Here is a 57671-nt window from a genome sequence, read left to right on the forward strand (position 1 = left end):
ACAAAAGATAAAACAATTTATCAGTTACTACAATGAACATTTGGCTAAACCATTCCGTTGGACGAAGGAAGCTAAAACCTTACAAATTTAATGTGGGGTATTTACTTCAGCCGCGTGGCACTAGTACGTCCTGTACGTCGGAAAGCAAAACGGTCCGCCGCAGCGGTAGCCTTACACCTTACCTGCTCACCTGTGCCAACATCTGTATGAAATGAAAGTTACTTTTTAAAGTGCAAAAGTTAAGATATTAATAAATAATAAAAAGAAGCCTGTGCTCTAGATTGGAGGTAACCTAGAGAAAGCTTCTTCTTGCTTTCTTATCCGTAAAACGCTGTTCTATTCCATTTGTTTTGCCAGGAAAACAGAGGCTGTTTCTGCTGCTTTCTGTTCTACTTTGTTCAACTTATCATCTTGAGAGAAAATCATCACGCAGCCAATTGGATCACCATTGGCAATGATAGGATGAATCGTATAAGAGTGCAGTTCCTGTTCCTTCCCATCTATAATTTCTACTTGCGTTTTATCTCCTTCATAAACCGGAGAACGTCCTTCAATAATATCTGTCATACGGCTGCTGAGCGGCTTATTTAAATATTCTTTCTTGGACTCTCCGGCGATAGCAATAATTTCATCTCTGTCTGTAATAACGATGGGCGCTTGTAAAGATTGAAATAATGCCTCCGCATATTCTTTCGCAAAATGACCCAGCTCGCTAATTGGCGAATACTTTTTTAAAATGACTTCCCCTTCTCGATCTACAAAAATTTCGAGAGGGTCGCCTTCACGAATCCGCAAAGTTCTTCTGATTTCTTTCGGCACCACTACTCTTCCTAAATCGTCAATACGACGTACTATTCCAGTTGCTTTCATCTAAGTATCCTCCCATTCTAAGTGACAATTCCGGTTTGCATTGAAACCTTTTCATCACTGATTGTTGTTATAGTATGAATCAACCAGAAATAACTATACATTCCAAATGAAATTTTTGTAATTTTATCGGGGGTTGAGTCTTAATTTGATTAAAAAAAGCCGCTCTCTTACATAAGAAAGCAGCTTTTCTGCTGATTCAATCCTATTTAACGATTGACATCATTTAATTTTTTAATAAATTCTATCACGAGGTCATGACGTTTATAAGCTTTGTCATTACGCCATTTAAAGCCTGCTTTTAAATTTTGGTTTTCTGTTCCCAGGCTGATTTGACGATCAAATTGATTAGCTACTTCAAATAATTTAGAACCATCAATTTCCTGGCTGCGTGCTTCATCAACCAGCAATGTTATTTTCTTCGGCGCTTCAGTAATGGATTGGACACGCTGTTTTTTAGCATGCATTCGCATAATACTTACCGTGAATAAATTCTCGACTTCAGCAGGATAATCTCCAAAGCGGTCGATCAATTCATCTCGCAAATCTTGGACTTCTTCTGGACTGTCCAGATTCTGGAATTGTTTATACATTTCAATTTTCTGTTTCTCATCATCCAAGTATTCATCCGGAATATACGCATCGATTTTTAATGAAATCTCCGGTTCAAATGGCTGGATGTCTTCGATTTCTTTTCCTTCTTTACGTGCATCGATGGCATCTTTCAGCATTTGTGAATACATGTCAAAACCGACAGAATCAATAAATCCATGCTGCTGTGCACCGAGCAGATTCCCGGTACCGCGAATAGATAAGTCACGCATCGCAATCTTAAATCCGGAACCAAGCTCCGTAAAGTCTTTAATTGCCTGCAGCCTTTTCTCAGCAACTTCTGTTAATACCTTATCACGCTGATAGGTGAAATAAGCATAAGCTACCCGGTTGGAACGTCCGACGCGCCCTCTTAACTGATAAAGCTGGCTGAGTCCCATACGGTCTGCATGATTGACAATGAGCGTATTTACATTCGGAATGTCCACGCCCGTCTCAATAATAGTCGTACTGACTAAAATGTCAAATTCTCCTTCAATAAAACCGAAGATAACATTCTCCAATTCGGACTCGTTCATCTGCCCATGGGCAATAGCCACTCTCGCATTTGGCACCAGCATCCCAATGTCACGGGCGGTCTTTTCAATATTTTCCACTCGGTTATGCAAGAAGAATACCTGCCCGCCTCTGGACATCTCCCGATCAATCGCTTCTCGGATAAAAGTTGGATTATATTCTATCACATACGTTTGAATAGGGAACCTGTTTTCCGGCGGTGTTTCAATAACAGATAAATCTCGAACACCAAGCATTGACATATGCAATGTTCTCGGAATCGGTGTTGCGGTCAATGTTAATACATCCACATTGGTTTTCAGCTGTTTAATTTTTTCTTTGTGCTTTACACCAAAACGCTGTTCCTCATCGACGACAAGCAAACCTAAATCCTTATACTTCACGTCTTTTGACAGCAGACGATGCGTTCCTACAACAATATCCATATTTCCATTTTCCAGACCTTTGGTTGTTTCAGTGGATTGTTTACGGGTGCGGAAACGACTTAATAGTCCAATGTTTATCGGGTAATCCTGAAATCTTTCACGAATGGTTTCGTAATGCTGCTGCGCCAGGATCGTTGTCGGCACAAGAATAGCCACCTGTTTATCATCAGCTACTGCTTTGAAAGCGGCACGGATAGCTACTTCTGTTTTTCCGTAACCTACGTCCCCGCAGAGCAGGCGGTCCATTGGTTTTACTTTTTCCATATCTTCTTTAATTTCTGCGATACAGCGTAACTGATCTTCTGTTTCCTGATACGCAAAAGAAGCTTCAAAATCACGCTGTAATTCTGAATCTGGGGAAAAAGCATATCCTTGACGGGATTCGCGTTCGGAATATAGTTTGATTAAATCATCCGCAATATCTTCAACTGAACGCTGGACTTTACGCTTTACCTTTGTCCATTCCGATCCGCCTAATTTATATAATTTAGGTTCTTTCCCTTCTGAACCGACAAATTTTTGAACCAAGTCAATTTGATCAATCGGCACAAACAGCTTATCGTCGCCGGAATATTGAATCAGCATGTAATCCTTATGCAGTTTATTTACTTCCAAGGTTTCAATCCCGATATACTTTCCGACACCATGATTTGCATGGACAACATAATCGCCGACTTTTAGTTCTTGGTAACTTTTTATCCGTTCGGCATTGGTAACTTTAGGCTGCTTTCTCGGGCGCTTTACTCGCTGTTTGAATAATTCATTTTCCGTAATGATCGCCAATTTATGCATCGGAAACTCAATGCCGGAATGCAAGTTGCCAACAATAATAGTCGGCTTTTGGACAGGCAGGGTTAATTGCTTCTCCACCTGTGTCTCGATATCATAATCTTCTAAAATAGAATGTACTTTCTCCGCCCGCTGTTCATTAGGCGTAAGAATAACAACAGAAAAATCGCCCTTTTCCCAGCGTTTTAACTCATTTTTAAATAAAGGCATCTGCCCATGGAATTCCTGCATAGACCTTGTCGATAGATTAATAACATTTTGCGGGTTGGTATTCGGAATATGCCGCATAAACACAGACATATAGACACGCGGATGTGTCATGTTATCTAGCAGTGTGTTCCAACCGAAAGAAAACTGGCTGTCACGGACCATTTTATTTCCTTCCAGTAGACCGGTATACCATTCCAATTCTTCGTGGTCCAAATTGGTTGCCGTTTCATGAATGCGGCTCATTTCATCAAAAAAGATAACCCCATTCCTTGGCAGATAATCTAATAAACTAGCTGGTTCATCATATAAATAGCCAATGTATTTATACATGCCCGGAAAACGGTTGAATTGTTTAAACTGTTCAATATCCTGTTCAACTACTTCGCTCAGCTCTTCCTTATCAGAAGATGTTTTAACTTTTTTCAGCGTATCAGAAAGTGCATCTTCCACCCGTTCTGCGACTTTTACCATCCCCTGTTTATCAATCAGCAATTCCGTTGCAGGGTTAATCGTTGCTTCTTCTAATTTATCCAGAGAACGCTGTGACGCTGCGTCAAAATAACGGATAGAATCTACCTCTTCATCAAATAATTCAATTCGAATCGGATTCTGCTCCGTAATTGGGTAGATATCAATAATGCCTCCACGCTGGCTAAATTCGCCGGGCGCTGAAACCATTGAGGCGCTTTCATACCCCATTTCTACCAGGGAACGCAAGTAAGCCTCCACTTCAATGTCTTTGCCAACTTGAAATAGAAGCTGATATTTATTCCAATATGCTTTTGGCGGCAGTATTCTTTTTAATGCCGCGACAGGCGCAATTAATATCCCTTTTTCTCTCTCTGTCCAGGCGGTTAATGCATCAATGCGCTGAGCGCGCAATTCCGGACTGGCCACAGCCATTTCCGAGGCTATTAACTCATTGACAGGATAAAGATACACACCTTCACCATCCGTCAGCTCTGCCAAATCATCATAGAGCTGCTGTGCCTGGGCTAATTGATGTGTCACAATTAATAAAGGACGATTCATGGATTGATGTACGGTGGAAAGAAGCAGGCTTCTGGCAGAACCGCTTAAACCGGCAACCATCTGCTCTTTCATTCCTGCAAGCAATCCATCCATGACCGACTGAATGTCTTCCTGTGTTTTTAAATAATTATGAATTGCTTTCATTCGTATTCCCCTCTAAATTAATAAAGTATTTTTCAAAATGCTATAAGTGCGTGTTCAAAAAGTCCGATAAATAGGACCAAGAAGTTCAAGGCGACTAGAAAATCCCGAACGGAGCGTATGCTTTATAATACGTGAGTAACGGTTTTGGTGGGGCGAGTAATCGCAGCCCCATTGGAATTTGCTAGTCAACTAGAGAATTCGCCGCGTCATTTTTATTGGACTTTTTGAACATCCTCTATAAAACATATTATATCTATCTGGATAATGATTGTCCGTTTAAAGCTCATTCACTTATTGTAAGAAATAATCGAGCTCATGATAATCCGGATGTGTGTCGAGAGCCTGCTGGCAATATTCGCAAATAACTTCCAGGCGAAAAGAGCCATCTTGTGCAGGTGTCAACATTTCTGCCATATCCTGTTCTTTCAAAAGGTCAAGAAAACGCAAGGACACATCCATTTCTGTATCATTCAACATGCCGATCTCTTTCCCGCAATGCCGACAACCATAATTGATAACCATCAGATTCACCCCGATTTAAATACAAAGATTCAAAGCACAGTCTCTTTCCTGCATAAAGAAAGATGCCTGTGCACCTTTTCTTAGTTTTAACCGGGCTGAATTAGAATATACCTTCCTTCTCATTCATGTTTAAGTAGAAAGATATGTTTTAGTGATTGAAATCATTCATCACTTCGATAAATGGTTTTCCCTCTGCCCATGTTTCTATAGCATCTGCTGCATCTTGAATACTTTGTTCGACAGCTTTTTGCTCCTCTTTTGGAAACTTTCCTAATACATAATCTATAACAGGGGTTGCGTTTGCCGGACGCCCTACACCTAAACGAACACGTTTAAATTCTTTCGTACCTAAATGATTGATCGTCGAACGAACACCATTATGGCCGCCATGTCCGCCTTTTTGCCGTAATCTGATTCTTCCGGCCGGCAGATCCAGGTCATCATAGATAACTACCACATCGTCTGTCTCTATTTGATAATAATCCATCAATGGGCGAATGGACTCCCCCGATAAATTCATATAGGTTTGCGGTTGTAATAACATAATCTTTTCTCCATTGAAATGCTCGATGGCATAGTCTCCATGAAATTTGGAGTTATTTAATTTCCATCCATGCCGTTCCAACAGTGCATCAATTGTTTGGAAGCCAATGTTATGCCGTGTTTTTTTATATTTTCTACCGGGGTTTCCCAATCCTACAATTAATTTCATTATCATACCCTCACTTTTTCAAACCACATTTTTCCCAAATACAATAACCCTTCTTTACGCACACCTATACAGTGCACGTAAAGAAGGGAGGTATTAGAGGGTGTTCAAAAAAGTCCAATCAAACAGACTTATCCTTAAAAACTGCTGTTTAGAATACCCAGACCTTCAGATTTTGCCGGGCCGGTGTTATCGTTATTTTGAACACACACTATTACTTCTTGTTGATTTATGAATCAGGATTCCTCTGATCCGGATTTTTCATTGATGACTTCTGGTTCTCCACTTTCGTCAGCTTCTGTATCTAGATCTTCTTCTGTAGTTGGAGGAACAACGGAAGCAATTGTCGTATCCGGTTCAACCATAAATTCAAAGTTCCCTGTAACTTTCAAATCAGAAATAGACAGGCTGTCGTTTACATCCAAATCAGATACATCTACTACGATTTCTTCAGGAATATCTCTTGGTTTTGCGCGAACCAGAATTTCATAAAATGGCTGCTGCAGAACGCCGCCTTCTTTTTCGCCTTTTGATTCACCTTCCAGGCGAACAGAAACGTCAACGTCCATTTCTTCTGCCATATTTACGATATAGAAATCGGCATGAAGCACATCATCTTTCAATGGGTCTATTTGATAGTCGTGAAGCATTACATCTACTGCGCTGCCATCTTCGACTTTCAGTGAAATAATAGCGTTTCTGCCTTCATCTCTTACGGTTTTTACTAAATCTACACTATCCACAGAAATGGTTCTGGATTCTTTATCTTTCCCATAAACAACTGCTGGGATTCTACCACTTTTTCTGATTTCTTGTGTTACTGATTTTGTAAGATCTTCTCTTTTTTGTGCGTTTAATTGTACTGCCATTCGTATCACCCTCCAAGTTGATTAATAATATGATAAAACCTCGTCATTTATTGTGAATGTATTACATGTCTCTCAATAAAATAAACGGTCAATATAATACTTACCCTAAAATGGAACAAGTTAAACCTAAAAATTTTAAAAAGCGGAAAGCACCCTAACAGGCTGCAAATTCTTTTTTATGCATTAATCAAAAAGAATACTTACGGACTGCATTTCGTGGACGCGGATTATAGCTTCTCCAATCAGGGAAGCAATAGATAATTCGGTCACTTTATCAATTCTTTTTTCATCCGGTAAAGGTATCGTATCTGCGACAACAAGCTCTTTAATTTTCGAATTATCAATACGTTCCATTGCGGGACCGGATAAAACCGGGTGCGTACAACAAGCATAAACTTCTTTCGCGCCACTTTCAATTAATGCGTTCGCTGCTAATGTAATGGTGCCTGCTGTATCGATTAAATCATCAATTAAAATCGCTGTCTTTCCTTCAATATTGCCAATAATATTCATAACCTCTGAAACATTTGGTTTCGGACGTCGTTTGTCAATAATACCAATCGGCGCTTTTAAACGGTCAGCCATTGCTCTGGCCCGTACTACACCGCCGTGGTCAGGGGAAACAACAATCACATCGTCTAAATTCTTTTCCTCAAAGTAATCTGCTAAAATAGGGACACCCTGCAAGTGATCAATTGGAATATCGAAGAAACCTTGAATTTGCGGAGCATGCAAATCAAGTGTAATCATCCGGTTTGCTCCTGCTTTTTCAAATAAATCTGCTACTAATTTTGCTGTAATTGGTTCACGCGCTCTTGCTTTACGATCCTGACGTGCATAGCCGTAATACGGCATCACAATGTTAATGGATTTAGCAGAAGCCCGCTTCAACGCATCCACCATAATAAGTAATTCCATAATATGCTGGTTAACCGGGGAAGATGTAGATTGAATAACATACACATCAGATCCACGTACGCTTTCCTCTATATTAATTTGAATTTCTCCGTCACTAAATTGTGTTACGGTACATTTCCCTAATTCTGTCCCGATTTGAGCTGCTATTTTTTCTGCCAATGCTGGATTTGAGTTTAATGAAAAAACTTTCAGCGACGCGTCCTTATAGTTGGATGACATTCCTCTAACCTCCATGAATTTGTAATCTATTTTTTAAACTTCTTCGCATATCCTTCTTTATTTGCCTGTTTAGACCTTGCAATGGACAATGCTTCATCGGGTACATCATTTGTAATCGTTGATCCGGCTGCCACATATGCTCCTTTGCCCACTGTAACCGGCGCAATTAAATTGGAGTTGCATCCAATAAATGAATCATCTTCAATGGTTGTCAGGAATTTATTTTTCCCATCATAATTTACTGTAATTGTACCACAACCAACATTTACACGCTCTCCTACACTGGCATCTCCAACATAGCTGAGATGTGAAACCTTGCTGTTATCGCCCAGTTCTGTCTTTTTCAATTCAACAAAATTACCGATTTTCGTATCGTTTCCGACATTGGAGGCAGGACGTATATGTGCATAAGGTCCAATATTCACACGGTTGCCAATGCGGCTGTCCAGAGCAACACTGAACCGAACCTTTGTATCTTCCCCAACTTCACAGTCTCTTATTTCTGTATGCGGACCAATTTCCGATCCGGAAGCGATGGACGTTTCCCCTTTTAAAATCGTTCCCGGATGAAGGTATACATCTGCTGCAATGTCCACGTCCGGTCCAATATACGTATGATCCGGGTCTTCAATCGTTACACCGTTACGCATATGTAGCTCATTAATACGTTTTTTCATAATTTTTTCTGCTTCACTTAAAGCCACACGGTCGTTAATTCCTATTGTTTCATTAAAATCAGCTGCCACGTAAGCACTGATACGCTCTCCTTGATCAGCTAATATTTTTACGACATCAGGTAAGTAATACTCTCCTTGCGCATTGTCATTGGAAACGGATTTTAAAGCTTCAAACAATGCTTTATTATCAAAGCAATAGGTTCCTGTATTTATTTCTTTGACATCCAATTCTGCTTCATTGGCGTCTTTATGTTCAACAATTTTCTCTACTTCTCCTGCATGATTTCGAATAACTCGTCCATATCCGGCCGGATTATCTGCAAGAGCCGTCAATATACTTGCTTTCGCACCTGTTTGTTCATGGTGTTCAAACAATTTCTGGAATGTTTCTGCCCGAATCAAGGGGGTGTCTCCACAAGCTACAATTGTTACACCTTCCTTATCCTGCAACAAATCCCCAGCCTGCATCACAGCATGTCCAGTCCCCAGCTGTTCTTCTTGTACGACAAAATCACTGGTTTCTCCAAGCTGTTCTCTTACTTGCTCTGCTCCAAACCCGACAATGGTAACTAATTTATCCAGTTGTGTCTCTTGTAATTGATCCGCAACGTGCTGTACCATCGGTTTGCCAACTACAGGATGAAGTACTTTGTATAACTTTGATTTCATCCTTGTTCCTTGTCCTGCTGCTAAAATAACAGCAAATCGATTCGCCATTAGGAAACCTCCATCATCTCTAAATATCCATTTAAAAATATATCGTAAAAAAACCTTTATTTCAATTAAATAAAAGGTTTAATTTCTATTTCTATGTTATCATATTTTCTTTTTTTTGTTGCATTGCTTTACGAAAATGCATGAAAAAACTTTGACAATAGCAACCCTCTCCTAAAAATAATATGTTAACAAACAAAAAAGAAGGCAAATCTGCATTCAGATTTTTGCCTTCCTATCCATTCGCTATTAAAATTATCTGTCAGGAAACACCAGCTTCTTCTTTGTAACTCAACCCTTCTTCATCGCTGCTGTCCCGATGATACTCTCCTAAAACAGCTTCTTGAATCTTTGAGCGTGTCCCGGAGTTAATAGGGTGGGCTATATCCCTGAACTCTCCGTCCGGCGTCCGCTTTGAAGGCATTGCAACGAATAACCCGCTATTTCCATCAATAACACGGATATCATGTACAACAAACTCATCATCCAATGTAATGGAAGCAATAGCCTGCATTCTTCCATCTGTTTTTACGCGGCGTAATCTAACGTCAGTCACTTCCATGATGCTTCACCACCTTTTTCCTAATTCAAAAATCATCCTTTATACTTATATTACTTCAACATAAATTACAAAAATCCTTCTTATAAATACCAATAAAATAAAATATTTTAAATTCATTATTCTCTATACCTAAAATTTCGATTGCTTTCGACATTTTTAGTTACCATTATCCACCTTTTTCTTCCAAACATATCTATCATTCCATTAAAAAAGATCTTAATCTGTATATAGACTAAGATCTGTATGATATACCTGTGCTATGTGATTTCCCATTTTGGTTTACAAACCCATTTGATAATTTCCCGGTTGTACGGAAACGTGATGATTTTGTATGTCGACTGGAGAAATTTTTAAAAGAGAAGTATAATCCGTAACCACTCTTTCGTCTTCTTCATCATCTGCTTCTGCAAGGACACCGACAGCTTGTACAGTTGCAGAGAATTCCTTTAACAGGCTCTTTATTCCTGTAATCGTTCCTCCAGCTTTCATGAAATCATCTATGATACACACATTGGAGCCATCTGGTAAACTGCGTTTTGGCAGCACCATTGTTTGAATTTTTCTGGATGACCCGGAAACATAATTAATGCTTACGGATGATCCTTCTGTTACTTTCGGATCTCTGCGTGCTATAATAACGGGAACATTTAAAAAGGAAGCTGTTGCATAAGCAAGAGGGATTCCTTTTGTAGCAACTGTTACAATAGCATCAATCTCTAAATGGGCAAAGCAGGAAGCAAAAACACGTCCAATTTCCCGGACCATGGAAGGATCGCCAAGGATATCGCTCATATATAAATATCCTCCCGGAAGAATCCGTACAGGGTCTTCTAATTTCTTTTGAAGCGTGGTTATAAAATTTTCACCAGCTTCTGCAGAGCTGGTAGCAATATACTTCACACCGCCGCCAGCGCCGGTTGTTCTTTCTAAGTAGCCTAATCCTTTATGTTGAAACACTTCATTTATAATATCTAAATCCTCACTTATCGATGATTTTGTAGTATTACAAAGCTCTACAAAGTAAGGCAATTGAATATGTTTCCTTGGGTTTTCCAGAAAGTATTCTGTTAACACAACCAATCGATTACTTCTTTTCAAAATCACACCTCAAATCCGAATGTTCTTTATATAATATAGCATTTTCATATGCATTTTAGCAATGCCTATCCTAACATCCGGATTAATTGTACATCCTTGCAAAAGCCCCGCATGCTGTTGTAGATTCGCAGTGCTTTTCGATGATGCTTCATTAAGCCAAACACTGTTGGCCCGCTTCCGCTCATCATCACACCTTCTGCTCCTGCCAGCTGCATAGCTTCTTTTAACTTCGCCACCTCTGGGTGCATGGAGAACGTGATAGCCTCCAGCGCATTTCCCAAATGATGACATAACTTTGAGAAGTTCCCTTCGTATAAAGCCTCTAATACTTTTTCTGTCTCCGGATGCTCTAATTCAGGAATTTTAATTTGATCAAACACCGTATAAGAAGATACACCAATATCCGGCCTGGCAATAACAACCCAGCAAGCAGGCGGTGCCGGCAAGAATTCAATAAACTCACCGTATCCTTTCGCAATCGCTGTTTTACTGTGAACACAAAAAGCAATATCCGCTCCCAATTGTGCGCCCAAGTCAGCTAATTCCGTTAATGGGATATCCATTTGCCATAATCGGTTAAGCCCCCGTAAAACAGCCGCAGCGTCAGCACTTCCCCCAGCCAATCCAGCTGAAACAGGAATAGATTTATCAATCCGGATGTGAACACCTTTGTTTATTTTATATGTTTCTTTAAATAAGACCGCTGCTTTATATGCCAAATTTCTTTCGTCACTGGGAACATAACGGCTTTCCAAAGATAATTGAATTTTATCTGCAGGTAATTCCCGTAATTCTAAACGATCTGCTAAGTCTATCGTTGTCATGACCATTTCCACATCATGATAGCCGTCATCCCGTTTATTTAATACATCTAATGACAAATTTATCTTAGCAGGTGCCTTTTCCATGACAAGCATCTTCAATCACATCCTCAAAGCGTTGGAAATTCGTTCACCTATTTGAAATCATAACCCACGTCCATAAAAATATGTTTTATTGTATCATAATCAAAACGCAGAGGCTAATTTTGTACAGATAAAGAGAATGTCTGTTCATACAGGCTGGCAATGAGAATGACCCTCGTCAGTTCTGATGTGTAAATGATGTTTGAACATGCTCTTGTAGTGAAAAAGAGCAAGCCCCTTTTTAGGACTCGCTCTTTTTCATGCTTTCTTCTGCCATTTCAATTGCCCGTTTCACCATATTACCGGCGTCACGGGATTTTATTCCTCCCCAGCCCTCCTGCTGTACCGTATCGTAAAAACCTAATTCTTTCGCTATTTCTTCTTTCATTTGCGTAGACATCATCCCGCGTCTGCTCATATAAAAGCTCCCCTTTACGAATGAATGTATTTCTCGACCGGCAATCATAGCTTATGTATTTTCCTTTTATTCACCCGAAGAACAATTAACCAGGGGAACCATTTCTTGCACACATACAGGACAATCCCAAGAGCCTGTTAAAATGACACAATCCTATACACCTTCTCTTTTCCATGTACATAGCCTTTATAAAGAAAACAGCAGACAAATGCTTGTCTACTGTTTTAAAATAAGCGCTGAACTTCCTTCTACAAAATTTAGCTCCACCGTTTCTGTCAATATGTCTGTATAGCTGTATGAAACACGTTCGAATGCATTTTCGTCCTGGTCAAGCTCAACAATGAAAACAGAGGGATATGTTTCCGCTAGAATACCACATCTCTCAATGGTTTTCCGTCTTCCGCCATTCGCTCTGAGCCTTAACCGTTTACCTACCTGACCGTCTAGACCTTGCTTAATTTCGATCAACGTTTTGCCCACTACACTCCACCTCACATATACTTATTCTAACATATATGCCGATGGTAGGTCAAATAAAATATACAATTATATCAGCATATGTTTTTGGTTGTCAACTATGAATTATGGTTGTTTCTGTTATTATTTGTCGTATTTCTATTTTTATTCATAAATTGGTACAAAAAATAAGTTAGCAGGCTGATTTTATAACAATGCTCTTCCACTGTTTGTGATGAAAAGAAGGGAAATAGGAGCATCTTTGCAATCTCCTTCATTCCCTTTTTCCGGCATGATACCTTCTTATATTTCCTCTTCTGCTTCACTTGCCAAATAAGGCATGCCGGTTCGCAACAACCCTCTTGTTTGAATACCCCCCAAACCTTTTTCTCCGGTTAATGTATTACGGAGTGCTTCCCATACAGATACGCTTTCCATAAATGAGGTATACGCTACTTTCGCGGCAATATAAACCGGATCCAATGCATGAATATTGACTCGGGATGGGGAACTGGCAAAATTTGCTCCCGCGCGGATTAATGACTCAAAGTGCGATTGGCAAGCACCTGCAAAAATAACGAGCTCATCCAGGTTGGGATAAATATTTCTTGCTTCCCGTACTGCTTCTACAAAGTATTTGGAATGACGATAAGCACTTAAATCATGCTTCGATCCTTTATATTGGGAATAAGCATCGTGACCAGTAATAACCATAATATCGGGCTGGATTTTCTGAAGTAAATCTTTTATTTGAAATGACATCTCTGTCTCTGCAAAATGAACCCCGTGTACCTGCAGTCCAATCCGTTGATATAATTGGATGCATTTTCTTAAATAAGACGGGTCGCCATCTATATGAAGCACTTTTGCCGGCAGTTGAAAATAACTCACCGAATCTGTATAACCTTCTGTTGCCTCATAGTTTCTTTTTTCTTTCATCATCTGATAGTCCTGACGAAATAAGCGGTAGGACGATTCCTGTTTTGCTCTGTCAGCCGCTTTTCTTTTTTTGTGTTCTCTTTGGTCCACCAGGCTTAAATCAGACAGAGATGCATCTGCTTTTAACCGGAGTTCTTCTCCATGAAGGATAGCCGCTCCTTTTTTGATTTCTGCCACACGAAACAATAAATCATGATGATATGATTTCCTTGTTACTAACGCACCTTTCTGTATATCCATCACTGCACCTCTCACCTTTTACTCCTTCTTATTGTATGAATCAAAGTACAGCTCTGTTCCATCTAAAAAAGCTAATCAGAAGACATATCTTCCGATTAGCTTTCTGCCAACTCCTTATAAACGACATTTGCTAAGGTCGCAAATTCCTCCATGGTTAACGTTTCTCCGCGCCTGCTTCCATCTATCGCTGCTTCTTCAAGGAATACTTCTACCTGCTGTTTTTCAAACTTGTCCTGCAAGAACCTATTTAGATTATTCCGGAGCGTTTTTCTTCTTTGAGCAAAGCTTGCCTGGATTAGTTCAAAGAAGAAATCTTCATTATCTACCTGAACAGGCGGTTCTTTTCGCATCACAAGTTTTAAAACACTGGAATCTACATTAGGCTGCGGCATGAACACCTTTTTAGGTACATTTAATACCACGCTGGCTTCCGTATAATATTGTACAGCAATACTAAGCGATCCATAACTTTTCGTATTGGGCACAGCAGCCATTCGGTCTGCTACTTCCTTTTGAATCATTACAGTCAGACTTGTCACCGGAAGATGGGCACGAATAAGTTTCATCAGAATAGGTGTCGTAATATAATAGGGGAGATTAGCGACAATATGAATATCCTGACCTTCTCTGAAATAAGACTTGATGACTTCGGCTACATCCGCCTCTAATATATCATGATGAATAATCTCTATATTCGGATAGTCTGCCAACGTCTCTTTTAAAATAGGGAGCAGACGCTGATCAATTTCGAAGGCAACGACCTTCTCTGCATGAATCGCCAGCTGTTCTGTTAAAGCACCCATACCCGGACCGACTTCAATGGCTCCTGTTTCTTTTGTAATACCTGCTTGTTGCATAATATTTTCTAATATATTCACATCGATTAAAAAATTTTGACCTAAACTTTTCTTGAATGCAAAACCATATTTCTTCAGCAGTTCTTGGGTTCTCGACGGTGTTGCTATATATTTTTTAGACATCCTGTTCCTCCTGCTCTATCCGTTCAACCGCTTCTTCAAATTGTCTCCTGGAAATTTGAAATTGGGTGAGGCGTTTTAACAGCTGCTTCCCATTGGTGTGGCCAATATGCAAAAATTCTCCGAGCCGTTCTCTGCGCTCTGACGCTTTTTTGCCACCAATAAAACCATTGTTAACCAGATCCTCTTTAGTAATATCACTATCCGAAAAATCAGCCAGTTCATAAACCTCAGCTAGCGCTTTTTGAATATCCTCTACCGAAGCATGTTCAATCCCTAAACTTCTATTTCCCGCACGCTTTGCCTTCGCTTGATCTCTTCGTAAAAAAGCATGCTTACAGCCGGGAACAGCTTGATTAATCAAATGCCTGATCCGTTCACCCGGGTAATCGGGATCCGTGAAAACAATGACTCCACGTTTTTCCTTAGCATGACGAATTTTATCGAGCGTTATCTTATTCACTGCAGAACCATTTGTCTCAATCGTATCTGCATCTACAGCCAACTGAATGCGCGTCGTATCATCCCGGCCTTCTACTACAATCATTTCTTTTATTTTCAATCGTTTTCCTCCACTTTATTCTGTTGTCATCAAAAATCAGTTCACTTTAAAAAACCGTTTCGCATTCTCCGTTGTAATGTTCCCGAGTTCTTCCACGTCCATCTCACGTAATGCCGCAATATCTTCCGCTACACGAGCGACATAAGCTGGCTCATTTCGTTTTCCACGATATGGATGCGGTGCCAAGAATGGCGCATCTGTTTCAATCAGCAGACGGTCTAAAGGAACCTGTTTCGCTACTTCTTTGGGTAATGGCGCATTTTTAAACGTTACGGGGCCACCTAAAGAGATATAAAAATCCATATCCAGGCATGTCTGGACATATTCAATGGAATCATTGTAACAATGCATAATACCGCCGACTTCTGATGCCTGTTCCTCTTGCAGAATTTCAATAATATCCTCTGTTGCTTCTCGATTATGAATAATAACCGGCATATTAACTTTTTTAGCAAGTGCAATCTGCTGGCGGAAAACTTGTTTCTGCACATCTTTCGGCGATTTGTCCCAGTGATAATCCAAGCCCATTTCTCCGATTGCTACCACTTTTGGATGAGCACTTAACCTCTCAATCCATTCCAACTCTTTTTCCGTCATATCTATAGCATCAACAGGATGCCATCCAACCGCTGCATAAATATGCTCGTTCTCTTCAGCAATTTCAATCGCAAGCGGGATTGTCTCATGATCAAAACCAACCACGACCATATACTCCACACCTGCATCTCTTGCACGCTGAATCGTCTCTTCCCGGTCTTCAGCAAATTGTCTTGCGTTCAAATGAACATGTGTGTCAAATAACATCTTAACCATCCTTTTTCTTCTTATCATCCGTTTTAAAGAAAACTTGGCATTCGACAAGCCTTTCGCGAATGCCTTAGTTGCACTTATACTTGGTACTTAAAAATTTTTACTACGTCGAAATTCTTATTCGCTAAAATTTTATACTTTCCTAACGTGCAAAAAGGAAGGAGCTGACACATTGACAGCTCCCCTTCCATTCCCTATCGTTTAAGAAATCGGCGATCCGTTTGGTACACTTTCCGGTGCGGGAACTATTTCTAACTCCCCGTCTTTCTCTGCAGAAAGAATCATGCCTTGACTGATTTCTCCACGCATTTTACGCGGTTTAAGATTCGCCACAATAACAACCTTTTTGCCAATTAATTTCTCTGGTTCCGGATAATATTCCGCAATGCCGGATAAAATTTGCCGATCTGCTTTATCACCGGCATCTAAGCGAAATTTCAACAATTTATCCGCTCCTTCGACTTTACTGCAATCCTTCACTTCCGCTACTCTCAGCTCGACTTTATCAAAATCATCATATTTGATTTCTTTGTCTTTAGCTGAAACGAGCTCCGTGTCATTCGGATCCCAATCTGCTTCTTCTTCCTCTGCTGCAGGAGATCCGCCCATTTGTGACCGGATGTATGCTACTTCCTCTTCTGCATCCAACCGAGGAAAAATCGGTTTTCCTTTTTTCACAACGGTGACATCTTCCGGAAAATTGCCAAACTGGATATTTTCCCAAGATAAGCCGCTCGCTTCATCTAAACCAAGCTGTTCAATAATTTTCTTCGGAGCATGGGTCAGGCAAGGTTGCAGCATCGTTGCTGTCACACGTAATGTTTCGGCCAGATGTGCCATCACACTTGCCAATTCTGTATGTTTCGCTTCATCTTTTGCAAGAATCCATGGCTCTGTTTCATCAATATATTTATTAGCACGGGAAATCAACACCCATACTTTTTTCAATGCATTACTGAACTCCATTTGATCCATCGATTCTTGATAGTCTTGAACCATAGTTGCTGCTGTCTCTTGCAAATCAGCATCTTCTTTATTTACAATCCCATTTACAGTCGGCACATTTCCATCAAAATATTTATTAATCATCGCTACGGTACGATTCAATAAGTTTCCTAAATCATTTGCTAAATCATAATTCACTCTGGAAATAAAATCTTCCGGTGTAAAAATACCATCACTGCCAAAAGCAACTTCTCTCATTAAATAATAACGCACAGCATCTAAACCATAACGTTCCACCAGCATTTCCGGATAGACAACATTCCCTTTAGACTTCGACATTTTTCCATCTTTCATCAATAACCAGCCGTGTCCGAAAACTTTTTTAGGAAGCGGCAAATCTAAAGCAATTAACATAATTGGCCAATAAATAGTATGGAACCGGACAATTTCCTTTCCAACCATATGGACATCTGCTGGCCAATATTTTTGAAAATCTGCATCATTATCTGTACCATATCCTAGTGCTGTAATATAGTTGGCCAATGCGTCAATCCATACATAAACCACATGTTTCGGATTGCTTGGAACCTTGACGCCCCAACTGAAGGTTGTACGGGATACGGCCAAATCCTCCAAACCTGGTTTAATAAAGTTATTAATCATCTCATTTTTACGAGATTCCGGCTGAATAAAATCAGGGTGCTCCTCGTAATATTGTAATAACTGATCTGCATATTTACTCATCCGGAAGAAATAGGATTCTTCTTTAATCAGCTCAACAGGATGCCCGCTGTCCGGGGATTTTCCGCCAATAATATTCCCATCTTCATCTTTTTCAATTTCTACAAGCTGTGTCTCTGTATAAAACGTTTCATCCGGGACAGAATACCAACCTTCATATTCATCCAGATAAATATCGCCCTGTTTCAAGAACTGCTCAAAAATATCCGCTACCACTTTCTGATGCTGACTGTCGGTTGTGCGAATAAATTTATCATAGCTTATTTCAAGTGTTTCCCATAAATCTTGCATTCCAGCAGCCATTTCATCCACATAGCTTTGCGGGGATACGTTTTTTTCTACTGCCTTCTGCTCAATTTTCTGGCCGTGTTCATCGCTTCCTGTTAAATAGAACACATCAAATCCAAGCATACGCTTATATCTTGCCATCGTATCACAAGCTATTGTTGTATACGCATTGCCAATATGTAACTTCCCGCTCGGATAATATATTGGCGTTGTAATGTAAAAAGTGTCTTTGCTTCCCATCCGTTTCATTCCTCCTAGACTGTTTCTTGCTATTTAAAAAATCTTATTCCGAATAATCGTACAGAAGTTTTTAATCCATCCATACAGAGTAATAGCTGTTATGCAACAAGCATTGCCATATCCTTCGAAAAAGATTCAAAATTAACTTTTAGCATCAAATATTTCTTATTATTTTTATGGTTCAACACCAAAATCTATGGTTGATACTATTTCATAAATAAGTTAATGACACGAGTTAGCGGAGGAAAAACACGGAGACTCCTATGGGAAAGCGCAGTGGGAAGACCCCGCAGAAAAAAAGTGAACTTCTTTTTTTCGAGGAGGCTGAGCGCAAGCCCATGGAAAGCGTAGTGTTTTTCCGTAGCGGTTGCCTTTATCAAAAATATAACCATTTTTCATCCATAGACTTTGGTGAAGAGCCATTTTTATAATATCAAACTGTAAATATAAAAGGACAACTTCTATTGTAGCTATTATAACGTAATTTGCCAAATTGTGTACCTATTCGTTATGTTCTTTATAGAACATTTTAGAGCGCATCACCGAAAAAAATGGTAGCTTCTTTCTCTAGGACGATAAAACCGGTATAAAAAGCTGAATATTTATAAAAAAGCGATAATACTTTTCCTTTTACAGTAAAATTGTATTGACAATACCAAATATTGTTGCTATTCTAAGATTATTAGTAACGACGAGTAACGACATTTTTTTCAATTTATCACATTATCTGAATGTGATAACTAGATTTATTAATTCAGAAAATTCTATTAATCTACTATTGGAGGAGTGCTAAGATGAAATCTACCGGTATTGTACGTAAAGTTGATGAACTTGGTCGTGTAGTTATTCCGATTGAGTTACGTCGCACGCTTGATATTAAAGAAAAGGATACAATGGAGATTTACGTTGATAATGACCGCATTGTGTTGAAGAAATATCGCCCGAACATGACTTGCCAAATAACTGGCGAACTAACTGATGACAACCAGACCCTCGCTGACGGCAATTTGATTTTAAGCCCTGAAGGTGCAAAAATTTTAATGGAAGAAATTCAAAACCGTTTTCAATAAACATATTAAAAAAGCTAAAAGGGATGCCTCTTCTATCTCCAGAGGGCATCCCTTTTTCATGGTATGGAAAAACAGCTAGTCAATATGGTAGTTTTGATAAACTTCTCTCTTCGGTAATTTTCTCTCCACGGCTGCTTTCTTAATGGCTTCTTTGCTTGATAAATCTTCATCGCGCATTAAAGCCACTACATGTTCTTTTATGGATAAATCCTGCCACCAGCTTAATTCCTGTTCCAAAGATGCCGAAATCGCTTCATTTTGTCCCTCAATAACTAGAACAAACTCACCTCGCATCGTATTTTTCTTACTCCAGGAAAAAAGTTCTTGAATGGAACCTCTAACAAATTCTTCAAATTTCTTAGAGATTTCCCTCCCTATTGCAGCTTGCCTGTCTCCCAGTACTTCTTCCACTGTTTCCAGTGTATCCTTGATACGGTAAGGAGATTCATAAAAAATTAAAGTGGAATTTAAAAGTTTTAATTTTTCTAGTGTTTCTTTCTTTTCTTTTTTCTTCCTGGGAAGAAAACCGTAAAATGTAAAAGGCTGTGCTGTTAAACCCGAACCGACCAGTGCTGCTAATGCAGCATTAGCACCTGGCAAAACAATAACATCCAATTCTTCTCTGACAGCAGCTTGTACCAGTTCTGAACCGGGATCAGAAATCGCAGGCATGCCCGCATCACTGACTACAGCAATGGATTCTCCCTGACGAATCTTATCCAAAAGCTGTTTTTCCCTTTCTTGATGATTATGTTCATGATAGCTGATAAGAGGCGTATGAATCTCAAAATAATGAAGCAGTTTTTTTGTATTTCTTGTATCTTCCGCAGCAATTAATGTACATTCCTTTAACGTCCGGATAGCCCGAAATGTCATATCCTCTAGATTTCCAATAGGTGTGGGAACAACGTATAATGCAGCATGTTCCTGAGGATGGTAGCTATGTTGAATATTCATTCATCGCACATTCCTTTCTCACTGGCCTGAATGATTGCCAGCTTCTCTTGTCGGGTCAACCGTTTCATTTTATATTCCGCACGCAACGCAGCAGATTTATCTTCAAATGCACACGTATACATAACTTCAAAGGGGCCTCTGCCCCGGGTATATTTTGCCCCTTTTCCCGCTTCATGCATACGTATCCGATATTCTAAATCATTTGTATATCCCGTATACAGCGTCCCGTCCTGGCATTTTAAGACATATACCATATGCTCTCCGTTAGCCATAGATAACTTCCTTTGCCTGTTGCGTATAAGAGCCATCCTGTTCATAAATATAAAATGGCGGCAGTATTTTCACATCTGCTTTCCCGTCACGAATTCCTTCAATTAAGAGCATATTTGCTTCTTTTCCCTGTTTCGGATAAACAAATTGCACACGTTTCGGCTCAATACGATGTTTCCTGAACTGCTCCAAAATATCGACAAAACGTCCCGGACGGTGTACCATAGCTACTTTCCCGCCAGGTTTAACATATCGTTTACAAGCTTTTACGACATCCTCCAATGTACAATATACTTCATGTCTGGCGATTGTCAGGTATTCATTGTGATTATGTTCTGCTCTAGAAGGTGTTTTAAAATAAGGCGGATTACAAGTTACCGTGTCAAATGAGCTCTGCTCTAGGAGCGCCTGCATTTCTTTTAAATCTCCATGAATCATCTGCAGTTGGGAAGATAAACCATTTAAAGTGACGTTTCTTTCCGCCATCTGAAAAATACGTTCTTGAATCTCTACCCCAGTTATAGCAGCATATGATTTTTTGGACAGTAATAAAGGAATAACTCCATTTCCTGTACATAAATCGAGAATCTTTCCTCTTTTTTTAGGAATCGAACTAAAATGAGCTAACAATACAGCATCGATTGAAAAAGCAAAAGCTGTCGGACTTTGAATAATTTTCATTGATTCATCTGCTGATAAATAATCCATGCGCTCATCGTCATAAAGTTCCACCATTGGTCTCTCACATCCTTGTTCTCTCTATACCTTACCACAAAAAGAGCTGCCTCCACAGGAAGACAGCTACCCAATACGATACTTTATTTCACATTTATTTCGTTTTATCAAAGAAATCCAAACAGAAAATACAATCTTCATTTCTTCTCGGACTTCCGAACTCCAAACTGCAAATATGGAATCCTTCCTCGTAAAGGCGGGCTAGATTATCATAACCCTCTCCTGGAAATATCCCTTTTCGTTGCTTAGAGCCGCTTTTTTCTTGCTGTTTTTCCACAGATTCTTCTGTATAATTATCCAGGTGATTGCGCAAATGGTGGTTTTCATGGGCTAATCGGTGATTCTCTTCAAGCAAATCACTTAGCTTTCCTTTTAAATTTCCCAATTGCTCATATAATTCACCAATTTGCTTTTCCATATCGGAAACTTGGTCAAATATTTCTCTGTTTCCCACGCCGAATCACCTCTATTCTGTGACTTGTGCTACAATTCCTTGTTCAATTAATTCATCTAATGTATACTCCACAACACGCTCTTTTTCCTGGAGCTCAATTTGGATCATTTTCTCCAAAATATTTAAACCTACAACTTTACCATTACCATGCGGCGTCGGTATTGTCTCTCCAATATCAGGTAAATCCCTCTTTGCTGTTTCATACGCATCATTTTCATATTTTAAGCAACACATCAATCTTCCGCATAGACCGGAAATCTTTGCCGGGTTAAGAGAAAGGTTTTGATCCTTTGCCATTTTTATGGAAACCGGTTCAAAATCCCCAAGAAACGTAGAGCAGCAAAGCATCCTTCCGCATGGGCCGATTCCGCCCAGCATTTTTGCTTCGTCTCTGACTCCAATTTGTCTCAGCTCGATACGTGTCTTAAACATCGATGCCAGGTCTTTTACAAGATTTCTGAAATCAACCCTTCCATCTGCCGTGAAATAGAAAATAATTTTATTGCGATCAAATGTATATTCTACTTCTACCAGATTCATATCCAGCTTATGTTGCGTAATTTTTTCTGTACATATGTCAAAGGCTTTTTGTGCCTGATCCTGATTTTCTACAACCGTCCGCTTATCTTTCTCATTTGCGACCCGGATGACTTTCTTTAACGGTAAAACAACATCTTCTTCATCCACTTGCTTTTCCGTAATAACTACTTTTCCAAATTCTATCCCCCGCACTGTCTCCACAATTACATAACTGCCTGTAGTTACCGGGTAAGAATCTGGATCGAAATAGTAGATTTTACCGGCTTTCTTAAATCGTACGCCAATAACTTCTAACATTTTTTCACCTCTGTATTTGAAGCGCTAATTGTTCAATAACCAATGTCGGCTGAACATTTGCCTTTAATTTTCTTTTCGCCATTAATATCTGATGTAAGATAGTCAATAATTGAGATTGCGAAAAAGTAATAAGCCTTTTTTCTGACTTGGATGGGTCATTAGATAATAGTATCGTATTGGCGTCTGTATATATATGTTGATTTAATATGTCTTTAAAACCAAGTATTAATAAGTCCAGACCACGTTCCTGTCCTTCTCTATCTTTAAAATGAGGTATCCAATTTTGATGAACAAATGTATAGATATCCTCAGGTTGTGTAGTATACATTTCTACCCATTGTATCACTATTTTTCGAGCCCCTGCAAACCAATCATCTTGAGCAAGTTCAAGGGCCTCTGTCATACTGTTTGTCAGTGTACTTAAGAGTTTCGCATCCGTCTCACTCATGTCTTCCTGCTGCAGTCTTTCCTGCAGAACACCTGGGGGGAGCGGCTGTAAATCGATAATCTGACAGCGTGACCGGATGGTGGACAGTATTGCATGGCCATTCTCTGTAAGCATCATCGCTGTCGTTTCCACATTCGGCTCCTCTAAAAATTTCAACAGACGATTGGCCGCATTGACTGTTAATGTATCTGCATCCTTAATAATATAAACTTTCCTGCTGGATTCCATTCCGGAATACGTAAACTCCTTCTGCAGATTACGCACCTGTTCTATTTTGATAGAGGCACCATCCGGTTCAATCCAATGCATATCCGGATGATTCCCGGAATCAATCCGCTGACAATTTATGCAGTTGTTACATGGATTTGCCCCCTGCTGATTCTGACAAAATAAATATTTTGCCAAAAGCAGTGCCATTTCCTGTTTTCCGGTACCTCTGTCTCCTTGGAACAGATAAGCATGGGAGATACGATTTTTCTTGATACTATTCACCAGCGTCCGCGTTGCTACAGGCTGTATTTTTTCGATGTCTTCCCATATCTGCATGATTACTTCCACCTTTAAAGCATAAACTTGCTTCTTATTCACTGCTTATTCTGCCAATTTCACAAAAGACTGCACCTCTTTTGTAAGAGCTACACTCATGTATACATATTAACTAACAACCCTTTAATCTCTCCAATTAATCCAAGAATATCAAGGGTTTTCTTTTCTTCATCCATCACATTTTCTGCCAATTGGGCAATTTTTTCATCGATTACCTTTATCGTAGACAATTGTCTGCTTCCCTGCATTCCAAAGCTGTGCTTCTTCTCTAACAGGTAACCTTCTGATGTTGCCTTTTCCAAAAAACCTTTTACCATGCGTTTAAATTTAACTAACTCGCGAAAAGATCGATAGCGGCTCAGTTTATTGCCTTGTTCCGCAATTTGTTTGACCATCTGCGTAAATTCCTGCGTTTTAAGTTGTTCCGATTGAGAATGTACAAGGTTTTGAAATGAAGAGACGCTGTTTGACTGCGGAGAACGCTGCAAATTGCCATCTCTCGGCGCTGCTATATCACTGGAAATTTTCATTGTTCTCCTCCTCTCTTCGTATTAAACCATGCATGATATGACTTCTCTCTTAAAATTGGTAAAAGGACTCGATAGGCAGGATAAATACGGTAGCCCCGCCGACTTCTACTTTCACCGGTTTTGGAATATAAGAATCTGCATTTCCGCCCATCGGTGAAATTGGCGCAACCATCTGTTCACGGTGAGAGCAATTATCACGAATAATCTCGAGTGCGTCATTGACATACTCGTCCTGACAACCAATCATCAGCGTGGTATTTCCTTCTTTTAAGAAACCGCCTGTTGTTGCTAATTTCGTTGTTTGAAATTTATTTTCACCCAATGCATTCACCAAACGATTGGAATCTTTGTCTTGGATAACTGTTATAATTAATTTCATTATTGATCAGCCCCTTTTAGCTTATTTATTTAACAAAGCAGTTATTCTTTTGAACACGTCTTGATATACCGTTTCAAGCGGACGGTCCGCATCGACTGTTTGAAAACGTTCCGAGAAACGGGATCTGATTAACTGATAGCCCTGGTAGACTTTCTCATGAAACTCAAGTGTTTCTAAATCCAAGCGGTTCTTTTCTCTATCAGAATTTGCTGTAATACGTTCCAATCCTTTCCTTGGAGGGATATCGAAATAAAGCGTTACGTCCGGCATACAATCCTGAATGACAAATTTATTAATAGCATACACTTCATCAACACCAATGCCTCTAGCGTATCCCTGGTAAACGAGACTGCTATCTACAAAACGGTCGCATAATACGATTTTGCCCGCTTCTAAAGCCGGAAAAACCTTCTCTACAAGATGCTGCCTTCTTGCTGCCGCATATAGCAACGCTTCTGTTCGTTCTTCCATTTCAAGATGGAGTGGATTATGAATAATATCTCTAATTTCCTCGGAGATAGGAATTCCTCCCGGCTCCCTTGTCTTGATAACTTCTATTCCTCGTGCTGTCAGTTCTTCATAAATCTGATTTAGAATGGTGGTCTTGCCGGCTCCATCGCCACCTTCAAATGTAATAAACAAACCCTTTGTCATCTTCGTTCCCCTTTATTCCTATATATGCGTATCCCTGCGTCTCTATGCTGTATACGGACGCCCTGCTCCATTAATTTTTCCAATCGCGCAATATGCACTTCTTTAATTTTCTCTCCTTTTAAAAGGAGCGGAATGCCGGGCGGATAAGGTATAACTGCTTCAGCAGCTATTTCTCCTATACTTTCCTTCATCGGGACCGGATACGTTGTTTCGTTATTCATTTTTTGATAGGACAAATCCAATTCCTGAATCTTATTCGGGAAAAAATTTGTCTCCTCTATTGTAGCACGATTTGCTGATTTTTTTAATGGAAGCTCTATCGTTTTCAGCCTTTTTTTCAACAAATCTATTTGGGAGAAGGCAGCAAGCCCATGAACGAATAAAATTTGTTCATCAGTCGCAAGCTCCGGGAAAATTCCTGCCTTTTCGAGTACATTCCTAACGGACTGTGTCGAAAAAGAATGTTTCACGTGAAACGTTACCTTTAACGGATCCGCAGAAGGCACAATTTCCCAAAAAGGAAAAGAGGTCAACAAAGTCTTCACATGTTCGACACTTTTTATCGTTTTTATTCGATCTTCCTCTGAAAAATATGCTAAAAAATGTCTTGCCATATCCAAGGAGGCCATGAGTACATAAGATGGACTGCTTGATTGAATGATTTGTAAATAATGCGCAATGAGATGTTGGTTCATACGGTGCGTCACAATATGTAAGTAAGAAGCCATTGTCATTGCCGGAGCCATTTTATGCGCAGAGTGAACAACAGCATCTGCTCCCAGTGCTATGGCTGAAGCTGGAAATGGATCTCCCAATGCAAAGTGAACCCCATGTGCTTCGTCCACCAGAACAGGGATTTGATATTGATGTGCTTTTTCGATCATAGCTTTTAAATCATAAGTTCGTCCAAAATAGTCCGGATAAGTCAGAAACAATGCTTTTGCATCCGGATATTTTTCTATTGCTGCTGTTACCGTTTCATAACTTGGACTTGTAAACCTTTTGACGTCATCCTCCCATTCGGGCGCCAGTAAAATCGGGGTCGCTCCAGCCAACTCCAAACCGTTCATCACCGATTTATGGCAATTACGCTGCACTAATACCCTATCTCCCGACTGACATGTCGCAAGAATCATCGCCAGATTTCCGGCTGTCGAACCACCAACCAAAAAATGCGTATGCTTTGTCTGAAAAAACTCCGCAGCCAGGTTTTCTGCTTCTGCAATAATGCCTGCCGGTGCATGCAAATCATCCATTCCCGTTATTTCCGTCACATCCCAGCCCAGCATCTGCTGAAAATCTTCTTGATAAGCAGCAGAGAAAATGTGCCCGTGCTTATGACCGGGAACGTGGAAAGAGATAGGATGCTTTTTTGTAAATGCTTGTATGTGCTCTGCTAAAGGCATACGCTGTTGATCCATTTGTTTTCCTCATTTCTTTCGATAAACAAACTGATTCATAGATTTATTTACCTTTTGATTCTCCTATTATAACAAGCAAGTAAAGCATAAGATAATGATTCCTATTTACTTTTACCGCTATGAAATAGACGAATCAATACTTAACAGCGGAAATCTAAATTTTAAGATCATAACATGTTAAACGCCACTTTCGCACCTAAGGCTAAGCATATACACTTTGCTGTTCCAGGATGAACAGGGTATGGTGTACAGCTCCCGCTCCAGCCAAGTCCTCCACCGCAGCGGTAGCCTTTCACCTTCCCTTCTAACCCTTGTCAACAGCTGTATAAAAAAACGATCAACCTCTGTCCTGATATGCTCGTATGGAATGAAAGTTACTTTTTAAAATGCGAAAGATGAGCAACAAACAAAAAAGCCTTTGCATGCAAAGACTTCGAAAAAGGGAATATTATTTTATGAATGTAATGTTGATTGTTTAATATTTTTTAATTTTGAAAGATAGTATTGATATTTTTCTTCCCGCGGCTCAGTATGAATCATATTATGCTCGCATTCTGAACATAAAAACATGGAATACAAGTAAATCCCGTTTTCCTTTGGTTCTTCGCAGATGCCGCAATACACATGTTCTTGCAATTTTTGCTGTTTCATCATTTCTCCACCTCCGTTAAAAACTAGTATCTCCTAATCTAACGGAGGTTATACATGTATCGAATTATTTTTGTTCATCAGCAGCTTAAAGAATGAATAAATGAATGGCTGCCAAGGAGCCAACACCAAATATACCAAGAAAGCCCGAGACCAGTACGGTAAATAGATTAATTGGAATATGCAAGCCGACTGCCCCTCCAAACACATTCAGGAAAAACAATAGTAATACACCGATACCAAGCCTGACTGTTGCTTTTCCAACATACTTCATCGGTTTTACAGGTGCACCTACGATAAATAATAGAATAATCAATCCAATAATGATGCCAATAACGAGTGTTGAACTCATTCCTCTTCCCCACTTTCCATCCATCGCTTTTAATCTATTTCTATGATGACATCACAACGATTAGAACAGATTTTCACTGCAAGAGGGGTTACCATAAATGGTTCTCTAAGATACCTCAGCAGCTTCCCTTTTCAAACGATAAGAACGAACAATGAAAAAAGTGATTGTCCCTGCCAGAATAAGAAGGAAAATAACAAAGAACCATGTATTAATAGAAGACGGAAATCCTCTGGCTACACGAATATTATTCCAGATAATAAAAGGAAAAAGAATCGCGATCTCATTTTTCAGGACGTTTATCTGCATGCGGGAGTTGATATATTGCCCTTTGACATTTGCTTCAGTCAGATTTTTATAATTATATACATGCGGAAATCGTTCCAAGACGGTCATCCCGAACCATAAAAGCAATCCAATAGCAAGGAGAATAAATAATTCTGCTCTGCCGCCCCAACGCGTCACTTCGCCAGATAGATTATAATGTCCTGGAAGCTGGTTGGGGATAGCGTTCCACGTGGCTATTACATACAGGATAATACCGAAGAAGCTCAGTATTCCTGCAACATTCAACAACTTTTCGATGAAAGTCATTTTTAATTTTAAAACAGGCGGGTTGTGATCCAAGACAGCACCTCCCTTTTATCATTTTGGACGAGAAGACTTCATCCTCAAGCGAAGCTAGGGTGGAGATGAATCGTCTTTTTTTGTTGACAAACATTTGTTCGTGTTATATAATATCAATATACGAGATGTTCTTTGAGAACTGGATATACAGGGTTATGACAAGAAATGCTTTGTCACGTAAAAATATCCAAGCACTACTCGACACGCACACACTGAAGTTGCGAAAACCAAGCTGAAATAGGGTGTGCGGTGAAGACGTTGTATAAAGTATGAAAGCGTTCACCGTAGGGACTACGGGTAGAGCCTGCTAAAATAACGGGCGATTGCATCGGTGTTCGCAGGAATCTCCATCTTCAGATTTTGTTTGAAATCAAGATGGAGTAGTTCAAGCATAACAAAAAGAACCAGGAAACTTCCCCTCCTTGATTCTTTTGCAAAAACATATTCTTTTATTTTAAAAACGTGTTGCCTTCACATGACGAATGCGTGCTTCCTTTAACAACATCATATATTTCGAGCGAGCTAGTAAAACTTCTCTCTCTCCATTCTGCGAAGGCTCGATGCTTTTCTGGGCATAATATTGAAGCTGCCTCCACTCATCTTCTACTTGATATAAAGCATTCAGAAGCGCTTGGTCCATGTCTTGTTTCCTTAATTTCTTTGCCATATTTTCCACCAAACCCCGTTAATAAATGAAATTTCATCTCTTTATAGATGATTATCAGAAATAATATTTAAACGTCTCTTCTACCTTCCAATGCTTTGGACAATGTAACTTCATCCGCATATTCCAGATCTCCGCCGACCGGTAATCCATGGGCAATTCGCGTTGTCCGTATTCCGGATGGTTTTACCAATCGGGAAATATACATAGCGGTTGCTTCTCCTTCGATATTTGGATTTGTTGCCAAAATCAGCTCTTCTACTTCTTCATCCTTCAAGCGGTTGATTAAATCTGGGACATTAATATCTTCCGGCCCAATTCCATCCATTGGTGAAATTGCTCCATGAAGCACATGGTACTTGCCGCTGAATTCCTTCATTTTTTCCATTGCAATCACATCTTTTGGATCCTGTACCACACAAATGACGGACCCGTCCCGGCTGGTATCCTGGCAAATGGCACATGGATCCTGATCGGTAATATTTCCGCAAACCGAACAATGGGTCAGCTCCCGTTTCGCATTGACTAATGCATTGGCAAAATTCATGACATCATCGTCTTTCATATCTAAAACAAAGAAAGCCAGACGTGCTGCTGTTTTTGGACCAATGCCTGGTAATTTGGAGAAGCTGTCCATCAGTTTCGTTATCGGCTCTGGATAATACATACTTTCATCCCCCCTCTTGAACAAACAAGCTTTCTCTTGAGAAAATAAGACGCCTAGGCACAGAAGCCAGACGCCTTATTTTCAAATGAAAGTGGAATTAGAACATTCCTGGCATATTCATTCCTTGTGTGAATTGCCCCATCGTAGCATTTGTTTTTTCATCAATTTGCGTTATAACATCATTTGTTGCTGTTAAAATAAGATCCTGCAGCATTTCGATGTCGTCCGGGTCAACAACTTCTTCTTTAATCTCAATATCTGTAATCTCTTTTTTTCCATTTGCATGAACGGTTACCATACCGCCGCCTGCGGAAGCTTCAAAAGTCATTTCATGTAATTCTTCCTGTGCTTTCATCATTTTCTTCTGCATTTTTTGCATTTGCTTCATCATGTTATTCATATTTCCCTTCATGGAAATACCTCCTTTAAGTATATATGTTAATCATGGATTTCTAAAAGATCATCTCCAAAGAGCTTTCGGGCCTCATCTACAAGCGGATCCTCCCCCTGCTCTTCCTTCTCTTCAGCCGGTTTTTCCTGCTTTTGAATATATTCACTGCGCAGTTCATTCCATTCTTTTTCCGGAATAGGAATAATCGTACGATGTTTATCCAGATTTCCTAGTAAAGATTCTACCATTTCCCGGTGATCAAGGAACAATGAACAATGAATTTCATATTTAAACGCAACAATCAATGTGTCTGCTGAGGCTGCGGCAGGTTTGCTGTCCTGAATCGTCGCATGTGCAGGAGCATTCGCTGTCTTTAATTGATTTAAGAAGTTTGCCCATTGGGCATGCACATCTTTTAATTCTTTTTTCTCTGCTTTCCCCAGTGTATCACGAATTCGGTCAAATGGAATCTTATAAGTGTTCCGTGAATTTCTGGAACCGGAACGGCGTCTATCCGGAGCAGGAGTGGTACTTACAGCCTCTTGCTGCTGTGGCGGAGCTTCTTTTAATTTTGCAATATCTTGCTCCAACGCCTGCAGTTTCTGCTGAAGCTGCCCGACAACCGCAGATTGATCCACCGCTTCCGACTGTATTTGCCCTGGTGCTTGCGTTTTCCCAAATTGATCAGTGATCGACAACAACGCTACTTCAATAAAAATTTTCGGGCTGTTAGACCATTTCATTTCTTGCTGACATTGATTCAATTCGATAATTGCCTGCTGAATCCAACTGTTTTCAACCTGACCGGCTAATGCTTCAAACGCTTCATTTGCTACGGCGCGTTCTAATAAATCAGCTAATCCGGACGAGCTTTTATATAAAAGTAAATCACGCAAAAAGTAGATTAAATCCTGTACAAATTTCCCCGGGTCTTTTCCGGTTTGAATCATTTGATCCAAGCCGTGAAGGACAGTCTGCACATCCTGCTCAATCATGGCACGGACGATATCAGTGAGTACCTCTTGGGATACGCCGCCTGTGACAGCGAGCACATCATCCAGCTCCACGCGGTCTTCACTGTAGGAAATAGCCTGGTCTAAAATACTTAGTGCATCACGCATACCGCCTTCTGCTGCTAATGCCACAGATTCCAAAGCTTCATCCGTAACGGAAACGCCTTCCGCCTGCATGATTTTCTGCAGTCTCTCCACAATGGACTGGTTGGAAATCGGTTTAAAGTCGAAACGCTGGCAACGGGAAATAATCGTTAATGGAATTTTATGCGGTTCGGTCGTCGCTAGAATAAATACAACATGTTTCGGCGGCTCTTCCAACGTTTTCAGGAGCGCATTAAATGCATTAACAGAAATCATATGCACTTCATCAATAATATACACTTTGTAAGGTACAGCGCTCGGCGCATACTTTACTTTATCCCGGATATCACGAATATCATCAACACTTGTATTCGAAGCCGCATCAATTTCAATGACATCGGAAATAGAGCCATCCTGAATCCCTCTGCATGCCGCACACTCATTACACGGTTCTTTCACAGGTCCATGCTCACAATTAATCGTTTGCGCAAAAATCTTGGCAGCACTTGTTTTCCCTGTTCCTCTTGGTCCAGAGAATAAATAAGCATGCGAGAATTTATCTTGGGTAATGGCATTTTGTAACGTTCTCGTGATATGCTGCTGTCCTACAACATCTTCAAATGTTCTTGGTCGCCAGACGCGGTATAAAGCTTGATAACTCATGATTTCGATTCCCCTTATTTGTCTCCTTCTCATTATACCCGATTACAGCCTTGGATGAAAACCTTAGAATGTATTAACTGAGCCTAAATGATGTTTGCAGAAATTTATTATAAGTGCGTGTTCAAAAAGCCCGATAAATAGGACCAAGTCGGCTAAGTTCGCAACGTCCTGGAGCCTTAGATTACTCACCCCACCGAAGTGCGTTTTCTCAGGCGCCGACATTAGCACGTCGTGTGCGTCGGAAGTTCAAGGCGACTAGCAGATTCCAAACGGACTTACGCGTGGTGTGATGACTTCTGTTTTGTCCATAGGACGTGGGCGTTCTTAGTAAAAGTTCCTTTTCCTGCCGAATCATTTTTATTGGACTTTTTAAACATCCTCTATGAAAATGTATTCTTTTACTAAAATTTAAATATTCTATAAAAGGTTTATTTAAAAACATAGAACTAATGTTCCTGTTATGTTATAATACACTAAAATACGCACAAAAAGTTTAACAACAGAATGTGCCATCTCCTCTTTGAAAGGAGGTGATGCCTGTGGTTACTTTTGACGTTCTGTCTTTAATGATCAGCTTTGGCTTGCTTATCATAGCCATTCTTGCTTTTCATGATAAAGACCAAAAGTAAAAAAGCCTCCCTCAGCTTGCCGGCAAACAGGGTGGCTTCATTCGTCACTTCAAAACAGCCTTTTCTCTCTGATAGAGGAAAGGAACTGTGTGTATTTTTCGGGCAGTATGTAGATGCATACTGCCCTTTTTTCTAATCTATGCTTATCTAAAAAAAGTATACCATATACCTTGTTTCTAGTACAATTTTACCTGTGAAAAAGTTGTGTTACAAAGACTGCTGTCTGTCTGCTTGCCTCACTGCTTTTTCGGATAGGCCCGCTTATACTGTCTGACTGGTTCTATCGTATCTCCCAGCTGTTCACTTGCTTGCATCGACCAATAAGGATTTTTCAGCATTCCGCGGCCAATGGCAATTAAATCTGCGTCGCCATTTCCGATAACAGATTCAGCAAGGAATGGATCTTCCAAAATCCCGACAGCAATTACCGGTATATCCAGTTCTTCTTTAAACTTACGTGCAAATGGAACATGATAGCCTGGATTGGTTGCCGGTTTGTGTTTTCCTGGAGGACCCTCTCCGCCGCTGGAAATATGAAACATATCAACTCCGGCTGTCTGGTATTTTTTTGCAATTTCTAATGCATGGTAGATATCATAACCCTCATCCATATACTCAACAGCAGAGATACGCATCAACAGCGGCATATCTTCAGGAATCACGTCTCTCACCGCACGAATAATTTGTACTCCGAAATAGGATAACTCCTGGTACTCATCCTCCCGTTGATTGATTAAGGGCGAATGGAACTGATGAATTAAATAACCATGGGCGCCATGCAATTCAATCGTATCAAACCCAGCCTGAACAGCCCGTCTTGCTGCATCCCGAAATTGTTCGATGGTGTCCCGGACTTCCTCAGTTGTTAAAGCACGGGGCATTTTACTGTTGTTCGTAACAGGAATTGCGGATGGTGCAACCGGGGGATTCGCATCCTCTGCTTTTCTGCCGGCGTGGGCAATTTGAATACCGATTTTTGCGCCCTGCTTATGAACGGCATCCACAATTTTTCGATACGCTGGAATGTGTTCATCGGACCACAAGCCGAGGTCGTTATCCGTAATCCGGCCATCCGGATCGACATCTGTCATCTCCATCAAAATCAAACCGGCGCCCCCGACTGCTCTTGATGTATAGTGAACAAAATGCCAATCATTGGGAATACCGTCTTCTGCATCAACGGAATATTGACACATTGGCGCCATTACAATTTTATTTTTTAACTTTAGATTTTTTAATGTAAAAGGTTGTGTTAATTGAGCCATACTTGCACCTCGCTTCTATATTTCTAAGTAGTTCATAGCATATGCTTTCTTCTGCTTTTGTGCAAATAATCTGTTTAGTATATATATATCCACCTTATTAATATACGAAACAGCTTCAACATTCATTCAATCAACATTTTTACATAAAAAAAGAACTGTCTTCACAGTTCTTTTTTTCGATATGTTCAGCAGATGCGCCTAATAGCAGGCATTTTCCGCCGTTTATTTATGTAACGTGCACCTGCTTTCGATGGGGTGACCATATGCGCTACGTAAGTTCATGGCTCAGCCCAGGTTTCTCTGCGGCACACAAGAATGACCACTTACTGCTGCTTCCTTCCGGACCTGACAGGGTTCATGGGTTCCTGTTGCGCAGGACCCGGACGTCAACACCAATTCCTTACGTCTGACCATACAGTCATCCCACCTCGAGCAGGAATTCAGCCTCGCTATAGCGGATTGCGAGTACAGGGCACCGCTACCTCCCCGCTTAGCACGTAATTTATATTATAGCTTTTCAGTCTCAAAAATGCAATAAAAAATGTGGCTTTTTCCATACAACATCTATTCTTCTGCTCCCGGATCGTTATCATTCTTTTTCTGCCGCAGTTCCTTAAAAAAATTCTTTAAAACTGTGCTGCACTGTGGTTCAAGGACCCCGGATGCCACTTCAACCTGATGATTAAAACGCGGTTCTTCCAATAAATTCATCAATGTTCCGGCACATCCCGCTTTTGGGTCGTTTGCGCCATAAACGACACGTTTGATTCTTGATTGGACAATGGCTCCTGCGCACATAGGACATGGTTCTAATGTAACGTACAAGGTACAATCCTCTAATCTCCAGCTGCCGACTTTCTGATTCGCATCCTGAATTGCAAGAAGTTCTGCATGCGTTAACGTAGTTTGTATCGATTCCCGCAGATTAAAACCTCTGCCGATAACTTCTCCATCTTTCACAACTACAGCGCCAATCGGAACTTCATTTAAAAGCCAAGCTCTGCGTGCCTCTTGCAGAGCTGCTGCCATATATTTTTCATCTTGACTTACAGATATTTCTTCTGCCATTTTTATCACATCACTTTATTTTCGTTTTAATAATTGTACAGCGGGAATACTATATGAACTCATTTTTTTAAAAGGAGATACCTTATGAATATTACACCAGAGAACACAGCACTCATATTCATCGATCTCATCAATGATTTTAACTTTGATGGCGGTGATGAGCTTTTTGCCAATACAAAAGACATTCTTCCTAACTTAATCAAATTACGGGAATACGCTAAAGAAAAATCCATTCCTATTATTTATGTTAATGATCATTACGGATTATGGCAAGCGGACTACCAGGAAATTATCAAACGTTGTGAAAACAAACAAAGTGCAGAAATCATTGAAAAAATCAAACCGGACAAGCACGATTATTTTCTCATTAAACCACAACATTCGGCCTTTTTTCAAGCACCCTTACATGCACTTTTAACCGATATGAAGCGTACCCATCTTATTTTAGCAGGAATCGCAGGGGATATTTGTATACTATTTACAGCCAAGGATGCCTATATGTATAAATTCACACTTTCTATTCCTAAAAACGGGATTGCCTCAGAAGGAACAGATAATAACAACTACGCGCTTTATTTGATGGAATCAGTAATGGATGCAGATATCTCTCCTGTTTCATAAACAGCATAAAAACGTCTCTCCCTTCATATAGTGAGTAAGAAGCACTCTGAAGGGGGTTATTTTTTGCAAATATATGTTGTCGAACAAGGGGATACACTAGAGCAAATTGCTGATACATATGGGTCCTCTGTCGAAGATATTGTCAATGCGAATGAATTAGACGCACCCAGCCAATTAGTGATTGGGCAAGCACTTGTTATTCCTATTGTCGGGCAATTTTATTTTGTGCAGTCCGGTGATACCCTTTCCTCTGTTGCAGCGCAATTTAATATCTCTGCAGATGAACTGGCTGCCATCAACGGGCTCCATGCCAATCAAATGATTTATCCGGGATTGCGTTTATATATTCCGCCGATACCGAAAGAAGCCATTACTGCAAATGCTTATGTTGAACCAATGGGAGAAGAAGTTTCGCAAACGTTGGAAACAGCAGTAAGCACCTATTCGCCCTTTTTAACTTACCTTAGTCTATTCAGTTATCGTGTAAACCGGGATGGTACATTGACAGCTCCGCCAACTGGAAATCTGATTGCCTCTGCAAAGGAAGGCGGTGCCTCTATTGCCATGGTCATCACCAACTTGGAAGAAGGTTCTTTCAGCTCGGAAGTCGGGCATATTATTTTAACTGTGCAGGCTGTGCAAAACCAATTATTGGATGAAATTGTTAATATTGCAACAGAACAAGGGTATCGCGATATACACTTTGATTTTGAATTTCTTTTACCAGAAGATCGGGAAGCTTATAATACGTTTTTACGGACAGCAAAAGAGCGCTTCGCACAAGCTGGGTTGCAGATTTCTACGGCACTCGCTCCCAAAACAAGCGCAGAACAGACAGGACAATGGTACGAGGCACATGATTACCACACGCATGGAGAAATTGTGGATTTTGTTGTATTGATGACTTATGAATGGGGCTATAGCTATGGACCGCCAATGGCTGTCTCTCCGCTCCATTCCGTACGAGATGTAGTGGAATATGCAGTCTCTGAAATCCCATCAGAAAAAATAATACTTGGTCAAAATCTATATGGATATGATTGGACATTGCCTTTTGTGGAAGGCGGAGAAGCTGCCAGAGCCATCAGCCCGCAGCAAGCCGTCCATATTGCTTGGGAGAACAATGCTGCCATTCAATTTGATAACACAGCCCAAGCGCCTTACTTTATGTATGTTGATGTTTCCGGTCAGGAGCATGAGGTCTGGTTTGAGGATGCCCGTTCGATTCAGGCAAAATTTGATTTAATCCGGGAGTTTCAGCTTTTAGGCATCTCTTATTGGAAATTAGGTCTCGCTTTCCCGCAAAATTGGCTGCTTTTAAATAATGAATTTGAGATTCGAAAATTGGATGGGTAAGAGAGGAAAGCCCTTTTTCCTACGCTTTACATGAAAGGAGCGCTTTGAAATCATTTCAAAGCGCTCCTTTATTATATTAATGCCTTTTATTCACCAAGTACTTTCACGGATTCACGGTTAAATGCCGGGATATCATCCGGTGTACGGCTGGTTACTAATTGATTTTGGCAAACAACGACTTCTTCGTCCTTGAATTTTGCACCTGCGTTTACCAGGTCTACCTGAATGGATTTGAAACCTGTTGCTCCTCGTCCATCAAGTGATTTTGCATTAATAAGAAGTTGCGGACCATGACAGATTGCCATAACCGGCTTTTTCTCATCCATAAAATGTTTTGCAAATGTTACAAAGCGATCATCTGCACGAAGCATGTCAGGAGAGAAACCTCCAGGAATAAACAATGCATCAAAGTCTTCCGGTTTTACATCATCAATGCCTTTATCGATAGTTACTTTAGTATTATCAGATTTACCTGTTACGGTATTTCCTTGTTCTTTTTCAATGGTAACAAGCTCATGGCCAGCATCTTCAAGTGCTTTTTTCGGATCTGTATATTCTACATCCTCAAATAAGTCTGTAATAACTGTTGCTATTTTTTTACTCATGAATAATAACCTCCTTCAATAATGGCTACATAATATATCTTCCCATATAATGTCTATTTCAAACATACAAATTTTATTTTTTATGAACTCAACTTTTGCACTTTAAAAAGTAATTTCCATTCTATGGGAGTCGGGGATTGATCGTTTCTTTTATACATCTGCTGATTTGCTGACAAAGAGGAGAAGGTGAAGTGTAAAGCTACCGCTGCGGCGGACCGTTGTACGTCGGAAAGCGGAGGGCTTGGCCGGAGCGGGAGCTATACACCATACTCTGCTCAAAAATAGAAGGACGCTTTAACGAAAAGTAAGCATGATAATAGAGAACATATTCATCCTGAAACAGCAAGGTTTATATACTTATTCTTAGGATTTATGGAGATATTCAACATTCATAGAACGAAAAATACTACAAAATTGTATACTTTACCTGTCCAGTAAAAAAAGACCCGAAAATTCGGGTCTTTTTTATCTAACTATTCTTCTAATGTGGAGGTGTCTCCCGTTGGAAGTCCTAGCTCCCATGATTTTAACAGGCGGCGCATAATTTTACCGCTCCGTGTCTTTGGAATGGAATCTTTGACTTCCATTTCTCTTGGTGCGGCATGTGCACTTAATTCCTGTTTCACAAATTGCCGGATACTTTCCAGAAGCTCCTCACTATTTTCATATCCCGGATTCAGGGTGATAAATGCTTTAATAATTTCTCCGCGTTTCGGATCCGGTTTACCGATAACACCTGCCTCCGCAACAGCTTCGTGCTCAATCAGTTTGCTCTCTACCTCAAATGGTCCGACGCGCTCTCCGGCAGTATTAATCACATCATCCAGACGGCCCTGGAACCAGAAATAACCATCTTCGTCCCGATAGGCACTGTCTCCAGAGACATACCATCCGTTAATAAAATAACTGTCATATTTTCCTTTATTATTCCAAACCGCCCGCATCATAGATGGCCAGCCGGATTTAATGGCTAAATTGCCCATTTGATTCGGAGGAATTTCATTTCCTTCATTATCCACGATGGAAGCTTCAATACCAGGAATCGGTTTCCCCATGGAACCTGGTCTGATTTCCAATGCTGGGATATTTACAATCACCTGTGCACCTGTTTCCGTCATCCACCATGTATCATGGATACGCAAATCAAATGCTTTTAATCCCCAAGTAATTACTTCCGGATTTAATGGCTCTCCGACGCTCAAAATATGACGCAGGGAAGACAGGTCATACTCTCTGACCTTCTCTTCGCCATGACTTACAAGCATCCGTAAAGCCGTTGGCGCGGTATACCAAACAGTAACCTTATTATCCTGTAATGTTTTATACCAATCATCCGGAGAAAAACGTCCGCCGCGGATGACATTTGTTATTCCATGAAGCCAAGGCGCAAAAATACCATAGCTTGTTCCTGTTACCCAGCCAGGGTCTGCTGTACACCAATAGATATCGTCCTCTTTCAAGTCCAATACCCATTCTCCGGTTATATAATGTTGAATCATGGCATTATGCACATGCAAGATACCTTTTGGTTTTCCGGTAGAACCGGACGTATAGTGAAGCAGCATACCATCTTCTCTATCCATCCATTCTATATCAAAATCCGAGGAGGCATGCTTCATTTCAAAATGAAAGTCAATATACTGACCCCCTTGTTCCTCATGCTCACCTACTACAACAATTTTTTCTAAATCCGGCAATCTGTCTTGCGGGATACGATAGAGTAAGTCAGGCGTAGTTATTAATACACGCGCCTCACTATTTTCCAAACGGTCTCCCACTGCCTGCTCCATAAATGCTTCAAACAGAGGCCCTGCAATGGCACCTATTTTTAAAATGCCGAAAAATGCTTGATAGAACTCTGGACTTCTGGGCATAAAAAGAAAAACACGATCCCCTTTTTGCACGTCATATTTCTTCAGCACATTTGCAAACTGATTGCTTTGCAAACGGAGTTCATCAAAAGTTATTTTTTCTTCACGGTCAGGATCGGAATATAGTAATGCGACTTTATCCTTCTTATCAGGATTATCCGCATGTTTGTCAATTGCTTCATACGCCATATTCACTTTGCCTGTTTGATACCAAGAAAAGTTTTTTTCTACTTCCTCCCATGAAAAATTGTTTCGTATTTCTTCATAGTTTTTTAAATTATGATTCCCTTCACGTGCCGGTATTGTTTGCATATCCATCTAATCACCTCATTCATCTTAATTGGAAACGATTACAAATAGAATTAAAAAAAGGATAAAAATATTTTGTTAACTAATTCTATTTTAGAACATTCTGTGACATTTTTAAAGGGTTTGTTTTTAATTTTACAGAATTAGGAGATAGTTTCAAAGAAAATGCCTGGAAAATAAAGCAACACAGCAATTATTCATCATATAGAAAGTAAAATCCGAACCATTATCACAATGCTTCCATCAGCATTGACACGCGTTTCGATTTCGCTTTGTTAAAAGTCATTTTACTGCAGATCTATTTTATACACCTTTATCCATTTTCTGCATTTTCCTCATTCCAATTTCCCCGTTCAGATATTATATAAGCACAAGCAGCATCTCCAGCAATATTTAGCGACGTTCTTAGCATATCAAGAAGACGGTCAATACCAATAATTAACGCAATTCCTTCAACAGGAAGACCAATTTGGCCAAGCACCATGGCCAGCATAACTAATCCAACACCAGGAACTCCAGCTGTACCGACACTTGCTAAAGTAGCGATAAGAACAACAATTAATAAATCGGTAAAAGCAAGCGGAATATCATACACTTGGGAAATAAATACCGTTGCAACAGCTTGCATAATTGCTGTACCGTCCATATTAATCGTTGCACCAAGCGGCTGAACGAAACTGCTGACAGCTTTCTTTACACCCAGCTTTTCCTGGGCTGTTTTCATTGCAACAGGAAGCGCTGCATTAGAACTGGAAGTACTAAATCCGACTACCATTGCCGGGAAAAACACCTTGAAAAATGTAATTGGATTGCTGCGTCCTATCAGCCAGACAGCAAGAGAATATATAATAAAAGCGTGGACAAGAAGCCCTGCAATGACAGTTAACATATAGCTCAACATGGAACCAATTGCATCCAGTCCGGCATCACCGATTGCTGAGGCAATCAGTGCAAACGCCCCATATGGAGCAAATCGCATAATCACTGTAATTAACCAATTTAATATTTCGCTTGCCTGTTCAAATAAATTATATATTCCTTTTGTTTTTTCACTTAAAAATGCTAAGGCAACTCCAATGAAAATAGCAAACGCAATAATCTGCAACATTTCTCCGGAAGCCATAGCGTTTATTGGATTCTCTGGAATAATATTAATTAATGTGTCCATCATTGGGGGTGTTTCTTCAGGTGTATAGTCTGCGCCTGATGTATCAAAAACCCCCGAGGCTCCCGGTTGAATCAAATAACCCAAACCTAGGCCCACTGATATTGCAATTGCTGTTGTGGTTAAGAAGAAGACAACCGCAGAAACACCAATTTTCCCTAACTTTTTCGGATCACCAAGTCCAGCTGTTCCTAACGCAATGGATACGAATACGAGTGGAACAACTAACATCATAATAAGATTAATAAAAATTTGCCCCACCGGATCTAATACGTATTTATCCAGAGGTCCGAAAAAACTTTCAGGAGTAAATGTCAGCGCCACACCAACAATTGCCCCGGCAACCAGGGCAATCAATATTCTTTTCGTTAATTTTTTCGAATCCATATGAGCTCACCCTTTCATTCATGTTTTGGGTATGAAAAATATTTATTGGAAAAGCTGCAAATTAAAGGAGATTCTTGTGTCACACTCAATAAATGATTTACTTTTTATTTTGGAATAAAACATCAATTTATTGGGTTTTCTCTGCTATGAGGGGTTTCTACAGAAGTTATATCTACATGCAGAGAAAGAAAGATAAACTGCAATATTATAGTGTGTGTTCAAAAAGTCCGATAAATAGGACCAAGAAGTTCAAGGCGACTAGCAAATTCCAAACGGAGCGTATGTTTTATAATACGTGAGTATTGGAATTTGCTAGTCAACGCAGAAATTCGCCGTGTCATTTTTATTGGACTTTTTGAACATCCTCTTATAGGCTCACATATTGAAAAAACAGATTCTAATACATATTATCTTTCTTATAACTTGAAGATTTTACAAGCTTTACCCTATTTTTTAAGGAGTAAAACACATCTTTTTTTCTCAATAAAAAACTACCTCCTTCTTTTAATGAGGAGATAGAACTAAAATTACGAGTTATAACAAGATAAAAATTTTAAAATTGAGAGATTTTCTATGAGGAAATATCTATGTGGCGCTCTTCACAATAACAATATCATGCAAGCTTTTTGAGGCGTCAATTTTTCTAAGGTGTTTAAATCTCTTTTTTTTATTTTATAACAGTTCCTTACATTTATTTAAAGCATCATTCAGCTCTTTATCAAATAACATTTTTACATCAATTTCTAATGCATCTGCTATTTTTTCCAGCATATCTACATCAATTTTCGTCTTTCCTTTGGAAATATTCGTATACCATGCAGGTGTTTTGGAACATTTTTTCGCAATTTGTGTTTTTGTTACTTGTTTTTGCTGTCTGATAAACTCTATTTTTTCATGAATTTCCACTAAATCACTCCTTCCATTATTTTTTTCTACTTAAATTATAATTAAGCGTTTTGCGTAAGTCAATATATTAATATACAAAAATTTGCGTTTCGCTTAAAAATAATAATATTTTTATTAAAAATGGTATTATCTCTATATTGAGGTGGATACTATGAAAATTCTTTCCCAAAGATTAAGAGAAGCACGAGAAAAAGCTGGACTAAAACAAATTGAAGCGTCAAAACTTCTTGGTATCTCAAATGGTACTTTATCCGGCTATGAAAGAGAATATCGTGACCCTGATACGGACAGTCTACATAAAATGGCTGAGTTATATGGTGTTTCAGTAGATTGGCTTTTAGGTAAATCAACGTCTTCCTCAGAAAAAGATACTTCTCCGCCTGAACCAATGTCTGAACAAGATACGGTAATGTTCCGTAACTGGAAACGCATGACAGAGGATGAAAAACAAGAGGCATTAAATGTGATACACTATATTTTATACAGGAAAAACACCGATAATGAGGATCCCGATCAGAAAGAATAAGATGTATCTATAAGAAGCTAAAAAGGTGTAGTTGCTACTCCTTTTTTTAACACTTTAAATCGAACGTATATTCCTATTTTGAGGAGGGAAATGATTTGTATTATTCTGATGTCGAAAAATTTGTTGAAGCAATATATAAGCAGCTTGGTATTCAGGACCCTGAGGAACTTTCCATTTCTGCTATTGCAGAAGCTTTAAATATTGAGATTATTTATTCTGAATCTATCAGCATGCGGGTAGATCACTTTATTGTTCTTCCCCGTTCTCCTCTCGAAAACAGATGGCAGATTTTCGGCCATGAACTATGCCATTATTTTTTCCATGAAGGCGATCAGCGTTTTATGCATTCTCTTTTTGTCGACTTACAAGAACATCAAGCTGACTATTTTGCCTATCATTTCTGCATTCCGACATTTATGCTACAACAGCTTCACGTTCATAGTGTCAATGATATTCTGCAGCATTTCCCGGTTGAATTTGCCTTTGCCCTGCACAGGCTGGAGATGTACCAAAATAAACATTTTACATTATACGAAAAGCCTGTTTACTATCTGGCTGTATAAAAATCGAGCTGGCTTTCTGATCTATAGAAAACCAGCCCGTGCCTTTAGAAGAAATTTAATAGCGCAATACCGCTGACAATCATCACCACAGCAATGATTCTTCTGCGGTCGATTGGATATTTCGGCAAGTTAAACATGCCAAAGTGGTCGATGATGAGTCCCATAACAATCTGTCCCAAAATAGTAGACATCAGCGTCAGTGTCACGCCAAGATAAGGCATTAATATAATATTCGAAGCAATATATGCAGCTCCAAGAACGCCCCCGGCAAAATGCCGTGGTTTTAATGTAATGTCTCCGGAAGTACGGTTTATTTTGATTCCCCTATTCACAAGCATTGCCATGATAAATAACACGACAGTTCCTACAACGAATGATATGAAAGCAGCATAAATAAAAGAATCTACCTCATACCGTAAACTGCTGTTGATAGCTGTTTGCATAGGCGGCATCATACCTGTAGCTAATCCAACTAAAATCCAAAGTCGGGAATGGTCCTTTACAACTGCTGTCCTTTTCTTAGCATTCATATATATAATTCCGGCAATTAATAGGAGCACACCAACAATATGCATCACATGAAGCGGTTTAACATCTGCATCAAACCACCCGAATGTATCAATAAATATGCCGATAACCATTTGTCCTGTAACCGTTGCAATTACTGTTACAGCCGCACCAATTCTAGGCAATAAAATAATATTTCCTGTCAGAAAAATAACACCCAGCACCCCGCCGGCAAACCAAACATACGAGTAAGATTGTGATTCAAAAAACGTCAGCGTCAATTTACTGGGATCCATCATCAGATTAATCATAAATAAAATAATAGTGCCCGTTAAAAAGGAATAAAAAGATGTCGGTAAAACAGCTTTCGTAAATAATGTCAGTCGATTATTTACCGCAGTCTGCATTGGAACCATCATACCAGCTATCATTCCTACGATAATTAATATATACACCAAAGAAACCTTCTTTCTCCATCAAAATATTTATAAATGCGCTAACACAGATCAGACCGGCTGTGAACAGAATATTTTCTAAAAATAGCCAATGTAATTATTTTAAGCAAAGATATCACAGAAAACAATCATCATGTTTATTTTTCGCACAAAATTAAAAATTGAACATTTTTCGAACTTTCATGAATTGTGAAGTGTTTCACTTGTTATTTGTGTTGAAAACGGTATAATAAAAGTAGGAGTTATTGTGAATTATTTCACAATAACCGTAAGGAGGGGTTTATAATGAAAGTTGCAGAGGAAATGGGAAAAAAAGTTCCTTGGGACGGTTTTGTGGAGGGGAATTGGCAGCAAGAAATTAATGTTCGTGATTTTATCTTACAAAATTATCGTTTGTATGAAGGAAAAGAAGACTTTTTAGCGGGCCCGACCGAAGCAACAGAAAATCTGTGGAGTCAAGTGATGCAGTTAACCAAAGAAGAGCGAGAAAACGGCGGTGTCTTTGATGTCGATACCAAGATTGTTTCCACCATTACTTCTCATGGTGCTGGTTATTTGAATCCGGCATTGGAAAAGATTGTCGGTGTACAGACAGATGAACCTTTTAAACGTGCGTTAATGCCATTTGGCGGTATCCGCATGGCCGTGGCTGCTGCGGAATCGTACGGTTATCACATCGATGATGATGTGGTCCATACTTTTACGGAACACCGGAAAACGCATAACCAGGGCGTGTTTGATGCCTACACCCCAGAAATGTTAAAAGCACGGAAAGCAGGCATTATCACAGGTCTCCCTGACGCTTACGGACGCGGACGTATTATTGGGGATTACCGCCGTGTTGCCTTATATGGGGTGGACGATTTAATCCTGGCCAAGAAAAAAGATCTTTCCCTCATTGGTAATGGGACGATGACGGAGGACATTATCCGTGAACGCGAAGAAACCTCTGACCAAATTCGTTCCCTAAAAGATTTGAAAAAACTTGGAGAAATGTATGGGTTTGACCTTTCCAGACCGGCAAAAACAGCACAAGAAGCTTTCCAATGGCTCTATCTGGCCTATTTAGCAGCGATTAAAGAACAAAACGGTGCAGCCATGAGTCTAGGCAGAGTTTCTACATTCTTAGACATTTATATAGAGAGAGATATGCAAAACGGGGTCATAACAGAGAAAGAAGCGCAAGAACTTGTGGATCATTTTGTCATGAAGCTGCGTCTCGTAAAATTCGCCAGAACACCAGATTATAACGAATTGTTCAGCGGAGACCCGACTTGGGTGACAGAATCATTAGCAGGTATCGCAGAAGACGGACGTCCGCTTGTCACAAAGAGTTCTTACCGTTTTCTGCACACATTAGATAACTTAGGTCCGGCGCCAGAACCAAACTTAACTGTGCTGTGGTCTCAAAAGTTGCCGGAAAACTATAAAAAGTACTGTGCGAAAATGTCGATTCAATCCAGCTCCATCCAGTATGAAAATGACGACATCATGCGACCGATCTATGGAGATGACTATGGCATTGCCTGCTGTGTATCTGCCATGCGCATCGGAAAACAAATGCAGTTTTTCGGCGCACGCGCCAACCTGGCAAAAGCACTGTTGTATGCGATCAATGGCGGCGTCGATGAAAACCTGAAAATGCAGGTTGCTCCAAACTATGCACCCATCACATCGGAATATCTGGATTACGATGAAGTGATGGAGAAATACGATAATCTCCTGGATTGGTTATCCGGATTATACGTCAATGCATTAAATATTATCCATTATATGCATGATAAATACAGCTACGAACGTCTGGAAATGGCGTTACATGACCGTGACGTATTGCGCACTATGGCCTGCGGGGTGGCAGGATTATCTGTCATTGTCGATTCCTTAAGTGCCATTAAATATGCGAACGTCAAAACCATCCGTGATGAAGACGGCCTGGTTGTTGATTATGAAATCGAGGGCGAATACCCAAAATACGGCAATAACGATGATCGTGCTGATGAAATTGCGGTGCATCTTGTCAAAGACTTTATGAATAAGATTAAAAAACATCCGATGTATCGCGATGCAGTGCCGACACAGTCTATCCTGACGATTACTTCCAATGTCGTTTACGGAAAGAAAACAGGCAATACACCAGATGGAAGAAAAGCAGGAGAAGCCTTTGCTCCAGGGGCAAACCCATTGCACGGCCGCGATAAAAACGGCTCCCTGGCTTCTTTAATTTCCGTTGCCAAGCTGCCATATCAATACGCATTGGATGGCATTTCCAATACTTTCTCCATCGTACCGAAAGCACTGGGTAAAGATAAAGATACCAGAACAAGCAACTTAGCGGGCATACTGGACGGTTATACCGCCAAACACGGGCATCATTTGAATATCAATGTGCTCGATCGCGACACCTTATTAGATGCCATGGAACATCCGGAAGAATATCCGCAGCTGACTATCCGTGTTTCCGGATATGCCGTCAACTTTATTAAACTGACAAGAGAACAGCAAATAGACGTGATTAACCGTACCTTCCACGAAAGCCTGTAAGGGTCTGGAGAAAAGACAATAGCAAGCGTTCAACAAGTCATCTGAGCGCTTGCTGCTGCATCATTTTTAGTAAAGGAGATAAGGGGGAGAGCATCATGAAATTAGGAAGAATTCATTCCATCGAAACATGTGGAACCGTCGACGGACCCGGGTTGCGCTATGTTATCTTTACCCAGGGCTGCCTGTTGCGCTGCAAATTTTGTCATAATCCCGATACATGGGATATGGGAGCAGGAAAGAAAATGTCTGTCCAAGAACTGGTGAAAGACATTAAAGATTATCTGCCCTTCTTTCAGTCTACCAATGGCGGTGTGACAGTCAGCGGCGGAGAGCCCCTGCTTCAGGTGGAATTTTTACTCGATTTATTTACCGAGCTGAAAAAACTTGGCGTACACACTACCATCGATACTTCTGCTGGATGCTTTAATCGCTCTCCTCACTTTATAAAACATTTGGATAAAGTATTGGAATTAACAGATTTGGTCTTACTGGATTTAAAGCATATAAACCCTGCAGAGCATAAGGAACTCACCGGCTTGTCCAATGAACACATTATCGATATGGCCCGCTATTTAGATGAAAAACAGGTTCCCCTCTGGATCCGGCACGTGCTCGTTCCCGGCGGCAGCGATAATGATGTCTATTTGCAGCAGCTCTCCGACTTTATTGCGACGTTGCATCATGTCGAAAAAATAGAAGTCCTGCCTTATCATAAATTAGGTGTTTATAAATGGGAAAATCTTGGTTTGGACTATCCGCTGGAAGGTGTGGAACCGCCGACAGAGGATCGGGTGAAAAATGCAGAGGATATTTTGAATCGGGTGAAAATGATATATCAATAGGAAATCGATTGATTTGTACTATCTTTTATATAAAAGTACAATATATACTGGTAATAAAAAAAGAACCGCTATAACATATCACTATCCTAAGAGAGGAATATCCCCCTTAGACACCATGCATGTCACAAGGGGGATATTCCTCTCTATCGCTCATTTTATAAAATTTTTCATTACTAACAACATAATTAGATAGTAGTGCCTTCATCTGTTCGATTCCATTTTAATACGGGCGGGTCTTCTATCATCATATCCTGTGTATTTTCCCAGTCCTGATATTCATTATCTATTGCCGGGGTATCCACAAAATCTGCAATCAACCATTCATTTGCATCTTCATCATAAGTCAGTTCATAAAGACGAACAGATTGATAAGAAGCGTCGTCAAATGTATCTTCTTCTTTCAACTTTATTTTTTCATCATAAGATACGAATGCAGGGACTTCTGCAGTCCAATTGCCATTAAAATAGCTGATATCAAAATCTTCTAAGTTTACAATGGCACCTTCGTACTGTGACTGAATTTCATCGATATGCTCCCTCAGCATCTCAAATTCACTGTCCACCATCATTTGATCGCTCTCCATCACTCCCGCTACATTTGTAAATGTCGATAAATCAAATTCGGATGTCGTCCACTTTGACATATCACTATTAAATGTATCAAGGGCCGCCATAATATCTCGCTGTATCGTTTCGTCTTCCTTCACCAGTTTATCCGTATCAATAATTAAACTGACTTGATCATTTCCCCATATATCTATTTGACGCTCATCTGTAAGGCTTCCTAAATTATTCTGAATCGTAAGAGCAACCTGATGGTCACCTGGTAAAATGGGACCGTAAACACCATCATCATTTTCCTCTATTGTATTTTCCAGGCCTTCCATTTGAAGATTTACCTCATCATTTTCGTTTTGCCCGCTTACTTTAATAAAAGCCGTATTAACATGCAATTTATAATCGGGATAAATACCCCACTTTTTCCCATCCTCTACTAAACTGATTTGCTGACTGGTTGCAGAAAAATTATCTTTTTCAATTTGTTCATTTAACCCATCTTTAATCACTTGATGACTGCTATTATTTTTCTTCAGATATTCAAGCATGGGTTGAATGGAATCATTATTTATTTCTGCATCATCATCTACAACAAGCATATCATTTAATGGTTCAGAACTTTCCTCCGCAATTGCTTCATCGAATGTTTGAACGACTTTATCTGGCTTACTAAGTTGTTGGAGAGTAACAAGGATAGCTATAATAACGCAAGCTAGTGAAGCAATCAGAATATATAGCCATTTTCTTTTCACTATCTCATCATCTCCTTAATATACGTAACCTTCTGAAAAAGCCTCAGCTAATAGTTCACTATTCCAGTCAGATGTATCAACAGACCATTTACCATCTTCGTTAACCATTAAAATTTCCAATGTTTCACGTGATGTTTCCGGTTCAATATCATTTAAAATGTTATCAAAATTCGATAGGGCATATTCTTCCATCTCATCGCTATCGTAATCAAAATCATCCTGGTTATCTATATATTCGTCCGAGTAATCACTTACCGGTTCATGTAGGTCCAATGGCAGTGTGGCATAGTCTACAGTGACAACGGCTTTATTGTTTGCATTGGCAATGGTCTCTGTTGTGATTTCCGCTTCATCCGTTAGCAATGATTTATATGTTTCGTAATTTTTGTCAATTTCCTCTTCTGGCACACTCATCATAAACGCCGAATCCATTCTATCTGCAAATAAATCTTTTGCTTCTTCTTGTAAGGCTTCTTTATCTGCTGAAACTAACCTTTCATAATCGTCGTTTTCCTGATCCAAATAGATCGTATCAATATAGGCTGACAATGCCTCTTCTGGTTCGTTAAGGGCATCAAAACTATCGGAGAATTCTGCTGTATCTAATGCAACTGTTACATCTTCAATATCAGCGTCAGCATTTGTTGAAAAAGGACTCATTCTAACTTCATACGCTTTATCTTTTTCAACATAAAAAATAGAAGTTATTTTTGCCATTTTCTCAGCTCCAATATCTCCTGTAAACGTGCTATCCAGGTCAACTTTATCATTATACAAATCCGTTTGCGGGCTTTTTTGTTCCCCTTCATCGTCTAACTTTATTCCATCATGTGGTGAGATCGTAATAGGATATTCATTATTATTAGTAACTGCAAATTCAACAGCCAGCATGCCTGTATTATCATCAGTAGAAGTACCACCCTCATCTGCTAAAACATAGGATGCATTGTCAATTTCAACTTCGACATCTCCATTTTCACCGCCGCTAGAACTAGCGTCTGAGCTGCATCCAATTAATCCTACACATAAAATTAAGAACAAAAAAATAATTCCGTATTTTTTACTCATGTTTCTCCTCCATCCGCAAGACTGATACATTTCGTCTCGTCATTATTTTAAACTCGTGTAAATGATAGCCAATTAGGAACCCTTCGTCAATATATTATATATTGTCCATGTTATTTTTGGTAAAATTGTCGGATGTCATTTTGATTAACTATATTTGATTGTAGGTTTTTATAACTAAAACCATGAATAAATACCCAATTATTATTTATCTATATTTTTTGACTCTATGTTTATATGATACAATCATGATACAATTTATTTATTCTATTTTAAATTTTAACACTGAATAAAAATACTTTATTCATATGCATACAATTAAATACTAGTTCCTTAATTCAAATAGTTCGCCTATATGGATCAAGGACTTTATTGTCTTATACATAAAACCGTAGCTAAGCTTTTCAAACAAATGAATCGTTAGTAATACAGCAACTGCTGTGTTATATAAATAAAAATATGAATAAAGGAGTTGGTTCAAAGTGAGAACTACAGAATTTGTACTTGGTTTAATTGGAGGAATTATTGGTTTTGGTGCTGCCATACTTGCTCTAATGGTAGGCGGGATTGATGCTGCTTTCAGTGAATCGGGTACAAGTGAAGTCACCGGACTTGGCTGGGCTGCATTTTTATTTTCAGCATTAGCTATTGTCGGTTCAGTCGTAGTGAAATCCAAAGCAAAAATAGGCGGGATATTATTATTAATTTCTGCAGTTGGTGGACTTATCAGCATTTCTATGTTTTATCTGGTCTCCGCCGTTTTGATTGGTATCGCTGGACTTATGGGTGTTATTAAGAAAGATAAATCAACGGATAACGTTGCAGCTTAAACAACAAGAAGAAACGCCTCTCCGTCTATTTACATAGACCAAACGGAGGGGCGTTTCTTCTTAACCCTATTCTTAGACGTATACTGCTAGATATGGCCAAAGTGACCAATCCGTGACCGTTTTTGTTGGTTGAGTGTTAAACTTACGCCCCAGGCAGGATTCGAACCTGCGACACACGGTTTAGGAAACCGATGCTCTATCCCCTGAGCTACTGGGGCTTTTACATATAATCAAGCAGGCACATCTGCCCGATTATATTGCAATATCCGCCTTCTGAAAACAAGCGAACAATCGTATTATACTAAACCTTGTCCATTTTGCATAGCATCCTGTTTCATTTATTTTCCTGCTTTCTGTAACCTTGTCCGGTATGGAATCGTGAAAATATGAAGAATCATGAGCAGACAACCAAGCAGAATAATCCCCGTAGAGGACAGATTCAACAAAAGAACCAATCCTAAATAAACAGGAATGGCTAATAACGGAATCCAGCTGTTTTTTTTATTTGCTTGATAATAATTTTCTTTCCCGCAGTGCGGACAGATCATTTTCATCTTAAATACCTGTTTAAAAGTCTGCCCGTACCCCCATCTCTTTCCACAATAACTGCAGTCCGGTGTATGCATCGGTTTCCCCTCTTCTCTTCGTGCGTGTTTAGAAACTATTTTTGTGCATTGGTTATATCAATCGACCGTTCTCTGGCACCATCTACACATGCTTTAATGAGTTTATCGAATCCGCCCTCCATCAACTGATTTAACCCAGCTTCTGTTGTTCCAGACGGACTGGTAATATTTTTACGCAGCTGTTCCGGATCTTCACCAGATGACTCCAGCATTTTTCCTGAGCCAATAACCGTCTGTGTTAACAGTTCCAATGCTGTGTCCCGGTCCAATCCTGCTTCGATAGCCGCTTTTTCCATGGATTCCACCATATAATAGAAAAATGCCGGGCCGCTCCCTGCAATGGCTGTAATAGTGTGCATCTGCTCCTCATCGACAATTTTTGTTGTACCGACTGTCTGGAATAATTCTTCAGCAAAATAAAGCTGACTCAGATCAACATGCGTTCCTTTCGCAATGGCTGTAGCGGATTGGCTAATCAATGCTGAAGTATTCGGCATTGTCCGAATAACAGGAACACCCTCTCCAAGCGTTTTTTCTATCTGCTCAATCGATAACCCTGCAATTACAGAAATAACTATGTGATGCGGCTGTATATGATCTTGAAGCCAATTTAAATAGTCACCCGCATCCTTAGGCTTCATCGCTAATATAATGATATCTGCTTCCTGAATCATCTCTTCTTTATCCTGGTTGCATATCACACCATATTTTTCGGCAATCAAATCTAATCGTTCTTGATCACTGCGATTGGTCACTAGCACCTGTTCATTTGTAACGACATTCTTACGTGTAATTCCGGCAATAATTGCCTCTGCTAAATTTCCTGCTCCAAAAAATGCAATTGTCTTGTCCATATATTTTCCTCCTGTGTGTTTCTTTTTCCTTTTGTTTATTCAGTAATATTCCAATAACCATAAAAAAACTGATTACACATCCTATACAAAGGACGGAATCAGTATTATTCCGCGGTACCACCTTTTTTGATCAAAGTTCATCCACTCTCATTGATAATGCAGCATGCTGCAGTCAGCATGTGCTGACTAACTCCCGGATAGGTTCATCAACGTATTTACAGAAATCTCACAGCCGCAGGATTTCCTCTCTTTGGTAAATACACATCAATTACTGGTCCGTTCAACGTCATTTTTATGATATTGCATTGTACTATAAGACCTTGCCACACTTTTGTCAAGGCAATTTGATTCCAGCGCTTTTTTATCTGCCTTATAAAATAATCTTTGCTATACTTATTATTGTACATGAATAGATGTCAGAAAGGAATTTTATCAATGGATGAATCAAAACAATTACATCAATTAAAAAAGGTACGAAAAGAACTGACACGTTTTATGCTCAGCTATAAATTCGGACTGGATGAAATTAATACAAAACTGAACATTCTCCAGGAAGAATTTGAGCATATTCATGACTATAATCCGATTGAACATTTAAAATCCCGTATCAAATCACCGGAAAGCATTTTACGAAAGTGCCAGCGTAAAAATGTCTCCATTACTGAAGCATCTATTAAGCATGCAATCAAAGATATCGCCGGGATTCGGATTGTCTGCTCATTTATCACTGATATTTATAAAATCAGTGAAATTATTCAAGGGCAGCAAGATATAAAAGTAATGGAAATGAAAGATTATATAAAAAATCCAAAATCAAATGGCTATAAAAGCCTGCATCTGATTTTAGCGATCCCTGTCTTTTTATCTGACCGTCAGGAAGAAGTATATATTGAAATTCAAATTCGCACCGTTGCCATGGATTTCTGGGCAAGCCTGGAGCATAAAATTTATTATAAATATGATGGGGAAGTACCGGCACATCTTGTCGAAGAGTTGACCAACAGCGCGAATATTGCCAATCAATTAGATGAGAAAATGGAGTTCCTTCATACAGAAGTCAACGGAGAAAAAACAGACAAACAATCAGATAGCGATCTCGATTTTCTCCCGCTGGATAACAAACGCTTCCCGCTGCCAAAGCAGCTGCTGGAAGAGTTAATGGAGAAAAAAGATAGAGAATAAGTATAAGATAATCAGAAAACCCGCAGTTCAAAAGCTGCGGGTTTTATCTATTCATCATGATGGTTGTTTTAAATGGAGGAGGTAGAGGGATTCGAACCCCCGCGCGGTTTGACCCGCCTCTCGGTTTTCAAGACCGATCCCTTCAGCCGGACTTGGGTATACCTCCATGAATTATTAAAAGTTCTCTCTTGCGTGAACATGATATACTATAGCATCTAAGAATATAATTTGTCAACAAAGTTCATCAAGCGAAACTTTATTCAACGGGGTTTTACAACATTCGTTCAGTGAAGTGAGTAAGCGCGGTCATGTTGCCAGGCTAATATGACCGCTATAGAAAAACACTACACTTTCCGCTGGCTTGCGCTCATCCTGTTATACTGGGTAATACATAAAAGGCTTCCCAAAAAGGAAAGCCTCTCAGCACTTTTATATTATTGACCCATCACTTCTATACCGCCCATATACGGACGCAGTACTTCCGGTACAACGACGCTGCCGTCTGCCTGCTGGCAATTCTCTAATATAGCTGCCACCGTACGGCCTAAGGCCAGACCAGATCCATTGAGCGTATGAACAAATTCTGGTTTTTCATTTGCTTCACGGCGGAAGCGAATGCCGGCACGACGCGCTTGGAAATCTTCAAAATTAGAGCAAGAAGAAATTTCACGATACGTCTCCTGGCTTGGAATCCATACTTCAATATCGTATTTTTTCGCTGCTGTGAAGCCTAAATCACCTGTACACATGCTCATAACACGATAAGGGAGCCCTAACAGCTGCAATACTATTTCCGCTTCACCTGTCAGTTTTTCCAAGGTGTCATAAGAATCTTCCGGTTTTACAAAATTCACAAGCTCTACTTTATTAAATTGATGCTGGCGAATCAAACCGCGTGTGTCTCTTCCGGCAGAACCGGCTTCAGAACGGAAACTGGCACTAAAGGCAACATATTTCTTTGGCAAATCAGCAGCTGTTAAAATTTCCTCGCGATGATAGTTGGTCACAGGAACTTCTGCTGTCGGTACTAGAAAGTAATCCCAGTCTTCCAGCTTAAAAGCATCTTCTTCAAATTTAGGAAGCTGTCCTGTACCTGTCATGCTCATCCGGTTCACAATGTAAGGAGGCAGCATTTCTTGATAGCCGTGTTTATCTGCGTGCAGATCCATCATAAAGTTTAATAATGCACGCTCGAGTCTCGCTCCTAACCCTTTATAGAAGACAAAACGGCTTCCTGTGACTTTGGCTGCCCGTTCAAAGTCCAGAATATCTAAATGGCTCGCCACATCCCAGTGCGGCTGTGTTTCAAATGAAAATGCCGGCACTGTGCCCCAGCTGCGTACCTCCACGTTATCATCTTCATCTTCTCCTGCAGGCACGCTTTCATGCGGTAAATTAGGGATAGAAAGCATAATCTGCTCTAGATTTTCTTCAATTTCTTTTAATTCTTTATCGAAGTTTGCTATTTCATCGCCAACTTTACGCATAGAAGCAATTGCTTCTTCTGCATCCTTTTTCTCTCTTTTTAAAACGGAAATCTCCTTAGACACTTCATTACGCTTGGCTTTCAACTTTTCCGTTTCGGCAATTAACTTCCGTCTTTTTACATCAAGTTCGCCAAAACGATCTAATTCACTAAGGTCCTCTCCGCGATGCGTGAGTTTTCTCTTCACTTCTTCAAAGTTATTGCGGACATATTTCATATCTAACATAGTAACATTACCTCCTACATTTTTTTACTATTAAAAAACTCCCGTCCCTTCTATAGAAAGGGACGAGAGTGTATTTCCCGCGTTGCCACCCTGATTAAAGAATCCACACGAATTCTTCCAGCTTTACATACGAATAACGTCGTATCTCCGCGCCTACTTCATGAGTCCAACTCATTTCTATAAGCATGCTCCAGGATGGATTCACTGTATTCTAACGCTGATTTGCACCAGGCATCAGCTCTCTGTCAGATAGAATCAGACAGTTACTAGTTCCTATCAACACATCAATCATTATTATTGTAAATAATCATAAGCTATTTTACATCAGGTTGCAAGGATTCTTATCAAAATCAGCTAAAAAGTCCTTTTACCCAATTAAAAGCACCTTGGAACATATTTACAAAGAAGTCACCGATTGATTGTAACGTAAGCATAAACCAGTTTGATTGCTCTACGTCATCCATCGCCACTAAATCATAGCTTTCCTTACTTACTTCATCTGAAAGATAGCCATGGTCTTCTTCTTCCCCGTCATAGACTACATTCACTGTACCGATTACTTCGTCCGCTTCAACAGGGGCTTCTAGTTCGCCATCATCATTCAGTCTATCTTCATTCATCGTGTATTCTAAATGGTATAACTCTTCCTCCCCTGATTTTAGAGGGACATGGATAGCTTCATTAATACCAACATTAACTTCTCTCTCTTTTCCTCTGGCTACAGGAAATGTTTCTTCGCCTTCTTGTTGATATCCTGCAGGGAATAATTCTTGCGTTTCAAATTCATCAAAACCATAATCTAACAATTTTGCTGTTTCTTCAAACCGCTTTTCAATACTGTCTGTTTTCATTACCACCGTAATAAGGCGTCTTCCATCACGTTCTGCTGTTCCTGTGAAAGCATAACCTGCAAGTTCCGTATGGCCTGTTTTTAAGCCATCTACACCTTCATAAAAATACTGTTCCAAATTCACGGAATCATGGTCCAGCATATAATTCCAGTTCTCTATCGTTCTGCCGTCAAACTCTGTACTCGGAATACTGGAAATATCCAATGCTTCCGGATAGTCATTTACCAGAGCAGATCCTAACATAGCCGAAGAACGCGCTGATAACAGGTTGGTATCATTTGGACTTGTTCCTTCCGGATAATTATCCCCTAAACTCTCATTATCCAGTCCGGTGGAGTTCACAAATTTAAATTCAGGAAGACCTAATTCTTCTCCCTTTGCATTCATCATTTCAACAAATTCACTTTCAGACCCTGCAATTAACTCTGCTAAGGCAATGGATGCCCCATTATCTGAATTAATCGCCATTGCCGCATATAGATCTTCTACCGTGTAATCCTGCTGCTGTGTTAATCCAATTCCTGAAGAGTCAACATTACTGGATACTTCATATGCATAATCACTCACTTGAGTTGTTGTATCCCAAGAAATATCTCCATTTTCAACTGCTTCCCAAACAAGATATTCTGTCATTATTTTCGTCATGCTAGCAGGAGGTAAAGCCATATCTGGGTCTTTCGCATATAAAACTTTCCCCGTTTCTGCATCCACTAAAATAGCCGATTCTGCCTCAAGATCCAACTCTTCTGCGTGAACAGATATGGATGGTATAACCAAAGATGTAAAAACAAGTGCTGCTGCAACCACCAAAAGAAATAATTTATTTATAGACTTTCTCACAATTTCTTACCCCCGTTTAATAATATAGCCGTCTGCAAATATGTATTCTGCTAAGCATGATTCACATTTTACCATAAAAATTTATAAAAAAATAGATGGAGCAACATGCTCCATCTATTTTTTTTATGACCGTATGACACAATATTGTCATCAATATCCATTGCCTGATACAACTCTTACAAAAGAGCTTCAAAAGTCCCGTAAGACCGGCTTTTGATCAGGAACTTATTGCATAAAATAATTCGGTGATTCTTTTGTAATTTGTACATCATGCGGATGACTTTCTTTTAACCCGGCTCCTGTAATACGGATAAATCGGGCATCATTTCTTAAGCTTTCTAAATTTGGGGTTCCACAATAACCCATGCCGGAACGTAAACCGCCAGTCAGCTGATGGAAGGTATCTTCTAACGTTCCTTTATAAGCGATGCGGCCTTCAATCCCCTCTGGAACTAGTTTTTTATTGTCTGATTCACTTTGGAAATAACGGTCTTTAGATCCTGCCTGCATTGCTCCGACCGATCCCATGCCGCGGTACACTTTATACTGGCGTCCTTGGAAAATTTCTGTATCTCCAGGGCTTTCTGCTGTCCCTGCAAAAATACTTCCCAGCATTACGGCATGTGCTCCTGAAGCCAAAGCTTTCACAATATCTCCGGAATACTTTACGCCGCCATCTGCAATAATCGGTACGTCGTATTCTTTCGCTGCCAGTGCACAATCATAAACCGCTGTAATCTGTGGTACACCGACACCGGAAACCACTCGTGTTGTACAGATAGATCCAGGACCAATACCCACCTTGACAACCGATGCTCCTGCTTCAATTAAAGCTCTTGTTCCTTCTTCTGTAGCAACATTTCCTGCAATAATGGCCAAATCAGGATATGCCTCTCGAATCCGTGCTAGTTGTTCCAGAACGCCTTTAGAATGGCCATGAGCTGTATCAATCACAATAGCATCGACACCGACAT

General features: G+C 39.8%; 58 protein-coding genes, 2 tRNA genes, 1 other RNA gene and 2 other annotated features (1 of these 63 running past the window's edge). Of the genes, 10 read left to right on the forward strand and 51 right to left on the reverse strand.

The window, feature by feature from the left end; translation table 11 throughout:
- Nucleotides 1-336: 336 nt before the first annotated feature.
- The 17 genes from spoVT to metG form a co-directional block, all read right to left on the reverse strand.
- On the reverse strand, nt 337-870 hold the full coding sequence (gene spoVT, locus ACFQ19_RS12865) for a stage V sporulation protein T (protein WP_379592696.1): 534 nt from the start codon (nt 868-870) through the stop codon (nt 337-339).
- Nucleotides 871-1076: 206 nt separating this feature from the next.
- Entirely contained in the window at nt 1077-4595 is a 3519-nt protein-coding gene (gene mfd / locus ACFQ19_RS12870; protein ID WP_379592698.1) for a transcription-repair coupling factor, read from the reverse strand.
- 291 nt (nt 4596-4886) lie between these two features.
- Nucleotides 4887-5117 (reverse strand): anti-sigma-F factor Fin, encoded by a 231-nt coding sequence (locus ACFQ19_RS12875; protein WP_379592700.1) that lies wholly within the window; start codon nt 5115-5117, stop codon nt 4887-4889.
- A gap of 148 nt (nt 5118-5265) precedes the next feature.
- On the reverse strand, nt 5266-5829 hold the full coding sequence (pth, locus tag ACFQ19_RS12880) for an aminoacyl-tRNA hydrolase (RefSeq protein WP_379592702.1): 564 nt from the start codon (nt 5827-5829) through the stop codon (nt 5266-5268).
- A 233-nt stretch (nt 5830-6062) separates the two neighbouring features.
- Nucleotides 6063-6695, reverse strand: a complete 633-nt coding sequence (locus ACFQ19_RS12885; RefSeq protein WP_379592704.1) for a 50S ribosomal protein L25/general stress protein Ctc — start codon at nt 6693-6695, stop codon at nt 6063-6065.
- A 183-nt stretch (nt 6696-6878) separates the two neighbouring features.
- Complete coding sequence (locus tag ACFQ19_RS12890; protein ID WP_379592706.1) at nt 6879-7832, reverse strand: ribose-phosphate diphosphokinase; 954 nt, start codon at nt 7830-7832, stop codon at nt 6879-6881.
- A 26-nt stretch (nt 7833-7858) separates the two neighbouring features.
- Entirely contained in the window at nt 7859-9226 is a 1368-nt protein-coding gene (glmU, locus tag ACFQ19_RS12895; RefSeq protein WP_379592708.1) for a bifunctional UDP-N-acetylglucosamine diphosphorylase/glucosamine-1-phosphate N-acetyltransferase GlmU, read from the reverse strand.
- 259 nt (nt 9227-9485) lie between these two features.
- Nucleotides 9486-9785: a septation regulator SpoVG gene (gene spoVG / locus ACFQ19_RS12900; RefSeq protein ID WP_379592710.1), complete on the reverse strand. Its 300-nt coding sequence runs from the start codon at nt 9783-9785 to the stop codon at nt 9486-9488.
- Between the two features lie 279 nt (nt 9786-10064).
- Entirely contained in the window at nt 10065-10883 is an 819-nt protein-coding gene (gene purR, locus ACFQ19_RS12905; RefSeq protein WP_379592712.1) for a pur operon repressor, read from the reverse strand.
- A gap of 65 nt (nt 10884-10948) precedes the next feature.
- On the reverse strand, nt 10949-11800 hold the full coding sequence (gene ispE / locus ACFQ19_RS12910) for a 4-(cytidine 5'-diphospho)-2-C-methyl-D-erythritol kinase (RefSeq protein WP_379592714.1): 852 nt from the start codon (nt 11798-11800) through the stop codon (nt 10949-10951).
- A gap of 229 nt (nt 11801-12029) precedes the next feature.
- Complete coding sequence (locus ACFQ19_RS12915; protein WP_080871821.1) at nt 12030-12206, reverse strand: small, acid-soluble spore protein, alpha/beta type; 177 nt, start codon at nt 12204-12206, stop codon at nt 12030-12032.
- A 216-nt stretch (nt 12207-12422) separates the two neighbouring features.
- On the reverse strand, nt 12423-12686 hold the full coding sequence (veg, locus tag ACFQ19_RS12920) for a biofilm formation stimulator Veg (protein ID WP_379592716.1): 264 nt from the start codon (nt 12684-12686) through the stop codon (nt 12423-12425).
- 279 nt (nt 12687-12965) lie between these two features.
- Nucleotides 12966-13841: a sporulation peptidase YabG gene (yabG, locus tag ACFQ19_RS12925; protein WP_379592718.1), complete on the reverse strand. Its 876-nt coding sequence runs from the start codon at nt 13839-13841 to the stop codon at nt 12966-12968.
- A gap of 95 nt (nt 13842-13936) precedes the next feature.
- Complete coding sequence (gene rsmA, locus ACFQ19_RS12930) at nt 13937-14821, reverse strand: 16S rRNA (adenine(1518)-N(6)/adenine(1519)-N(6))-dimethyltransferase RsmA (RefSeq protein WP_379592720.1); 885 nt, start codon at nt 14819-14821, stop codon at nt 13937-13939.
- Nucleotides 14814-15380 carry a ribonuclease M5 gene (gene rnmV / locus ACFQ19_RS12935; protein WP_379592722.1) on the reverse strand — a complete coding sequence of 189 codons (567 nt, stop codon included), beginning with the start codon at nt 15378-15380 and terminating at the stop codon, nt 14814-14816. The genes rsmA and rnmV overlap by 8 nt, the downstream gene beginning before the upstream one ends.
- A 36-nt stretch (nt 15381-15416) precedes the next feature.
- The gene (locus ACFQ19_RS12940) at nt 15417-16184 is read right to left on the reverse strand and encodes a TatD family hydrolase (RefSeq protein WP_379592724.1); all 768 of its coding nucleotides are present in this window, start codon (nt 16182-16184) and stop codon (nt 15417-15419) included.
- Nucleotides 16185-16391: 207 nt separating this feature from the next.
- Nucleotides 16392-18404, reverse strand: coding sequence for a methionine--tRNA ligase (metG, locus tag ACFQ19_RS12945; RefSeq protein WP_379592726.1), 2013 nt, complete (start codon nt 18402-18404; stop codon nt 16392-16394).
- Nucleotides 18405-19198: 794 nt separating this feature from the next.
- On the opposite strand from metG, the gene ACFQ19_RS12950 reads away from it, so the two are divergent.
- Complete coding sequence (locus ACFQ19_RS12950; RefSeq protein WP_080871830.1) at nt 19199-19474, forward strand: AbrB/MazE/SpoVT family DNA-binding domain-containing protein; 276 nt, start codon at nt 19199-19201, stop codon at nt 19472-19474.
- 75 nt (nt 19475-19549) lie between these two features.
- Here ACFQ19_RS12950 and rsmI read toward each other — a convergent pair whose 3' ends face one another.
- The 17 genes from rsmI to dnaX all read right to left on the reverse strand — a co-directional run bounded on the left by rsmI (nt 19550) and on the right by dnaX (nt 31811).
- Complete coding sequence (gene rsmI / locus ACFQ19_RS12955) at nt 19550-20431, reverse strand: 16S rRNA (cytidine(1402)-2'-O)-methyltransferase (RefSeq protein WP_379592728.1); 882 nt, start codon at nt 20429-20431, stop codon at nt 19550-19552.
- On the reverse strand, nt 20428-20703 hold the full coding sequence (locus tag ACFQ19_RS12960) for a GIY-YIG nuclease family protein (protein ID WP_379592730.1): 276 nt from the start codon (nt 20701-20703) through the stop codon (nt 20428-20430). The genes rsmI and ACFQ19_RS12960 overlap by 4 nt, the downstream gene beginning before the upstream one ends.
- A complete protein-coding gene (locus tag ACFQ19_RS12965) occupies nt 20696-21436 on the reverse strand; it encodes a tRNA1(Val) (adenine(37)-N6)-methyltransferase (RefSeq protein WP_379592732.1) in 741 nt (246 codons plus the stop codon). Before ACFQ19_RS12965 ends, ACFQ19_RS12960 begins: the two co-directional genes overlap by 8 nt.
- Nucleotides 21437-21530: 94 nt before the next feature.
- Nucleotides 21531-21890, reverse strand: a complete 360-nt coding sequence (yabA, locus tag ACFQ19_RS12970; protein ID WP_379592734.1) for a DNA replication initiation control protein YabA — start codon at nt 21888-21890, stop codon at nt 21531-21533.
- A gap of 12 nt (nt 21891-21902) precedes the next feature.
- Nucleotides 21903-22727, reverse strand: a complete 825-nt coding sequence (locus ACFQ19_RS12975; RefSeq protein WP_379592736.1) for a PSP1 domain-containing protein — start codon at nt 22725-22727, stop codon at nt 21903-21905.
- 4 nt (nt 22728-22731) lie between these two features.
- The gene (gene holB / locus ACFQ19_RS12980; protein WP_379592738.1) at nt 22732-23721 is read right to left on the reverse strand and encodes a DNA polymerase III subunit delta'; all 990 of its coding nucleotides are present in this window, start codon (nt 23719-23721) and stop codon (nt 22732-22734) included.
- A gap of 95 nt (nt 23722-23816) precedes the next feature.
- Nucleotides 23817-24251: a YaaR family protein gene (locus ACFQ19_RS12985; RefSeq protein WP_379592740.1), complete on the reverse strand. Its 435-nt coding sequence runs from the start codon at nt 24249-24251 to the stop codon at nt 23817-23819.
- A 49-nt stretch (nt 24252-24300) separates the two neighbouring features.
- Entirely contained in the window at nt 24301-24630 is a 330-nt protein-coding gene (locus ACFQ19_RS12990; protein ID WP_379592742.1) for a cyclic-di-AMP receptor, read from the reverse strand.
- A gap of 21 nt (nt 24631-24651) precedes the next feature.
- Nucleotides 24652-25284 carry a dTMP kinase gene (gene tmk / locus ACFQ19_RS12995; RefSeq protein ID WP_379592744.1) on the reverse strand — a complete coding sequence of 211 codons (633 nt, stop codon included), beginning with the start codon at nt 25282-25284 and terminating at the stop codon, nt 24652-24654.
- Nucleotides 25281-26705, reverse strand: coding sequence for an aminotransferase class I/II-fold pyridoxal phosphate-dependent enzyme (locus ACFQ19_RS13000; RefSeq protein WP_379592746.1), 1425 nt, complete (start codon nt 26703-26705; stop codon nt 25281-25283). The genes tmk and ACFQ19_RS13000 overlap by 4 nt, the downstream gene beginning before the upstream one ends.
- 453 nt (nt 26706-27158) lie before the next feature.
- Nucleotides 27159-27359: a sigma factor G inhibitor Gin gene (locus ACFQ19_RS13005; protein WP_379592748.1), complete on the reverse strand. Its 201-nt coding sequence runs from the start codon at nt 27357-27359 to the stop codon at nt 27159-27161.
- A gap of 82 nt (nt 27360-27441) precedes the next feature.
- Nucleotides 27442-27705 (reverse strand): pro-sigmaK processing inhibitor BofA family protein, encoded by a 264-nt coding sequence (locus ACFQ19_RS13010; protein ID WP_379592750.1) that lies wholly within the window; start codon nt 27703-27705, stop codon nt 27442-27444.
- Between the two features lie 105 nt (nt 27706-27810).
- On the reverse strand, nt 27811-28329 hold the full coding sequence (locus ACFQ19_RS13015; RefSeq protein ID WP_379592752.1) for a DUF1648 domain-containing protein: 519 nt from the start codon (nt 28327-28329) through the stop codon (nt 27811-27813).
- 454 nt (nt 28330-28783) lie between these two features.
- On the reverse strand, nt 28784-28996 hold the full coding sequence (locus ACFQ19_RS13020) for a YaaL family protein (protein ID WP_379592754.1): 213 nt from the start codon (nt 28994-28996) through the stop codon (nt 28784-28786).
- 67 nt (nt 28997-29063) lie between these two features.
- On the reverse strand, nt 29064-29660 hold the full coding sequence (gene recR, locus ACFQ19_RS13025) for a recombination mediator RecR (RefSeq protein WP_379592756.1): 597 nt from the start codon (nt 29658-29660) through the stop codon (nt 29064-29066).
- A 97-nt stretch (nt 29661-29757) separates the two neighbouring features.
- Nucleotides 29758-30072 carry a YbaB/EbfC family nucleoid-associated protein gene (locus ACFQ19_RS13030; protein ID WP_379592758.1) on the reverse strand — a complete coding sequence of 105 codons (315 nt, stop codon included), beginning with the start codon at nt 30070-30072 and terminating at the stop codon, nt 29758-29760.
- Nucleotides 30073-30098: 26 nt separating this feature from the next.
- A complete protein-coding gene (gene dnaX / locus ACFQ19_RS13035) occupies nt 30099-31811 on the reverse strand; it encodes a DNA polymerase III subunit gamma/tau (RefSeq protein ID WP_379592760.1) in 1713 nt (570 codons plus the stop codon).
- Between the two features lie 539 nt (nt 31812-32350).
- Here dnaX and ACFQ19_RS13040 point away from each other — a divergent pair.
- Complete coding sequence (locus ACFQ19_RS13040) at nt 32351-32440, forward strand: putative holin-like toxin (protein ID WP_379592762.1); 90 nt, start codon at nt 32351-32353, stop codon at nt 32438-32440.
- A gap of 236 nt (nt 32441-32676) precedes the next feature.
- Here ACFQ19_RS13040 and ACFQ19_RS13045 read toward each other — a convergent pair whose 3' ends face one another.
- The 3 genes from ACFQ19_RS13045 to tadA all read right to left on the reverse strand — a co-directional run bounded on the left by ACFQ19_RS13045 (nt 32677) and on the right by tadA (nt 34773).
- Nucleotides 32677-33705: an NADH:flavin oxidoreductase/NADH oxidase gene (locus ACFQ19_RS13045; protein WP_379592764.1), complete on the reverse strand. Its 1029-nt coding sequence runs from the start codon at nt 33703-33705 to the stop codon at nt 32677-32679.
- Between the two features lie 233 nt (nt 33706-33938).
- An RNA gene (gene ffs, locus ACFQ19_RS13050) (signal recognition particle sRNA large type) lies at nt 33939-34204 on the reverse strand.
- Nucleotides 34205-34269: 65 nt separating this feature from the next.
- Nucleotides 34270-34773, reverse strand: a complete 504-nt coding sequence (gene tadA, locus ACFQ19_RS13055) for a tRNA adenosine(34) deaminase TadA (RefSeq protein ID WP_379592766.1) — start codon at nt 34771-34773, stop codon at nt 34270-34272.
- An 84-nt stretch (nt 34774-34857) separates the two neighbouring features.
- Between tadA and ACFQ19_RS13060 the strand changes: the two genes are divergently transcribed.
- Nucleotides 34858-35394 carry an isochorismatase family cysteine hydrolase gene (locus ACFQ19_RS13060; protein ID WP_379592768.1) on the forward strand — a complete coding sequence of 179 codons (537 nt, stop codon included), beginning with the start codon at nt 34858-34860 and terminating at the stop codon, nt 35392-35394.
- Between the two features lie 63 nt (nt 35395-35457).
- A complete protein-coding gene (locus ACFQ19_RS13065) occupies nt 35458-36750 on the forward strand; it encodes a LysM peptidoglycan-binding domain-containing protein (protein WP_379592770.1) in 1293 nt (430 codons plus the stop codon).
- Nucleotides 36751-36836: 86 nt separating this feature from the next.
- Here the strand turns inward: ACFQ19_RS13065 and ACFQ19_RS13070 are convergent, their stop codons facing one another.
- From ACFQ19_RS13070 to ACFQ19_RS13085, 4 genes are all read right to left on the reverse strand, one after another.
- Nucleotides 36837-37355, reverse strand: a complete 519-nt coding sequence (locus ACFQ19_RS13070) for a type 1 glutamine amidotransferase domain-containing protein (protein ID WP_379592772.1) — start codon at nt 37353-37355, stop codon at nt 36837-36839.
- A gap of 473 nt (nt 37356-37828) precedes the next feature.
- Nucleotides 37829-39544: an acetate--CoA ligase gene (acsA, locus tag ACFQ19_RS13075; RefSeq protein ID WP_379592774.1), complete on the reverse strand. Its 1716-nt coding sequence runs from the start codon at nt 39542-39544 to the stop codon at nt 37829-37831.
- Between the two features lie 304 nt (nt 39545-39848).
- Nucleotides 39849-41087: a dicarboxylate/amino acid:cation symporter gene (locus tag ACFQ19_RS13080; protein ID WP_379592776.1), complete on the reverse strand. Its 1239-nt coding sequence runs from the start codon at nt 41085-41087 to the stop codon at nt 39849-39851.
- A 672-nt stretch (nt 41088-41759) separates the two neighbouring features.
- A complete protein-coding gene (locus ACFQ19_RS13085; protein ID WP_379592778.1) occupies nt 41760-41993 on the reverse strand; it encodes a helix-turn-helix domain-containing protein in 234 nt (77 codons plus the stop codon).
- Nucleotides 41994-42144: 151 nt separating this feature from the next.
- Here ACFQ19_RS13085 and ACFQ19_RS13090 point away from each other — a divergent pair, with 151 nt between their 5' ends.
- Nucleotides 42145-42519, forward strand: coding sequence for a helix-turn-helix domain-containing protein (locus ACFQ19_RS13090; RefSeq protein WP_379592780.1), 375 nt, complete (start codon nt 42145-42147; stop codon nt 42517-42519).
- 95 nt (nt 42520-42614) lie between these two features.
- Nucleotides 42615-43082 carry an ImmA/IrrE family metallo-endopeptidase gene (locus ACFQ19_RS13095; protein WP_379592782.1) on the forward strand — a complete coding sequence of 156 codons (468 nt, stop codon included), beginning with the start codon at nt 42615-42617 and terminating at the stop codon, nt 43080-43082.
- Nucleotides 43083-43126: 44 nt separating this feature from the next.
- On the opposite strand, the gene ACFQ19_RS13100 is transcribed toward ACFQ19_RS13095, so the two are convergent.
- A complete protein-coding gene (locus ACFQ19_RS13100; protein WP_379592784.1) occupies nt 43127-44044 on the reverse strand; it encodes a DMT family transporter in 918 nt (305 codons plus the stop codon).
- Nucleotides 44045-44329: 285 nt separating this feature from the next.
- Between ACFQ19_RS13100 and pflB the strand changes: the two genes are divergently transcribed.
- Entirely contained in the window at nt 44330-46585 is a 2256-nt protein-coding gene (gene pflB, locus ACFQ19_RS13105) for a formate C-acetyltransferase (RefSeq protein WP_379592786.1), read from the forward strand.
- Between the two features lie 95 nt (nt 46586-46680).
- Complete coding sequence (gene pflA, locus ACFQ19_RS13110) at nt 46681-47427, forward strand: pyruvate formate-lyase-activating protein (RefSeq protein WP_379592788.1); 747 nt, start codon at nt 46681-46683, stop codon at nt 47425-47427.
- A gap of 185 nt (nt 47428-47612) precedes the next feature.
- On the opposite strand, the gene ACFQ19_RS13115 is transcribed toward pflA, so the two are convergent.
- On the reverse strand, nt 47613-48737 hold the full coding sequence (locus ACFQ19_RS13115) for a TcaA second domain-containing protein (protein WP_379592790.1): 1125 nt from the start codon (nt 48735-48737) through the stop codon (nt 47613-47615).
- 15 nt (nt 48738-48752) lie between these two features.
- On the reverse strand, nt 48753-49805 hold the full coding sequence (locus ACFQ19_RS13120; protein WP_379592791.1) for a DUF5105 domain-containing protein: 1053 nt from the start codon (nt 49803-49805) through the stop codon (nt 48753-48755).
- A 479-nt stretch (nt 49806-50284) separates the two neighbouring features.
- On the opposite strand from ACFQ19_RS13120, the gene ACFQ19_RS13125 reads away from it, so the two are divergent.
- Entirely contained in the window at nt 50285-50632 is a 348-nt protein-coding gene (locus ACFQ19_RS13125; RefSeq protein ID WP_379592793.1) for a DUF4064 domain-containing protein, read from the forward strand.
- 145 nt (nt 50633-50777) lie between these two features.
- On the opposite strand, the gene ACFQ19_RS13130 is transcribed toward ACFQ19_RS13125, so the two are convergent.
- From ACFQ19_RS13130 to proC, 3 genes are all read right to left on the reverse strand, one after another.
- Nucleotides 50778-50850 (reverse strand) — tRNA-Arg (locus tag ACFQ19_RS13130).
- 120 nt (nt 50851-50970) lie between these two features.
- The gene (locus ACFQ19_RS13135; protein WP_379592795.1) at nt 50971-51258 is read right to left on the reverse strand and encodes a TIGR04104 family putative zinc finger protein; all 288 of its coding nucleotides are present in this window, start codon (nt 51256-51258) and stop codon (nt 50971-50973) included.
- Between the two features lie 35 nt (nt 51259-51293).
- Nucleotides 51294-52112 (reverse strand): pyrroline-5-carboxylate reductase, encoded by an 819-nt coding sequence (gene proC, locus ACFQ19_RS13140; RefSeq protein ID WP_379592797.1) that lies wholly within the window; start codon nt 52110-52112, stop codon nt 51294-51296.
- Nucleotides 52113-52197: 85 nt separating this feature from the next.
- Nucleotides 52198-52405 (reverse strand) — a binding site (T-box leader).
- Nucleotides 52406-52547: 142 nt separating this feature from the next.
- On the opposite strand from proC, the gene ACFQ19_RS13145 reads away from it, so the two are divergent.
- Nucleotides 52548-53294, forward strand: coding sequence for a GTP pyrophosphokinase (locus ACFQ19_RS13145; RefSeq protein WP_379592799.1), 747 nt, complete (start codon nt 52548-52550; stop codon nt 53292-53294).
- 73 nt (nt 53295-53367) lie between these two features.
- Here ACFQ19_RS13145 and ACFQ19_RS13150 read toward each other — a convergent pair.
- The 4 genes from ACFQ19_RS13150 to guaB all read right to left on the reverse strand — a co-directional run.
- Nucleotides 53368-53460, reverse strand: a tRNA-Ser gene (locus ACFQ19_RS13150).
- A gap of 268 nt (nt 53461-53728) precedes the next feature.
- Nucleotides 53729-55006: a serine--tRNA ligase gene (gene serS / locus ACFQ19_RS13155; protein WP_379592801.1), complete on the reverse strand. Its 1278-nt coding sequence runs from the start codon at nt 55004-55006 to the stop codon at nt 53729-53731.
- A gap of 55 nt (nt 55007-55061) precedes the next feature.
- Nucleotides 55062-55295 (reverse strand) — a binding site (T-box leader).
- A 61-nt stretch (nt 55296-55356) separates the two neighbouring features.
- Nucleotides 55357-56697, reverse strand: a complete 1341-nt coding sequence (locus ACFQ19_RS13160) for a serine hydrolase (RefSeq protein WP_379592803.1) — start codon at nt 56695-56697, stop codon at nt 55357-55359.
- A 225-nt stretch (nt 56698-56922) separates the two neighbouring features.
- On the reverse strand, nt 56923-57671 hold the 3' portion of the coding sequence (gene guaB, locus ACFQ19_RS13165) for an IMP dehydrogenase (RefSeq protein ID WP_379592805.1). 724 nt of this gene lie beyond the right edge of the window; the window shows 749 of its 1473 coding nt (coding positions 725-1473); its start codon lies off the right edge, out of view; its stop codon occupies nt 56923-56925.

The organism is Oceanobacillus locisalsi (genome assembly GCF_042675985.1).
Lineage (GTDB): Bacteria > Bacillota > Bacilli > Bacillales > Amphibacillaceae > Oceanobacillus > Oceanobacillus locisalsi.

Bases quoted from the DNA above. Each gene is read 5' to 3' on its own strand.
- ACFQ19_RS13030 (WP_379592758.1), bottom strand. From the start codon at position 30,072: ATGAAGGGAAATATGAATAACATGATGAAGCAAATGCAAAAAATGCAG.
- tadA (WP_379592766.1), bottom strand. From the start codon at position 34,773: ATGGCAGAAGAAATATCTGTAAGTCAAGATGAAAAATATATGGCAGCA.
- ACFQ19_RS13145 (WP_379592799.1), top strand. From the start codon at position 52,548: ATGGATGAATCAAAACAATTACATCAATTAAAAAAGGTACGAAAAGAA.
- ACFQ19_RS13045 (WP_379592764.1), bottom strand. From the start codon at position 33,705: ATGGCTCAATTAACACAACCTTTTACATTAAAAAATCTAAAGTTAAAA.
- ACFQ19_RS13010 (WP_379592750.1), bottom strand. From the start codon at position 27,705: ATGAGTTCAACACTCGTTATTGGCATCATTATTGGATTGATTATTCTA.
- ACFQ19_RS13020 (WP_379592754.1), bottom strand. From the start codon at position 28,996: ATGGCAAAGAAATTAAGGAAACAAGACATGGACCAAGCGCTTCTGAAT.
- ACFQ19_RS12965 (WP_379592732.1), bottom strand. From the start codon at position 21,436: ATGGTGGAACTTTATGACGATGAGCGCATGGATTATTTATCAGCAGAT.
- ispE (WP_379592714.1), bottom strand. From the start codon at position 11,800: ATGCTTGTCATGGAAAAGGCACCTGCTAAGATAAATTTGTCATTAGAT.
- holB (WP_379592738.1), bottom strand. From the start codon at position 23,721: ATGCAGATATGGGAAGACATCGAAAAAATACAGCCTGTAGCAACGCGG.
- ACFQ19_RS12890 (WP_379592706.1), bottom strand. From the start codon at position 7,832: ATGTCATCCAACTATAAGGACGCGTCGCTGAAAGTTTTTTCATTAAAC.
- rsmA (WP_379592720.1), bottom strand. From the start codon at position 14,821: ATGTCTAAAAAATATATAGCAACACCGTCGAGAACCCAAGAACTGCTG.
- ACFQ19_RS12990 (WP_379592742.1), bottom strand. From the start codon at position 24,630: ATGAAATTAATTATAACAGTTATCCAAGACAAAGATTCCAATCGTTTG.
- ACFQ19_RS13090 (WP_379592780.1), top strand. From the start codon at position 42,145: ATGAAAATTCTTTCCCAAAGATTAAGAGAAGCACGAGAAAAAGCTGGA.
- rsmI (WP_379592728.1), bottom strand. From the start codon at position 20,431: ATGAATATTCAACATAGCTACCATCCTCAGGAACATGCTGCATTATAC.
- ACFQ19_RS12940 (WP_379592724.1), bottom strand. From the start codon at position 16,184: ATGTTATTTGACACACATGTTCATTTGAACGCAAGACAATTTGCTGAA.
- glmU (WP_379592708.1), bottom strand. From the start codon at position 9,226: ATGGCGAATCGATTTGCTGTTATTTTAGCAGCAGGACAAGGAACAAGG.
- ACFQ19_RS12915 (WP_080871821.1), bottom strand. From the start codon at position 12,206: ATGAGCAGACGCGGGATGATGTCTACGCAAATGAAAGAAGAAATAGCG.
- ACFQ19_RS13000 (WP_379592746.1), bottom strand. From the start codon at position 26,705: ATGGATCAACAGCGTATGCCTTTAGCAGAGCACATACAAGCATTTACA.
- ACFQ19_RS13005 (WP_379592748.1), bottom strand. From the start codon at position 27,359: ATGATGAAACAGCAAAAATTGCAAGAACATGTGTATTGCGGCATCTGC.
- mfd (WP_379592698.1), bottom strand. From the start codon at position 4,595: ATGAAAGCAATTCATAATTATTTAAAAACACAGGAAGACATTCAGTCG.
- pflB (WP_379592786.1), top strand. From the start codon at position 44,330: ATGAAAGTTGCAGAGGAAATGGGAAAAAAAGTTCCTTGGGACGGTTTT.
- spoVG (WP_379592710.1), bottom strand. From the start codon at position 9,785: ATGGAAGTGACTGACGTTAGATTACGCCGCGTAAAAACAGATGGAAGA.
- tmk (WP_379592744.1), bottom strand. From the start codon at position 25,284: ATGACAAAGGGTTTGTTTATTACATTTGAAGGTGGCGATGGAGCCGGC.
- ACFQ19_RS12875 (WP_379592700.1), bottom strand. From the start codon at position 5,117: ATGGTTATCAATTATGGTTGTCGGCATTGCGGGAAAGAGATCGGCATG.
- ACFQ19_RS12950 (WP_080871830.1), top strand. From the start codon at position 19,199: ATGAAATCTACCGGTATTGTACGTAAAGTTGATGAACTTGGTCGTGTA.
- recR (WP_379592756.1), bottom strand. From the start codon at position 29,660: ATGTATTATCCAGAGCCGATAACGAAACTGATGGACAGCTTCTCCAAA.
- ACFQ19_RS13070 (WP_379592772.1), bottom strand. From the start codon at position 37,355: ATGAGTAAAAAAATAGCAACAGTTATTACAGACTTATTTGAGGATGTA.
- yabG (WP_379592718.1), bottom strand. From the start codon at position 13,841: ATGGATATACAGAAAGGTGCGTTAGTAACAAGGAAATCATATCATCAT.
- proC (WP_379592797.1), bottom strand. From the start codon at position 52,112: ATGGACAAGACAATTGCATTTTTTGGAGCAGGAAATTTAGCAGAGGCA.
- serS (WP_379592801.1), bottom strand. From the start codon at position 55,006: ATGTTAGATATGAAATATGTCCGCAATAACTTTGAAGAAGTGAAGAGA.
- ACFQ19_RS12885 (WP_379592704.1), bottom strand. From the start codon at position 6,695: ATGGCAGTACAATTAAACGCACAAAAAAGAGAAGATCTTACAAAATCA.
- metG (WP_379592726.1), bottom strand. From the start codon at position 18,404: ATGGGAAGCAAAGACACTTTTTACATTACAACGCCAATATATTATCCG.
- ACFQ19_RS13080 (WP_379592776.1), bottom strand. From the start codon at position 41,087: ATGGATTCGAAAAAATTAACGAAAAGAATATTGATTGCCCTGGTTGCC.
- ACFQ19_RS13135 (WP_379592795.1), bottom strand. From the start codon at position 51,258: ATGCATACACCGGACTGCAGTTATTGTGGAAAGAGATGGGGGTACGGG.
- acsA (WP_379592774.1), bottom strand. From the start codon at position 39,544: ATGGATATGCAAACAATACCGGCACGTGAAGGGAATCATAATTTAAAA.
- dnaX (WP_379592760.1), bottom strand. From the start codon at position 31,811: ATGAGTTATCAAGCTTTATACCGCGTCTGGCGACCAAGAACATTTGAA.
- pth (WP_379592702.1), bottom strand. From the start codon at position 5,829: ATGAAATTAATTGTAGGATTGGGAAACCCCGGTAGAAAATATAAAAAA.
- ACFQ19_RS12960 (WP_379592730.1), bottom strand. From the start codon at position 20,703: ATGGCTAACGGAGAGCATATGGTATATGTCTTAAAATGCCAGGACGGG.
- ACFQ19_RS12985 (WP_379592740.1), bottom strand. From the start codon at position 24,251: ATGAAAATTTCCAGTGATATAGCAGCGCCGAGAGATGGCAATTTGCAG.
- pflA (WP_379592788.1), top strand. From the start codon at position 46,681: ATGAAATTAGGAAGAATTCATTCCATCGAAACATGTGGAACCGTCGAC.
- ACFQ19_RS13060 (WP_379592768.1), top strand. From the start codon at position 34,858: ATGAATATTACACCAGAGAACACAGCACTCATATTCATCGATCTCATC.
- spoVT (WP_379592696.1), bottom strand. From the start codon at position 870: ATGAAAGCAACTGGAATAGTACGTCGTATTGACGATTTAGGAAGAGTA.
- ACFQ19_RS12975 (WP_379592736.1), bottom strand. From the start codon at position 22,727: ATGTTAGAAGTTATTGGCGTACGATTTAAGAAAGCCGGTAAAATCTAC.
- ACFQ19_RS13120 (WP_379592791.1), bottom strand. From the start codon at position 49,805: ATGAGTAAAAAATACGGAATTATTTTTTTGTTCTTAATTTTATGTGTA.